Annotated in this window: 52 protein-coding genes (1 of these 52 cut by a window edge); 25 read left to right on the top strand and 27 right to left on the bottom strand. The window is 59.9% G+C overall.

The annotated features are described in order from the left end of the window. From AC3WJW_RS26270 to rpsU, 4 genes are all read right to left on the bottom strand, one after another. On the bottom strand, positions 1-487 hold the start of the coding sequence (locus tag AC3WJW_RS26270; protein WP_493727997.1) for a bifunctional diguanylate cyclase/phosphodiesterase. The gene continues 3260 nt to the left of window position 1, outside the view; only the first 487 of its 3747 coding nucleotides appear in the window; its start codon is at positions 485-487; its stop codon lies beyond the left edge, outside the window. A 123-nt stretch (positions 488-610) separates the two neighbouring features. Beyond that, a complete protein-coding gene (rpoD, locus tag AC3WJW_RS26265; RefSeq protein ID WP_104450007.1) occupies positions 611-2458 on the bottom strand; it encodes an RNA polymerase sigma factor RpoD in 1848 nt (615 codons plus the stop codon). A gap of 67 nt (positions 2459-2525) precedes the next feature. Next, positions 2526-4493 carry a DNA primase gene (gene dnaG, locus AC3WJW_RS26260; RefSeq protein WP_493727996.1) on the bottom strand — a complete coding sequence of 656 codons (1968 nt, stop codon included), beginning with the start codon at positions 4491-4493 and terminating at the stop codon, positions 2526-2528. 480 nt (positions 4494-4973) lie between these two features. Further along, positions 4974-5189, bottom strand: coding sequence for a 30S ribosomal protein S21 (gene rpsU, locus AC3WJW_RS26255; RefSeq protein ID WP_002551877.1), 216 nt, complete (start codon positions 5187-5189; stop codon positions 4974-4976). Positions 5190-5388: 199 nt separating this feature from the next. On the opposite strand from rpsU, the gene tsaD reads away from it, so the two are divergent. Then, entirely contained in the window at positions 5389-6414 is a 1026-nt protein-coding gene (gene tsaD / locus AC3WJW_RS26250) for a tRNA (adenosine(37)-N6)-threonylcarbamoyltransferase complex transferase subunit TsaD (protein ID WP_102700179.1), read from the top strand. A 23-nt stretch (positions 6415-6437) separates the two neighbouring features. Here tsaD and plsY read toward each other — a convergent pair whose 3' ends face one another. Continuing rightward, entirely contained in the window at positions 6438-7007 is a 570-nt protein-coding gene (gene plsY, locus AC3WJW_RS26245) for a glycerol-3-phosphate 1-O-acyltransferase PlsY (protein WP_007993197.1), read from the bottom strand. A 74-nt stretch (positions 7008-7081) separates the two neighbouring features. On the opposite strand from plsY, the gene folB reads away from it, so the two are divergent. Then, a complete protein-coding gene (gene folB, locus AC3WJW_RS26240; RefSeq protein ID WP_007980224.1) occupies positions 7082-7438 on the top strand; it encodes a dihydroneopterin aldolase in 357 nt (118 codons plus the stop codon). Then, positions 7429-7947: a 2-amino-4-hydroxy-6-hydroxymethyldihydropteridine diphosphokinase gene (gene folK, locus AC3WJW_RS26235; RefSeq protein ID WP_493727995.1), complete on the top strand. Its 519-nt coding sequence runs from the start codon at positions 7429-7431 to the stop codon at positions 7945-7947. The genes folB and folK overlap by 10 nt, the downstream gene beginning before the upstream one ends. An 89-nt stretch (positions 7948-8036) precedes the next feature. On the opposite strand, the gene AC3WJW_RS26230 is transcribed toward folK, so the two are convergent. The 11 genes from AC3WJW_RS26230 to AC3WJW_RS26180 all read right to left on the bottom strand — a co-directional run bounded on the left by AC3WJW_RS26230 (position 8037) and on the right by AC3WJW_RS26180 (position 22227). After that, the gene (locus tag AC3WJW_RS26230; RefSeq protein WP_493727994.1) at positions 8037-9260 is read right to left on the bottom strand and encodes a multifunctional CCA addition/repair protein; all 1224 of its coding nucleotides are present in this window, start codon (positions 9258-9260) and stop codon (positions 8037-8039) included. Positions 9261-9323: 63 nt separating this feature from the next. Continuing rightward, complete coding sequence (locus AC3WJW_RS26225) at positions 9324-10886, bottom strand: SpoVR family protein (protein ID WP_007980219.1); 1563 nt, start codon at positions 10884-10886, stop codon at positions 9324-9326. Next, positions 10883-12154 carry a YeaH/YhbH family protein gene (locus AC3WJW_RS26220; RefSeq protein WP_007980218.1) on the bottom strand — a complete coding sequence of 424 codons (1272 nt, stop codon included), beginning with the start codon at positions 12152-12154 and terminating at the stop codon, positions 10883-10885. Before AC3WJW_RS26220 ends, AC3WJW_RS26225 begins: the two co-directional genes overlap by 4 nt. Positions 12155-12358: 204 nt before the next feature. Next, complete coding sequence (locus AC3WJW_RS26215) at positions 12359-14281, bottom strand: PrkA family serine protein kinase (protein WP_007980217.1); 1923 nt, start codon at positions 14279-14281, stop codon at positions 12359-12361. A 297-nt stretch (positions 14282-14578) separates the two neighbouring features. After that, complete coding sequence (gene glpE / locus AC3WJW_RS26210; RefSeq protein WP_104450002.1) at positions 14579-14908, bottom strand: thiosulfate sulfurtransferase GlpE; 330 nt, start codon at positions 14906-14908, stop codon at positions 14579-14581. A 33-nt stretch (positions 14909-14941) separates the two neighbouring features. After that, entirely contained in the window at positions 14942-15823 is an 882-nt protein-coding gene (locus AC3WJW_RS26205) for a symmetrical bis(5'-nucleosyl)-tetraphosphatase (protein ID WP_493727993.1), read from the bottom strand. Beyond that, on the bottom strand, positions 15823-16203 hold the full coding sequence (gene apaG, locus AC3WJW_RS26200; protein WP_493727992.1) for a Co2+/Mg2+ efflux facilitator ApaG/CorD: 381 nt from the start codon (positions 16201-16203) through the stop codon (positions 15823-15825). Before apaG ends, AC3WJW_RS26205 begins: the two co-directional genes overlap by 1 nt. A 115-nt stretch (positions 16204-16318) precedes the next feature. Then, on the bottom strand, positions 16319-17137 hold the full coding sequence (gene rsmA / locus AC3WJW_RS26195) for a 16S rRNA (adenine(1518)-N(6)/adenine(1519)-N(6))-dimethyltransferase RsmA (protein ID WP_493727991.1): 819 nt from the start codon (positions 17135-17137) through the stop codon (positions 16319-16321). Further along, complete coding sequence (gene pdxA / locus AC3WJW_RS26190; RefSeq protein ID WP_493727990.1) at positions 17134-18123, bottom strand: 4-hydroxythreonine-4-phosphate dehydrogenase PdxA; 990 nt, start codon at positions 18121-18123, stop codon at positions 17134-17136. Before pdxA ends, rsmA begins: the two co-directional genes overlap by 4 nt. Continuing rightward, on the bottom strand, positions 18120-19442 hold the full coding sequence (surA, locus tag AC3WJW_RS26185) for a peptidylprolyl isomerase SurA (RefSeq protein ID WP_493727989.1): 1323 nt from the start codon (positions 19440-19442) through the stop codon (positions 18120-18122). The genes pdxA and surA overlap by 4 nt, the downstream gene beginning before the upstream one ends. Next, positions 19417-22227: an LPS-assembly protein LptD gene (locus AC3WJW_RS26180; protein WP_493727988.1), complete on the bottom strand. Its 2811-nt coding sequence runs from the start codon at positions 22225-22227 to the stop codon at positions 19417-19419. The genes surA and AC3WJW_RS26180 overlap by 26 nt, the downstream gene beginning before the upstream one ends. A 130-nt stretch (positions 22228-22357) precedes the next feature. Here AC3WJW_RS26180 and AC3WJW_RS26175 point away from each other — a divergent pair, with 130 nt between their 5' ends. The 3 genes from AC3WJW_RS26175 to AC3WJW_RS26165 are packed head-to-tail and all read left to right on the top strand — an operon-like array spanning position 22358 to position 24814. Further along, a complete protein-coding gene (locus AC3WJW_RS26175) occupies positions 22358-23377 on the top strand; it encodes an aminoglycoside phosphotransferase family protein (protein WP_493727987.1) in 1020 nt (339 codons plus the stop codon). Then, positions 23374-24045, top strand: a complete 672-nt coding sequence (gene murU, locus AC3WJW_RS26170; protein WP_493727986.1) for an N-acetylmuramate alpha-1-phosphate uridylyltransferase MurU — start codon at positions 23374-23376, stop codon at positions 24043-24045. The genes AC3WJW_RS26175 and murU overlap by 4 nt, the downstream gene beginning before the upstream one ends. Position 24046: 1 nt before the next feature. After that, on the top strand, positions 24047-24814 hold the full coding sequence (locus AC3WJW_RS26165; RefSeq protein ID WP_493727985.1) for a TerB family tellurite resistance protein: 768 nt from the start codon (positions 24047-24049) through the stop codon (positions 24812-24814). A gap of 138 nt (positions 24815-24952) precedes the next feature. On the opposite strand, the gene AC3WJW_RS26160 is transcribed toward AC3WJW_RS26165, so the two are convergent. Beyond that, on the bottom strand, positions 24953-25942 hold the full coding sequence (locus tag AC3WJW_RS26160) for an alpha/beta hydrolase family protein (RefSeq protein ID WP_493727984.1): 990 nt from the start codon (positions 25940-25942) through the stop codon (positions 24953-24955). A gap of 73 nt (positions 25943-26015) precedes the next feature. Between AC3WJW_RS26160 and AC3WJW_RS26155 the strand changes: the two genes are divergently transcribed. From AC3WJW_RS26155 to trpE, 10 genes are all read left to right on the top strand, one after another. Next, positions 26016-28412, top strand: a complete 2397-nt coding sequence (locus tag AC3WJW_RS26155) for a PAS domain-containing sensor histidine kinase (RefSeq protein ID WP_493727983.1) — start codon at positions 26016-26018, stop codon at positions 28410-28412. 92 nt (positions 28413-28504) lie between these two features. After that, positions 28505-29158, top strand: a complete 654-nt coding sequence (locus AC3WJW_RS26150) for a response regulator (protein WP_205886345.1) — start codon at positions 28505-28507, stop codon at positions 29156-29158. Between the two features lie 345 nt (positions 29159-29503). Further along, positions 29504-30628 carry an ABC transporter ATP-binding protein gene (locus AC3WJW_RS26145; RefSeq protein ID WP_095964077.1) on the top strand — a complete coding sequence of 375 codons (1125 nt, stop codon included), beginning with the start codon at positions 29504-29506 and terminating at the stop codon, positions 30626-30628. A 48-nt stretch (positions 30629-30676) separates the two neighbouring features. Beyond that, positions 30677-31720 carry an ABC transporter substrate-binding protein gene (locus AC3WJW_RS26140; RefSeq protein ID WP_007980202.1) on the top strand — a complete coding sequence of 348 codons (1044 nt, stop codon included), beginning with the start codon at positions 30677-30679 and terminating at the stop codon, positions 31718-31720. A 178-nt stretch (positions 31721-31898) separates the two neighbouring features. Beyond that, positions 31899-33146 (top strand): ABC transporter permease, encoded by a 1248-nt coding sequence (locus tag AC3WJW_RS26135; RefSeq protein ID WP_007980201.1) that lies wholly within the window; start codon positions 31899-31901, stop codon positions 33144-33146. Positions 33147-33158: 12 nt separating this feature from the next. Beyond that, positions 33159-33983: an ABC transporter permease gene (locus AC3WJW_RS26130; RefSeq protein ID WP_007980200.1), complete on the top strand. Its 825-nt coding sequence runs from the start codon at positions 33159-33161 to the stop codon at positions 33981-33983. Positions 33984-34165: 182 nt separating this feature from the next. Then, positions 34166-35314: an iron-containing alcohol dehydrogenase gene (locus AC3WJW_RS26125; RefSeq protein ID WP_493727982.1), complete on the top strand. Its 1149-nt coding sequence runs from the start codon at positions 34166-34168 to the stop codon at positions 35312-35314. A 115-nt stretch (positions 35315-35429) separates the two neighbouring features. Beyond that, positions 35430-36104: a ribulose-phosphate 3-epimerase gene (gene rpe / locus AC3WJW_RS26120; protein ID WP_007980198.1), complete on the top strand. Its 675-nt coding sequence runs from the start codon at positions 35430-35432 to the stop codon at positions 36102-36104. Continuing rightward, on the top strand, positions 36101-36919 hold the full coding sequence (locus AC3WJW_RS26115; RefSeq protein WP_493727981.1) for a phosphoglycolate phosphatase: 819 nt from the start codon (positions 36101-36103) through the stop codon (positions 36917-36919). The genes rpe and AC3WJW_RS26115 overlap by 4 nt, the downstream gene beginning before the upstream one ends. Positions 36920-36988: 69 nt before the next feature. Next, positions 36989-38470, top strand: a complete 1482-nt coding sequence (gene trpE, locus AC3WJW_RS26110) for an anthranilate synthase component I (RefSeq protein WP_493727980.1) — start codon at positions 36989-36991, stop codon at positions 38468-38470. A gap of 169 nt (positions 38471-38639) precedes the next feature. On the opposite strand, the gene estP is transcribed toward trpE, so the two are convergent. Beyond that, positions 38640-40550 carry an esterase EstP gene (gene estP, locus AC3WJW_RS26105; RefSeq protein ID WP_493727979.1) on the bottom strand — a complete coding sequence of 637 codons (1911 nt, stop codon included), beginning with the start codon at positions 40548-40550 and terminating at the stop codon, positions 38640-38642. Positions 40551-40958: 408 nt separating this feature from the next. Between estP and AC3WJW_RS26100 the strand changes: the two genes are divergently transcribed. From AC3WJW_RS26100 to AC3WJW_RS26085, 4 genes are all read left to right on the top strand, one after another. Beyond that, the gene (locus AC3WJW_RS26100) at positions 40959-41552 is read left to right on the top strand and encodes an aminodeoxychorismate/anthranilate synthase component II (RefSeq protein ID WP_007980194.1); all 594 of its coding nucleotides are present in this window, start codon (positions 40959-40961) and stop codon (positions 41550-41552) included. A gap of 9 nt (positions 41553-41561) precedes the next feature. Beyond that, the gene (trpD, locus tag AC3WJW_RS26095; RefSeq protein ID WP_493727978.1) at positions 41562-42611 is read left to right on the top strand and encodes an anthranilate phosphoribosyltransferase; all 1050 of its coding nucleotides are present in this window, start codon (positions 41562-41564) and stop codon (positions 42609-42611) included. Then, positions 42608-43444 carry an indole-3-glycerol phosphate synthase TrpC gene (gene trpC, locus AC3WJW_RS26090; RefSeq protein ID WP_015097049.1) on the top strand — a complete coding sequence of 279 codons (837 nt, stop codon included), beginning with the start codon at positions 42608-42610 and terminating at the stop codon, positions 43442-43444. Before trpD ends, trpC begins: the two co-directional genes overlap by 4 nt. Positions 43445-43589: 145 nt before the next feature. Beyond that, positions 43590-44291 (top strand): lipoate--protein ligase family protein, encoded by a 702-nt coding sequence (locus tag AC3WJW_RS26085; protein ID WP_493727977.1) that lies wholly within the window; start codon positions 43590-43592, stop codon positions 44289-44291. A 10-nt stretch (positions 44292-44301) separates the two neighbouring features. Here the strand turns inward: AC3WJW_RS26085 and crp are convergent, their stop codons facing one another. After that, positions 44302-44946 (bottom strand): cAMP-activated global transcriptional regulator CRP, encoded by a 645-nt coding sequence (gene crp, locus AC3WJW_RS26080; RefSeq protein WP_493727976.1) that lies wholly within the window; start codon positions 44944-44946, stop codon positions 44302-44304. A gap of 224 nt (positions 44947-45170) precedes the next feature. Between crp and AC3WJW_RS26075 the strand changes: the two genes are divergently transcribed. After that, the gene (locus AC3WJW_RS26075) at positions 45171-45593 is read left to right on the top strand and encodes an OsmC family protein (RefSeq protein WP_003176451.1); all 423 of its coding nucleotides are present in this window, start codon (positions 45171-45173) and stop codon (positions 45591-45593) included. 239 nt (positions 45594-45832) lie between these two features. Next, positions 45833-46624, top strand: coding sequence for an adenosylmethionine decarboxylase (gene speD / locus AC3WJW_RS26070; protein WP_007980189.1), 792 nt, complete (start codon positions 45833-45835; stop codon positions 46622-46624). Positions 46625-46803: 179 nt separating this feature from the next. On the opposite strand, the gene coq7 is transcribed toward speD, so the two are convergent. The 6 genes from coq7 to hemJ form a co-directional block, all read right to left on the bottom strand. Then, positions 46804-47451, bottom strand: coding sequence for a 2-polyprenyl-3-methyl-6-methoxy-1,4-benzoquinone monooxygenase (coq7, locus tag AC3WJW_RS26065; protein WP_007980187.1), 648 nt, complete (start codon positions 47449-47451; stop codon positions 46804-46806). A 157-nt stretch (positions 47452-47608) separates the two neighbouring features. Beyond that, on the bottom strand, positions 47609-47947 hold the full coding sequence (locus tag AC3WJW_RS26060) for a histidine triad nucleotide-binding protein (protein ID WP_007980184.1): 339 nt from the start codon (positions 47945-47947) through the stop codon (positions 47609-47611). An 80-nt stretch (positions 47948-48027) separates the two neighbouring features. Beyond that, the gene (locus AC3WJW_RS26055; protein WP_429386711.1) at positions 48028-48816 is read right to left on the bottom strand and encodes an SDR family NAD(P)-dependent oxidoreductase; all 789 of its coding nucleotides are present in this window, start codon (positions 48814-48816) and stop codon (positions 48028-48030) included. A gap of 61 nt (positions 48817-48877) precedes the next feature. Beyond that, entirely contained in the window at positions 48878-49843 is a 966-nt protein-coding gene (locus tag AC3WJW_RS26050) for a DUF805 domain-containing protein (RefSeq protein WP_493727975.1), read from the bottom strand. Positions 49844-49936: 93 nt separating this feature from the next. Beyond that, complete coding sequence (locus AC3WJW_RS26045) at positions 49937-50905, bottom strand: NAD(P)H-dependent flavin oxidoreductase (protein WP_493727974.1); 969 nt, start codon at positions 50903-50905, stop codon at positions 49937-49939. A 33-nt stretch (positions 50906-50938) separates the two neighbouring features. Continuing rightward, positions 50939-51367, bottom strand: a complete 429-nt coding sequence (gene hemJ, locus AC3WJW_RS26040; RefSeq protein WP_007980176.1) for a protoporphyrinogen oxidase HemJ — start codon at positions 51365-51367, stop codon at positions 50939-50941. 135 nt (positions 51368-51502) lie between these two features. Here hemJ and argC point away from each other — a divergent pair, with 135 nt between their 5' ends. Both argC and erpA read left to right on the top strand, forming a co-directional pair. After that, entirely contained in the window at positions 51503-52537 is a 1035-nt protein-coding gene (argC, locus tag AC3WJW_RS26035; RefSeq protein WP_007980174.1) for an N-acetyl-gamma-glutamyl-phosphate reductase, read from the top strand. A 166-nt stretch (positions 52538-52703) separates the two neighbouring features. Continuing rightward, positions 52704-53054 (top strand): iron-sulfur cluster insertion protein ErpA, encoded by a 351-nt coding sequence (gene erpA / locus AC3WJW_RS26030; RefSeq protein WP_007906865.1) that lies wholly within the window; start codon positions 52704-52706, stop codon positions 53052-53054. 68 nt (positions 53055-53122) lie between these two features. Here the strand turns inward: erpA and AC3WJW_RS26025 are convergent, their stop codons facing one another. Continuing rightward, positions 53123-54214: an anhydro-N-acetylmuramic acid kinase gene (locus AC3WJW_RS26025; protein ID WP_493727973.1), complete on the bottom strand. Its 1092-nt coding sequence runs from the start codon at positions 54212-54214 to the stop codon at positions 53123-53125. Positions 54215-54217: 3 nt separating this feature from the next. Further along, positions 54218-55648 (bottom strand): peptidoglycan DD-metalloendopeptidase family protein, encoded by a 1431-nt coding sequence (locus AC3WJW_RS26020; protein ID WP_493727972.1) that lies wholly within the window; start codon positions 55646-55648, stop codon positions 54218-54220. A 211-nt stretch (positions 55649-55859) separates the two neighbouring features. On the opposite strand from AC3WJW_RS26020, the gene tyrS reads away from it, so the two are divergent. Continuing rightward, positions 55860-57059 carry a tyrosine--tRNA ligase gene (tyrS, locus tag AC3WJW_RS26015; protein WP_007980168.1) on the top strand — a complete coding sequence of 400 codons (1200 nt, stop codon included), beginning with the start codon at positions 55860-55862 and terminating at the stop codon, positions 57057-57059. The last annotated feature ends 89 nt before the right edge of the window (positions 57060-57148 follow it).

Here is a 57148-nt window from a genome sequence, read left to right as displayed (position 1 = left end):
TGTGGGTGCGCAGCAGTTCGTGGGGGGCGTAGTTTTCCACCACGGCGATTTTCAGGCCATACAGGTCTTGCAGTTTGTGTGGCTGGGGGCCCCTGACATGGGCCAGGATGACGATCGGAAAATCCAGATAGGGGCGGGTGAACGACAGGTATTTCTGGCGTTCCGGGGTCGACATGATGCCCGGCAGCAGGTCGATTTTGCCCTTTTTGGCTTGTTCCAGGACGGCGGTCCAGCTCACCGGCTCGATGGGCGTGAGCCGGGTTTTCAGCCGTTGGCGAATGACCTCGATGTAATCCGCGGCAAGGCCCTGGTAGCGCCCCTCATCGTCGCGAAATTCGAAGGGCGGCCACGATGCATCGACACCCAGGCGCAAGTCCGGGTGAGCCGCCAGCCAGCTACGTTCATCCTCAGTTAGAGTCAGCGCGCCAGCCGTTGCGGTCCAGGTCATCAGCGACAGCAATAAAAGCACGGTCGGCAGTCTGGGCATAACGGTCTCGTTATGGCTCTGGGGAATGTTTCGAGTGTAGACGGGCTACAGGGCGGAGGGGAGGTGTGGAGATATTAATCTGCCATAAAACAAAACCCCCGGCCTGGGCCGGGGGTTTTGTGATCACTCGTCGAGGAAGGAGCGCAGATGCTCGCTTCTCGTCGGGTGGCGCAGCTTGCGCAGCGCCTTGGCTTCGATCTGACGAATCCGCTCACGGGTCACGTCAAACTGCTTACCAACCTCTTCGAGGGTGTGGTCGGTATTCATGTCGATACCGAAACGCATGCGCAGTACCTTGGCTTCACGGGCAGTGAGGCCGGACAGCACTTCGCGAGTCGCTTCTTTAAGGCTCTCAACGGTTGCAACATCGATTGGCGACTGCATGGTCGAGTCTTCGATGAAGTCACCCAGATGGGAGTCTTCGTCATCACCGATCGGGGTTTCCATGGAGATCGGCTCTTTAGCGATCTTCAATACCTTGCGGATCTTGTCCTCAGGCATTTCCATGCGTTCGCCCAGCTCTTCCGGGGTCGGTTCGCGACCCATTTCCTGCAGCATCTGCCGGGAAATGCGGTTGAGCTTGTTGATCGTCTCGATCATGTGCACCGGAATACGGATGGTGCGGGCCTGGTCGGCGATCGAGCGAGTGATCGCCTGACGGATCCACCAGGTGGCATAAGTCGAGAACTTGTAGCCGCGACGGTATTCGAACTTGTCTACCGCTTTCATCAAGCCGATGTTGCCTTCCTGGATCAGATCGAGGAACTGCAGGCCACGGTTGGTGTACTTCTTGGCGATCGAGATCACCAGACGCAAGTTGGCTTCAACCATCTCTTTCTTCGCGCGGCGAGCCTTGGCCTCACCGATCGACATGCGACGGTTGATGTCCTTGATCTCGGCGATGGTCAAACCGGTTTCGGTTTCCAGCGCGGTCAGCTTCTGCTGGCAACGGACGATGTCCGGCTGCAGACGACCAATGGCTTCAGCGTATTTGCTTTTGCCTTTGGCCAGGGCATCACTCCAGCTTTCGTCGACTTCGTTGCCCGGGAACTGGCGCAGGAAGTCTGCACGCGGCATGCGCGCATCACGAACGCAGAGCTGCATGATTGCACGCTCTTGCTGACGCAGGCGATCCAGGGCGCTGCGAACACGCTCGACCAGGGCTTCGAATTGCTTCGGTACCAGTTTGATCGGCATGAACAGGTCGGCCAGGGCCAGCAACTCGGCAATCGCTGCCTTGTTGTGACGACCGTGCTTTTTCAGCGCCTTGCGGGTGATTTCCATCTGATCGGCCACAGCGCCAAAACGCTGGGCGGCGATGATCGGATCCGGACCGCTTTCGGCTTCTTCCTCGTCATCCGAGGCTTCACCGTCTTCGTCGTCGGCGTCGTCATCCGCCTTGACGGCTTTCGCGTCAATCGGCGGCGGCACTTCTGCCGCAGGCGGCGCGATGCCGTCGTCCGGGTCGATATAACCGCTCAGGACGTCGGACAGGCGGCCACCTTCGGTGGTGACGCGGGTGTACTCGGAGAGAATATGATCAACCGTGCCAGGGAAGTGCGCGATGGCGCTCATCACCTCACGGATGCCCTCTTCAATACGCTTGGCGATTTCAATTTCGCCTTCACGTGTGAGGAGCTCCACCGTACCCATTTCGCGCATGTACATGCGCACCGGGTCGGTAGTGCGACCAATGTCGGTCTCGACCGCAGCCAACGCTGCAGCGGCCTCTTCGGCTGCGGCTTCGTCGGTATCGGCGTCGGCCAGCATAAGGGAATCCTTATCTGGCGCAACCTCGAATACGTTGATCCCCATGTCATTGATCATGCGGATGATGTCTTCCACCTGTTCCGGATCTGAAATATCCTCCGGCAGGTGGTCGTTGACCTCCGCGTAAGTCAGGTAGCCCTGCTCACGACCAAGTGTGATCAACTCTTTGATACGAGACTGCTGTTGCGCTTTTCCGGACATAACACCCTATCCACTGAAGGTCTTGGCGGGCAAAAAACAAGCCGAGGATTATACCTGAGCTATGACCTCACGCGCCAGTTGAGGTCGGGTTTGATGCGGAAACATTGCGACTTAAAAGGTCGCGCAGTTGGTTTTTCTCTTCGGTGCTCAATTCACTTTGACGTGCTTTTCGAAGAAGTTGTTCCAGGTTTCGCTCGCGTTGGCGGGCTGACAAGCTAGTAATGGTGTCGAAAAACTGTTGTTCAAGGTTGTCTCCATCAATCAGCCATTCCTTTTCTGCCAGGGCCTTGAGCAAGCGGCCCTGCTCTGTGCCGTGCCAGCGGGCAATCAGCTGAATTGAGTTTAGCTTGGGATTCTTCTGCACGGCCTCGAGCAGCGCCACCAGCAATTGTGTGTTGGTGTGATCCTCGGCGGCGAAGTGCCCGGCATCCTCGACTTTCTCGGCCAGTTGCGGGTGATGCAGCAGCGTACGCAAGGCGGCGAGGGTCGGCGGTTCTACGGCGGCGGGCACCCGTGGCGCGCGGGGTTGATCGCGATCACCGCCCCGTTTGCCATTCTTGTCCCACGGTTTCTTGTCCCATTTCTTGCCTCCTGCACCGGGCTTCTTTGGCGTCCATTCCTGCTGCGGCACATACATGTCCTGTGCCTGCGGCTGATGATAGTCGCTGTAATCGGGCATCGCGTCGTAATCGATGCCCGGGTCGTAGGCTGGCGGTGCTTCCTGCGGGGCGCTTTGTGCCAGCTGGCTCACCGCTTCGCCGCTCAGGCCGGTGATTTCGCTCAGGCGCTGACGCATCAGGGTGCGCAGGTTGGCGCCCGGGACTTTGTCGATCAGCGGTGCGGCGAGGGTGGCCATGTGGGCCTTGCCCTCGAGCGAGCGCGGGTCGGCTTCTTCCGTCAATTGCTGGAAAAAGTAATCGGCCAGAGGTTGTGCATGCTGGTTGATCCGTGCACGGAAGGCGTCGGTGCCTTCGGAGCGGACCAGGGTGTCCGGATCCTCGCCCTCGGGCAGGAACAGGAAGCGTGCACGACGACCGTCCTGCAGGCTCGACAGTGTTGCCTCCAGTGCCCGCCAGGCCGCATTGCGACCGGCCTGATCGCCGTCGAAGCAGAACAGCACGCTGGGCACGACGCGAAACAGTCGCTTGAGGTGTTCTTCGCTGGTGGCGGTACCCAGGGTCGCGACGGCATTGCGCAGGCCTTGCTGGGCCAGGGCAATGACGTCCATGTAACCCTCGACGACGATGATCTCGTCGAGGTTGCGGTTGGTCTTGCGCGCTTCGTACAGGCCGTAGAGTTCCTGGCCCTTATGGAACACCGGAGTTTCCGGGGAGTTCAGGTACTTCGGCTTGTCGTCGCCCAGCACCCGGCCGCCAAAGGCAATGACGCGCCCGCGGCTGTCGCGGATCGGGAACATCACGCGGTCGCGGAAGCGGTCGTAACGTTTGCCGCTTTCGGCGTTCTCGATCAGCAGGCCGGCATCGATCATGGCTTTTTGCTGCAGGGCATCGCTGCTCAAGTGCTTGAACAGGTTGTCCCAGCCAGGCGGTGCAAAGCCCAGACCGAAGTCCCGGGCGATTTCGCCGGTCAGCCCGCGACCTTTCAGGTAGTCCACGGCGGCCTTGCGCGATGGATGGCTCTTCAAGGCCTGGCGATAAAAGTCGGCAGCGGCGCTGAGCAGCGGATACAGCGGCGAATCGGTCGGCTGCCGCGGCTTGTGCGGGCGGCCGCTTTCTTCGCGGGGGATTTCCATACCGGCGGCTTTGGCCAGTTCTTCGACCGCCTGGACGAAATCCAGGTTGTCGTGGTCCATGATGAAGCCGAGGGCGTTGCCGCCAGCGCCGCAGCCGAAGCAGTAATAGAACTGCTTGTCGGGGCTGACGCTGAACGAGGGGGTCTTTTCCTTGTGGAACGGGCAGCAGGCAGTGTGGTTCTTGCCGGCCTTTTTCAATTGCAGGCGCGAGCTGACCACATCGACGATGTCGGTGCGGTTCAGAAGGTCGTCAATGAAGCTCTGGGGAATTAGCCCGGCCATGGCGTTCTCGTCATCTGCGCTGAAAGGAGCCCGAAACGTACGGCGACCGAACGCGGGCATTGATTGAGGCGCGCAAAGTGTGCGGCTCGACCAGTGTCGTCTGCGTAATCGCTGTCGGGAAGTGTATCTGCCGAAAATCCACTGACGTTAATGCCAATCAGTATTCGACTGTTTGAATGTGTTGCGCTGAATCCGCTGCGGCCAAACACAGGCCTCGGATAGCTCATCATTCGGCACGCAAGCAGGTGCCTTGGGCTGATCGTCGTGAGAGGAATCAGTGGGTGTGCTCGTCAGTAGCCTTGAAAGGCTCGTCAGAAAAGACGTGCACCGCTGGCAAAAGAGCCAGGTCTGACGCGGTGAAGCAGATTTGTCTCGGTCGCGTCTGCGGCTTCGACAGTGAAGCATCAAGCGTTTTACGCAAATGCCATAAGCCCGGCTGAGGGCCGGGCTTGGCAGAAGCTTGCTACGGTCGTCTGTGTATTAGTACAGACGAACGGCGCGGCGCTGTTCGCGCTGAACTTTCTTGGCGTGACGCTTAACAGCAGCAGCTGCTTTGCGCTTACGCTCAGAAGTTGGCTTCTCGTAAAATTCGCGGCTACGAACTTCAGCCAGTACACCGGCTTTTTCGCAGGAGCGCTTGAAACGACGCAGAGCTACGTCGAAGGGTTCGTTCTCTTTTACTTTGACGGCTGGCATCCAGAGCTACCTTCATTCATTACCGGGGTCAACATCCTCGCGGCAAAAGAGCACTTGAAGACGTCGGTTTTTAAGGGTTGCGGATGTTAACCCCTCATCGCTCGGAATGCAAAGCCTCTGATCGAAAACCGCTGGTCGGGGCATCCCGCGACGACTATTATGCGCGCCTTCGAATTCAGCCTAAACAAGGCGCAAACCCATGCTAGTACTGGGATTAGAAACCTCCTGCGACGAAACCGGCGTCGCATTGTATGACAGTGAACGCGGGCTGTTGGCCGATGCGCTTTTCAGTCAGATCGACCTGCACCGCGCCTATGGTGGCGTGGTGCCGGAGCTGGCCTCGCGCGATCACGTCAAACGCATGCTGCCCTTGATTCGTCAGGTGTTGGCCGAGGCCGACTGCGTGCCGACCGAGATCGACGCCATCGCCTATACCGCGGGTCCTGGCCTGGTCGGTGCCTTGCTGGTGGGGGCTTCCTGCGCCCAGGCGCTGGCCTTTGCCTGGGGCATTCCGGCCCTCGGCGTACACCACATGGAAGGCCACTTGCTGGCACCGATGCTGGAGTCGCAACCGCCGGAATTCCCGTTCGTCGCTTTGTTGGTCTCCGGTGGCCATACGCAGCTGGTTCAGGTCGACGGAATTGGTCAGTACACGCTCCTGGGCGAGACCCTGGATGATGCGGCCGGCGAAGCTTTCGACAAGACGGCCAAGATGATGGGGCTCAATTATCCGGGCGGACCGGAGATCGCTCGTCTTGCAGAGCAGGGTGTTGCAGGGCGTTTCGTCTTCCCGCGTCCGATGTGCGACCGCCCGGGCCTGGATTTCAGCTTCAGTGGCCTGAAAACCTTTGCGTTGAATACCTGGCAACAATGCGTCAGTGCCGGGGACGACGGCGAGCAAGCCCAATGCGACATCGCACTGGCGTTCCAGCAGGCCGTGGTGGAGACTTTGACCATCAAGTGCAAGCGTGCCCTTAAAGCCGCCGGCATGAAGCGCCTGGTGATCGCCGGGGGCGTCAGTGCCAACAAGGCGTTGCGCACTTCTCTGGAGAAAATGCTCGGCGATATGAAGGGCGATGTGTTTTATGCCCGTCCGCAGTTCTGTACCGATAACGGCGCGATGATCGCCTTTGCCGGCTGCCAGCGCTTGCAGGCCGGTCAGCAGGAAAGCCTGGCGATCAGTGTGCAGGCGCGCTGGCCGATGGAGCAGTTGTCGGCGTTGTGATGAGCGACGCTCATGTCCGGCCGCTAGAAATGCCGTTCGCGCCCGGCAAACAGGTCGCGTAGATTGCCGCGATGGCGCCAGACGATCAGCCCGGTGAGCGTGCTCATGGGCAGCAGGGCCGCCGGTTCTTGCCAGGCCAGCAAAGGCAGGGTCAGCGGCGTGGCGATCAGGGCGGCCAGGGAGCTGGTGCGCGTCAGGTAGAACGTCAGGAGCCAGGCGCAGACCGCCAGAAGGGCGGCGGGCGGGTACAGCCCCAGCAACATGCCGGCAGCGGTGGCGACACCCTTGCCGCCGCGAAAGCGGAAGTACAGCGGAAACAGGTGGCCGATGACGGCATAGACGCCGATCCAGGCTTGTTCCTGCTGCGAAAGACCTGCAAGACGCGCTATCAGTACCGGCAGCAGGCCTTTGCAAAGGTCGCCGAGCAGGGTCAGGATGGCGAGTTTCTTGCCGGCCAGGCGCAACATGTTGGTGGCGCCGGCATTGCCCGAGCCACTCATTCGCGGATCGGGGTTACCGGTCAGGCGGCTGAGCAAAATGGCAAAGGACAGAGAGCCGAGCAGGTAGGCGAGGATCGCCAATAACCAAAACATGCTAACTATTCCGGGCGAGGAAGCCCTGATTCTAACGGCGCATTGCGCCCTTGTCGTGTAGCGGAGAGAAGTGCTTGGACAGAGTGTTTATCGAGGGCCTGGAAGTCGACACGGTGATTGGTGCCTACGACTGGGAACGGGGCATCCGCCAGTGCTTGCGTCTTGACCTGAGCTTCGCCTGGGATAATCGCCCGGCCGCAGCCGGTGATGACCTGACCCTGGCGCTCGACTACGCCAGTGTTTCCTCGCGCATCCAGGCGTTTGCCGAGCAGGCGCAATACCAGCTGGTCGAGACCTTTGCCGAGCGTCTGGTTGAAGTGCTGATGAGCGAATTCAAGATCACCTGGGTGCGCTTGAAGCTGACCAAGCCCGGCGCGGTCCCGGCTGCCACCGGTGGTGTGGGCGTGGAGATCGAGCGCGGATGTCGCTGACTCAGGTGTACCTCGGGCTCGGTAGCAATATCGAGCGTGAAACCCATTTGCGGGCGGGGCTCGATGCTTTGGCGGCGTTCCTTGTCGATATCCGCTGTTCGGCAGTGTTCGAAAGCCAGCCTGTGGGCATCAAGAGCGGGCCGTTCTTCAATTTCGTGGTGTCGGCGTACACCGATCTGCCGCTGATGGAGCTTGATCGTCGCCTGAAGTTCATCGAGGCTGATAACGGGCGTTACGCACCGGATCGCCGAGGTTTGCCGCTGGATATCGACGTGTTGTTGTTCGGAGACCTGGTGGGCAACTTCGATGGCTTGATCTTGCCGCGGGCAGAAATCCTGAAAAATGCTTTTGTTCTGTGGCCCTTGTCGTTGATCGCGCCGGATCGCGTGCACCCCGGTGTCGGTAAAAGTTTTGCCAGGTTGTGGGCGGAGTCGCAGATTGATCAGGTGCTGGCGCCCGTGGCGTTTGAGTGGCGTGGGGGGCAATTGACCTCTTCGAATTTGTTGTAAGGCAAAAGATCGCAGCCTTCGGCAGCTCCTACACAGGAATATGCGTTTCCCTGTAGGAGCTGCCGAAGGCTGCGATCTTTTGATCTTGCTTAGACTTGTTCCTTGTAGGCCTTCAACGCCTTGAGCCGCTCCCGTTTGATCGCCTCTCCCAACTCTGGCCCCTTGAACCCCTTCTCCAGCAACGGCTGAACCGCAACGGTTCGCGCCGCAGTCGCCGCCCCGCGCAGATAATCCGCCTGTGGATAACTTCTCTGCTCCAGCCCTTCGCGTCCGCGCGCATCCATCTCGCATGCCGCGATGAACTCCTCGAACCGCTGAGGCCGACGGTAAACGTCGAAGCTTTGCAGCAATTCCAGCAATGTCGATGGCTTCAGCTCCAGGGCGCGATGCCCGTGGGTGTGGTACTCGCCCACCAGCATTGCCAGTTCCTGGCAGTCTCTCGGCGCCTTGAAGCGTTCGTTGACCGCTTTGATCAGCTTCAGGCCCTTGAACTCGTGGGCAATGTGCCGAGGCCATTCCTCCTCTGGCGTCAGGCCCTTGCCCAGGTCGTGCAGCAGGCAGGCCCAGCGCACGGTCAGCGGCTGTTTGTGCAGTGCTGCTTGCTGCAACACGCTCAGGGTGTGTGCGCCAGTATCGATTTCCGGGTGATGGGCCGGGGGCTGCGGGACGCCGAACAGTGCGTCGACCTCCGGCATCAGCACCTTGAGTGCGCCGCATGCGCGCAACACCTCGATAAACACCTGCGGCTGATCTTCCATCAGGGCGCGGGAGATTTCCTTCCAGCTGCGCTCGGGAGTCAGCGCTTCAAGCTCACCTGACTCGCTGAGTTGGCGCATCAGTTCCAGGGTTTCCGGGGCGACGGTAAAACCCAGTGCGGCATATCGCGCCGCAAAGCGGGCAACACGCAGGACCCTGAGCGGATCCTCGGCAAACGCCGGGGAAACGTGGCGCAGCAGGCGCGCTTCGAGATCGTGCTGGCCGTGGTAGGGGTCGGTCAGGTTCTGCTGATCGTCTTCGGCCATGGCGTTGATGGTCAGGTCGCGACGAATCAGGTCTTCTTCAAGGGTGACTTCAGGGCTGGCGTGAAAAGTGAACCCGCCGTAACCGCGCCCGCTTTTGCGCTCGGTGCGGGCGAGGGCGTATTCCTCACCGCTTTTTGGATGAAGGAACACCGGGAAATCCGCGCCCACCGGACGAAAGCCCTTGGCGAGCATTTCTTCGGTGGTGGCGCCGACCACGACCCAGTCGATATCGGTGACCGGTTTGCCCAGCAGGCGATCACGTACCGCACCACCGACTTTATAAATACGCATAAAAAACCTCCGTTAGCTCGACAGGATAACCCTTGCATCGAACTTTCGGAGGCGTAAAGCGGTTCAAAGATGGATGACAGCCAGGTCCAGTCGACCGTAATCACCCTCGCTGTGCTCGTTTCGGGGTGGCACATGATGGGTTTTCATCACGGTGTCCCCTTGCAGGGTTTCCAGGTGAATGTCGAAACCCCAGAGGCGGTGCAGGTGTTTGAGCACTTCTTCGGTCGAGTCGCCCAGCGGTTTTCGGTCGTGTTGCTGGTGACGCAGGGTCAGGGAGCGGTCGCCACGCCGGTCGATGCTGTAGATCTGCACGTTAGGCTCGCGATTGCCCAGGTTGTACTGCGCGGCCAGGGTTTCGCGGATGATGCGGTAGCCACCCTCGTCGTGAATAGCGGGCACCAGCAGGTCGTCCTTCTGGTCGTCATCGAGAATGCTGAACAGCTTGAGGTCGCGGATCACCTTGGGCGACAGGTACTGCAGGATGAAACTCTCATCCTTGAAGCTGCTCATGGCGAACTTGATGGCTGCCAGCCAGTCGGTACCGGCGATGTCAGGGAACCAGCGGCGATCTTCTTCCGTGGGCTCTTCGCACATGCGACGGATGTCGCGGTACATGGCAAACCCCAGGGCGTAGGGATTGATGCCGCTGTAGTAAGGGCTGTCAAAGCCTGGCTGGAACACCACGCTGGTGTGGGACGTCAGGAACTCCATCATGAAGCCGTCGGTGACCAGGCCCTCGTCGTACAGATCGTTCATCAGGGTGTAGTGCCAGAACGTGGCCCAACCTTCGTTCATCACCTGGGTCTGGCGCTGTGGATAAAAATACTGGGCGATCTTGCGCACGATGCGCACGATTTCCCGCTGCCATGGTTCCAGCAGCGGCGCATGTTTTTCGATGAAATACAGGATGTTTTCCTGAGGTTCGGCGGGGAAGCGTGCGTTGTCCTTGTCGCTGTACTTGTCCGCGCCTTTGGGAATGGTGCGCCACAGATCGTTGATCTGTTTCTGCAAATGTTCCTCCCGGTCCTTTTGCCGGCGGCGCTCTTCTTCCGCGGAAATCGGATAGGGGCGTTTGTAGCGGTCGACGCCATAGTTCATCAGTGCATGGCAGGAGTCGAGCAGGTCCTCGACCGCGTCGATGCCGTGGCGCTCCTCGCATTGCATGATGTACTGCTTGGCAAACACCAGGTAATCGATGATCGAGCTGGCGTCGGTCCAGGTGCGGAACAGGTAATTGCCTTTGAAAAAGCTGTTGTGCCCGTAGCAGGCATGGGCCACCACCAGCGCCTGCATGCAGATGGTGTTTTCTTCCATCAGGTAGGCGATGCACGGGTCGGAGTTGATCACAATCTCGTACGCCAGACCCATCTGGCCGCGGGTGTAGGATTTTTCAGTGCTGAGGAAGTGCTTGCCATAGGACCAGTGGTGATAACCCAGAGGCATACCGACGGAGGCGTAGGCATCCATCATCTGCTCGGCGGTAATCACTTCGATCTGGTTCGGGTACGTATCGAGGGCGTAACCCGCCGCAATGCGACTGATTTCGCGGTCGTACGCCTGGATCAGCTCGAACGTCCATTCGGAGCCGGTGGAAATGGGTTGGCGCTTCTGCTCTTTGGCGGTCATGTCACTAACCTGCGCTGGAAGAGTTCACGGAAGACCGGATAGATATCCCCGGCCGAGACCAGTTGTTGCTGGGCAAACGTGTCGGAAAAGGCTTCGGCGATGCGCTCGTATTCGAACCAAAGGGCCTGGTGTTCGCGCGGGGTGATCTCAACGTAAGTGTAGTACTGCACGAATGGCATGATCTGGTTGATCAGGATGTCGCGGCAGATCGGAGAGTCGTCGTTCCAGTTGTCGCCATCGGAGGCCTGGGCGGCGTAAATGTTCCACTCGTTACTCGGGTAGCGCTCGGCCATGATCTCCTGCATCAGTTTCAGGGCGCTGGAGACGATGGTGCCGCCGGTTTCCCGGGAGTAGAAAAACTCTTCCTCGTCCACTTCGCGGGCGCTGGTGTGATGGCGGATGAACACGACGTCGATCTTGTCGTAGTTACGCTTGAGGAACAGGTACAGCAGGATAAAGAAGCGCTTGGCGATGTCCTTGGTCGCCTGGGTCATCGAGCCGGACACGTCCATCAGGCAGAACATCACGGCCTTGGAGCTGGGGTTGGGTTGCTTGATGAGCAGGTTGTACTTGAGGTCGAACGTGTCGAGAAACGGCACGCGGTGAATGCGCGCGCTGAGTTTTTCGATTTCAGCTTCGATTTCCTGAATATCGCCGAAGTTGTCTGGTTCTTCTTGCTTGAGTCGCAGAAGTTCTTCCTTGGCTTCACGCAGTTTTGCCCGGCTGCTGCCGGACAGGGCGATGCGCCGGGCGTGGGCTGAACGCAGGGTGCGGATGATGTTGATCCGCGACGGGTTGCCCTCGTTGCTGATCCCGGCCCGCACGGTCTTGAAGGTGTCGGTGCCGGTCAGGTTGCGTTTGACCAGGTTGGGCAGTTCGAGATCCTCGAACATGAATTCGAGGAACTCTTCCTGGGTGATCTGGAAGACGAATTCGTCCATCCCTTCGCCGGAATTGCCGGCCTTGCCGGGGCCTCGACCGCCACCGCCTCCCGGTGGTCGGGCGATATGTTCGCCACTGGTGAACTCCTTGTTGCCCGGGTGCACGACCGTCTGCTTGCCGCCGCGCCCGTGGTGAAGCACCGGCTCGTCGATGTCGCGGCCGGGAATGCTGATTTGTTCGCCGTGTTCCATATCGGTAATGGAGCGCCGGCTGACCGCCTCTTCGACAGCCTTTTTAATGTGATCACGGTAGCGCCGCAGAAACCGCTGGCGGTTCACCGTGCTCTTGTTCTTGCCATTGAGACGTCGGTCGATCACATAGCTCATGACTGCTCCTTAGAAGCTGTCCTGAAAGGGGCGAGCGGTGATACAGCATCGAACCGAGAGCCGAGGGATGTTGAACGCTCCCCCAAGCGCCTTGGATGCTGCCTGAACTCGCTACCGACTTTCGAACACCTTCCAGAGGCCTGTGTAACAGAAAAAGCGCACACAGGTCTCTGGCTGACGACAACCGGTCTGACCGGCAGCGGGTTATTGTGATTTTCTGACCCGCAGGTACCACTCGGACAGCAGTCGTACCTGTTTGTCGGTGTAGCCCCGCTCGACCATCCGTGTGACGAAGTCGTTGTGTTTTTGCTGGTCCTCCTTGCTGGCCTTGGCGTTGAAGCTGATGACCGGTAGCAGGTCCTCGGTGTTGGAGAACATTTTCTTCTCGATGACCACCCGCAGTTTTTCGTAGCTGAGCCAGGTCGGGTTCTTGCCGTTGTTGTTGGCCCGGGCGCGCAGGACGAAGTTGACGATTTCGTTGCGGAAATCCTTCGGATTGCTGATGCCGGCCGGTTTTTCGATTTTCTCCAGTTCTTCGTTCAGGGCTACGCGGTTGAGGATTTCGCCGGTTTCCGGGTCGCGGTATTCCTGGTCCTGGATCCAGAAGTCGGCGTACAACACGTAGCGATCGAAGATGTTCTGGCCGTACTCGCTGTAGGATTCGAGGTAGGCAGTCTGGATCTCCTTGCCGATGAATTCGATGTAGCGCGGTGCCAGGTACTCCTTGAGGAAGCGCAGATAACGTTCGCGGGTCTCGGCCTGGAACTGTTCCTGTTCGATCTGTTGTTCCAGCACATAGAGCAGATGTACCGGGTTGGCGGCAATTTCGTGCGGGTCGAAGTTGAACACCTTCGACAGGATCTTGAACGCGAAGCGGGTCGACAAACCGTTCATGCCTTCGTCGACACCGGCGTTGTCGCGGTATTCCTGGATCGACTTGGCTTTAGGATCGGTGTCCTTGAGATTCTCGCCGTCGTACACGCGCATCTTCGAATAGATGTTGGAGTTTTCCGGCTCTTTGAGACGCGAGAGCACGGTGAACTGGGCCAGCATCTTCAGGGTATCCGGCGCGCAATGCGCCTTGGCCAGCGAGCTGTTGAACAGCAGCTTGTCGTAGATCTTCACTTCGTCACTGACCCGCAGGCAGTACGGCACTTTGACGATGTAGATCCGGTCGATGAAGGCTTCGTTGTTCTTGTTGTTGCGGAAGGTGTGCCACTCCGATTCGTTGGAGTGGGCCAGCAGGATCCCGGTGAACGGAATCGCGCCAAGGCCTTCGGTACTGTTGTAGTTGCCTTCCTGGGTGGCAGTCAGCAACGGGTGCAGCACCTTGATCGGTGCCTTGAACATTTCGACGAATTCCATCAAGCCCTGGTTGGCCCGGCACAGGGCGCCCGAATAGCTGTAGGCGTCGGCGTCGTTCTGTGGGAACTCCTCCAGTTTGCGGATATCGACCTTGCCCACCAGTGCCGAAATGTCCTGGTTGTTTTCGTCACCTGGCTCGGTCTTGGCCACGGCGATCTGGTTGAGGATCGACGGGTAGAGTTTCACCACGCGGAACTGACTGATGTCGCCACCGAATTCGGCCAGGCGCTTGGTCGCCCATGGCGACATGATGGTGTTGAGGTAGCGCCGTGGAATGCCGAAGTCTTCCTCGAGGATCGCTCCATCTTCAGTGGAGTTGAACAGACCCAGGGGCGACTCGAATACCGGCGAGCCCTTGATCGCGTAGAAGGGCACTTTTTCCATCAGCTGCTTGAGCTTCTCGGCCAGGGACGATTTGCCGCCACCGACGGGACCGAGCAGGTACAGGATCTGTTTCTTCTCTTCCAGGCCTTGAGCGGCGTGGCGGAAATACGACACGATCTGGTCGATGCATTCTTCCATCCCGTGGAAGTCTTCAAAGGCCGGATAGCGGCGGATGACCTTGTTGGAGAAGATGCGCGAAAGCCTCGAGTTGGTCGAGGTGTCGAGCAGTTCCGGTTCACCGATGGCCAGCAGTAGACGCTCGGCGGCGGAAACGTAGGCGCTGCGGTCTTTTTTGCACAGCTCAAGATACTCTTGCAGTGAGAGTTCTTCCTGGCGTGTGGACTCGAAGCGTTGTTGGAAGTGGCTAAAGATACTCATGACGTCACCTCGCTCGATACGTGGAGCCGACGCCGGATCACTCAGTCGATGCTGGCAGCAACCGAACAGGCGATTGCTGTTTACCCCCCAGAACTCTCCCGGAGCTGACGACTCCGAAAGCTACTCCCGATGACCCGTGCGCCGGTGTACCGGCTCTCCCCTGTTTTGGATGGCCTGGGCTTAAGGATAGTTGGGAATTCGGGAGGTAAAGGCGAGATACGTAATTAGTTGTAGCAGACCGTTCGTCTGCCACCGCGCTAGCCCGCGGGAGCCGGGGCCTGCAACGTTACAAAAAAATTATTCGGCAGTGCCTTGCGCCGTTTCCGCCGGATAGGTCGTACGCCACAACTCGAATCCGCCATCCATGCTGTAGACGTCGGAGAAGCCCTGGCTGATCAGGTAGGCGGCCGCACCCTGGCTGGAATTGCCGTGATAGCAGACCACCACGGTCGGCGCGTCGAGGTCGGCGCCCTGGATGAAAGCGTGCAGGGAATGATTGTCCAGATGCTTCGAGCCTGCGATATGCAGGGCGGCAAAAGTGGCCGGGTCGCGGACGTCGACCACCACTGCGCCTTGCTCGCGCAGGGCCTGGGCTTGTTCCGGGGGGATACGTTTGAATTCGCTCATGGCGGGCTCCTGTGGCTCGGCAGAATGGGCAGTCTAGCGCGGTGCGCTGGCTGGCGATGTTTGGGAAATGGATGAGGCGACTGGCGGTACGGCATGGCCGTGTTCGTCGCATTTGCAGGACAGGCGCTCAAAGCTGTCGACGTTCATCAGGGTCAGGGCGCCGCCCCAGACGCAGCCGGTGTCGAGGGCCGAGATGCCAGGCTCATTGATATTGCCTTCCAGTGCAGCCCAGTGACCGAAGATGATTTTCAGGCCCTTGGTCTTGCGTTCCTTGTGCTGGAACCAGGGTTTGTAGCCGGGTGGCGCGGTATCGAGGCCTTCCTTGCTCTTGAGGTCGAGTTTGCCTTCGGCGGTGCAAAAACGCATGCGGGTGAAATAGTTGGTGATCACCCGCAGGCGCGTCACGCCCTTGAGGTCGTTGTCCCATTTCGCCGGATCGTTGCCGTACATGCCATCGAGGTAGGGCGGCAGCAGGTTGTCGTCACGCAAGGCGGTCTCGACTTCGGCAGCACACTTCAAGGCTTTGCGCAGCGACCACTGGGGTGGAATGCCGGCATGGACCAGTGCCATGTTGCGCTGTTCGTCGTAGTGCATGAGCTTTTGCTGGCGCAGCCATTCGAGCAGTTCGGCGCTATCCGGCGCTTCAATGATCTCGTGCAGGGTATCGGCCTTCTTCAGGCGTTCGATGTTGCGTCCGGCCGCCAGCAGGTGGAGGTCGTGGTTGCCGAGCACGCACACCAGCGATTCGCGGATGCTATAGAGGAAGCGCAGGGTTTCCAGCGACTGCGGGCCGCGGTTGACCAGGTCGCCCACCAGCCACAGGCGATCGCGTTGAGGGTCGAACGCCACTTGTTTGAGCAGGCATTGCAGGGCCTGAAGGCAGCCTTGCAGGTCGCCGACGGCGTAGGTTGCCATCAGTGCAGGGCTCCGGGCACCGCCAGGCGGAAGGGCGCGATGATGGCATCGAAATGTTTGCCGTCGTCGGACAGCATCTGATAGGTGCCTTGCATGGTGCCGACCTTGGTGCTCATCACCGTGCCACTGCTGTAGGTGTGGCTTTTGCCCGGGTCGATCAGCGGCTGCTGGCCGACGACGCCTGCGCCGCGGACTTCTTCGACATGCCCGTCACCATCGGTGATGACCCAGTGCCGTGAAAGCAGTTTGGCGGGCATTTCGCCATTGTTTTGCACGGTAATGGTGTAGGCGAAGGCAAAGCGGTCGTGCTCGGGTTGCGATTGTTCTGCCAGATAGCGGGTGACGACGCTGACGTCGACCTGATAACGAGGATCGGACATGCAAGGGGCCTTAAAAACGAAGCGGGACGCGGGGCGTAGCTGATGGAGTTCAGTCTAGGCCAAGTATCGGGTAGTAGACCAGAGTGGCGTCCTACCCGATAGCGCTCATCGCCTGTCAGTCAGTGGCAGGCTTTTGTGGCGCTTGCTCGCTTAGCTTGTCAGCCAGGCGCACGAAGGCGGCCAGGTCGAGCTGCTCGGGACGCAGGCTGCCATCGACGCCAGCGGCTTCGATTTCGGCATTGCTCAGCAGCAGCTTGAGGGTGTTGCGCAGGGTTTTGCGGCGCTGGTTGAACGCTTCGCGCACGACGCGCTCCAGCAGGCGGTGATCCTTGGCCGGGTGCGGCAGAACCGCGTGGGGCACCAGACGCACAATGGCCGAATCGACTTTCGGTGGCGGGTTGAACGCGCCTGGGCCAACGTTGAACAGGTGCTCGACCCGGCAATGGTACTGAACCATGATCGACAGACGGCCCCAGTCGCCACCACCCGGGCCGGCAGCCAGGCGCTCGACCACTTCCTTTTGCAGCATGAAGTGCATGTCGCGGATCAGGTGCGAGTTGTGCAGCAGGTGAAAAATCAGCGGCGTGGAGATGTTGTACGGCAGGTTGCCGACCACTCGCAGGCTGCCTGGCGCGGCATTCAGGCTGTTGAAGTCGAACTTCAGCGCATCGCCCTGATGCAGGTTGAAGTTGCTCTTGCCGGCAAACTGCTGGTTTAGGATCGGGATCAGGTCCTTGTCCAGTTCCACCACGTCGAGTTGCGCGCCGCTGCTGAGCAGGCCTTGGGTCAGTGCGCCCTGGCCCGGGCCGATCTCCAGCAGGCGGTCTTCTGCCTTGGCATGGATGGAGCGCAGGATGCGGTCAATAACGCCGGCATCGTGCAGGAAGTTCTGGCCAAAGCGTTTGCGCGCCTTGTGTTGGTATTGCTCGGTCATAAACGGGTCTCGGCCATCTGGTAGGCGGTTTCCAGGGCGACTTGCAGGCTGCCGGTGTCGATCTTGCCGCTGCCGGCCAGGTCCAGGGCGGTGCCGTGGTCGACCGAGGTGCGGATGATCGGCAAGCCGAGAGTCACGTTGACTGCTGCGCCGAAGCCTTTGTACTTCAGCACCGGCAGGCCCTGGTCGTGGTACATCGCCAGCACCGCATCGCAGTGCTCCAGATATTTGGGGGTAAACAGAGTGTCGGCGGGCAGGGGGCCGCGAAGGTCCATGCCCTCGCCGCGCAGGCGCTCTAATGTGGGTTCGATGATATCGATTTCTTCATGGCCCAGGTGTCCGCCTTCACCGGCATGCGGGTTGAGCCCGCAGACCAGGATGCGCGGCCGGGCGATGCCGAACTTGTTTTGCAGGTCGGCATGCAGGATTCGCGTGACGCGCTCCAGGCGCTCCGGCGTGATGGCATCGGCAATCTCGCGAAGGGGCAGGTGAGTGGTCACCAGGGCCACGCGCAAGCCACGAGTAGCCAGCATCATCACCACTTGCGCGGTGTGGGTCAGGTCGGCAAGGAATTCCGTGTGCCCGGAAAAGGCGATGCCGGATTCGTTGATGACGCCTTTGTGCACAGGCGCGGTGATCATGCCGGCAAAATCCCCGCTCAGACAGCCTTGGCCGGCCCGGGTCAGGGTTTCCAGGACGAACGCAGCGTTGGCCTTGTCCAGTTGTCCGGCGATGACCTTGGCGTTGAGCGGTGTGTCCCAGACATACAGGCTGTTGGCTGGCGCGGGTACATCCGGCCAGTTGTCCGGGGTGACCGGCAGCAAGTCGACCGCCACGCCCAGTTGCGCGGCCCGCTCGATGAGCAGGTCGCGGCTGGTAATGGCAATCAGCGGATGGGGCTGGGCTTGCGAGGCGAGCAGCAGGCACAGGTCGGGACCTATGCCGGCTGGTTCACCGGGTGTCAGCGCGAAACGTTGGGGTTTCACTGCGCTGCCTGGTCGGCGCCAGGGAGTTTGATTTCCACGTACGCTTCGTCACGGATCTGACGCAGCCAGGTTTGCAGCTCTTCATCGTATTTGCGATTACGCAAAACGGTCATGGCTTGCTGCTCGCGAGCCTGGCTGGTGCTGTCGGTGGCGCGACGGCCAAGGACTTCCAGGACATGCCAGCCGTATTGAGTCTGGAACGGCTTGGACAGCTGACCTTGCGGGGTCTTGGCCATCACTTCGCGGAACTCGGGCACCAGCGCGTTCGGGTCGATCCAGTTCAGGTCGCCGCCGTTGAGGGCGGAACCCGGGTCTTCCGAGTAGTTTTTCGCCAGCTCACCGAAGTCTTCGCCAGCCTCGATACGGCTGTAGAGCGATTCGGCCAGGGCCTTGGTTTTCGCTTCGTCGCGGATCGGACTCGGCTTGACCAGGATATGACGCACATGCACTTCATCGCGCATCTGGGTCTCGCCGCCACGCTTGTCGAGGATCTTCAGGATGATGAAACCGCCCGGTGTGCGCATTGGCTGGGTGACATCACCCACCGGCATGGTGCTCAGCAGGCGATCGAACGGCGGAGGCAATTGAGCGGCTTTACGCCAGCCCATGTCACCACCTTCCAGAGCGGTTTCGCTGGCGGATTTGGCGATTGCCAACTGACTGAAGTCAGCGCCTTGCTTGAGCTGCTGGTAAATCGCATCGGCCTGTTTGGCGGCACTCTGAATCGCTTCGGAGTTGGCGCTTTCCGGCGTAGGAATCAGGATGTTGGCCAGGTGGAACTCTTCGGACAGCTGCATTTTGCCCAGGTCAGACGCCAGGAAGTTCTTCACTTCCTGCTCGGAGACCTGAATGCGTTCGGCGACCCGACGCTGGCGCACGCGGCTGATGACCATTTCGCGGCGAATCTGCTCACGTGCGTCTTCATAGGACAGACCGTCGCGAGTCAGGGCTGCGCGGAACTGCTCGATCGACATGTTGTTGCGCTGGGCAATGGTGCCCACGGCCTGGTTCAACTCTTCATCGGTAATGCGGATGCCGGAACGCTCGCCGATCTGCAATTGCAGGTTTTCGACGATCAGGCGCTCAAGTACCTGCTGCTCCAGCACGCTGGACGGCGGCACGGCAGAACCACGCTTGGCAATGGTTTGCTGAACTTCATGAACGCGTCGGTCCAGTTGGCTCTGCATGACCACGTCGTTGTCGACGATGGCCACCACTTTATCGATGGACTGCACGGCGGCACTGGCCGCCGTACTCAGGAACAGCGCGCCCAGCATCAGCGGGCGCAGACAATCAGAAAGCTTGGTCTTCACGTTCACGATAACCTTGAATGCCTTTGTCGAGGAAGCTCTCTGCCTTGGCGCCGGTGAGGCCGCCGAGTCCCTTCAGAACAATTTGGAGGAAGACGCCATGGTCGCCTTTTTCGTTTTCCGGTGCTTGCTGGCTGAACTCGTCGTAATCAACGAAGTAACGGTTGATCACGCGCAGTTTCCAGCAGCAGCTGTCGTACTCGAAGCCACCGAAGGCTTCCAGGGTACGGTTGCGGTTGTAGTCATACTGCCAGCGGCTGATAGCGCTCCATTGCGGCACGATCGGCCAGATCACCGAGAAGTCGTGCTGTTCGATCTTGTAGTAATCCTTCACGTAGCCAGGCTGCCCAGGGGTGCCGTAGTCGCCGCCGAACTGCCATTGACCGGTGTTCTGGTTGTAGATCACCTGGTCGTTACGATAGCGATAGCCAAGGTTGACGATCTTGTTCGGGTTGTCCTCAGGCTGGTAGTGGAACATCGCGCTGCCCGAGCGAGGGCTGCGGCTGTCCGGGTCCCAGTTGTAGTCGGCCGTGGTACGCCAGTCGCGGTTCCAGCGATATTCGTATTCCAGTGCATAAGGCGAAACATTCGAATGTGCATCGGCGCGGGTTTTTGGGTCGACACCTGGCAACTGAACTTCGCGGTCCTTGAAGTACAAGGCCTGGCCGACGCTGATGCGTTGGCGCTCGAAACCGTTGTCTTCGATCCAGCGGCTGGTCACGCCCAGGGACAGTTTGTTCTCGTCGCCGACACGGTCGGAACCGGAGAAGCGGTTGTCACGGAACAGCGACGCATAGTTGAAGGTGTATTCGCTGGTGTCGAATACCGGGATGTCTACCTGGTCGACCTCAGGCACGTACAGGTAGAACAGGCGCGGCTCCAGGGTCTGGCTGTATTTTTTGCCGAAATACTGGGTATCGCGATCGAAGTACAGGCCGCTGTCGATGCTGGCGATCGGCACGCCGCGGTTCTGGTTGCTGTCGAAATCACCATTGAAGTTTTTAGTCCCGGCTGCAGCTGCGGCTTGATTTTGCAGAGCGACTTGATTTTTGCCAGTACTGTCCAGATCCAGTTGGTACTGGGTGTACTGGTACTTGAGCTTCGGTGTCAGGAAGCCGTAAGTCGTGTTCATCGGCAGGCTCATGGCGGGCGCAAGATTCAGGCGGTCGCCATTGGCGCGAGCCAGACCCTGAATGTTGTTATCAAGACGGGGAGAACCGACGCCATCCTCGTCAAAGTACGTCCCGCTCAGCAGATCCCGGTCAAACCGCACGAGCTCGGTGTTGTACGTGAAATTCAGGCCTTCCGGATGGTAAGGCAGCATACCGTCGAGGGTGAGCTGCGGCAGGCGGTCGTACGGCGTAATGTTCGATACGCTCGCCAGTTGGTATGCCTGGGCGTTCGCGCGAGCGGTATAGCCCTCGCCGCGATAGGTCACGGAACCTTGCTGGTTTACGAAGTCAGCACTTTTCACACCGATCTGGTCGGTCTGCAGATCCTGGAAGTAATACGGATCGCTGATCTTGGTGTAATCGACTTGCGTAAACACTCGGGAGTCGAGACCACCATTGTGCTGCCAGTTGTACATGTAGCGGGTTTTTTCGGCGTCGGACTGCTTGTCGCGTTCGTCGCTTTCGTCGTTGAGGTACGCCGCACCGAACTGGCCTTCGCTGGACTTGGTCAGGTAGCGGAATTCGCCTTCCATCAACAGGCCGTGCTTTTCCATGTAGCGCGGGTACAACGTGGCATCGTAGTTCGGGGCCAGGTTGAAGTAGTACGGGGTGACCAGCATGAAGCCGGTATCGGTGCCGGTGCCGATGGTCGGCGGCAGGAAGCCGGACTGGCGACGGTCGTCGATCGGGAAATAGATGTACGGCGTGTACAGGACCGGAATGTCCTTGACCCGCAGCGTCACGTTGGTCGCCGTACCGAAGCCGGTGGCCGGGTTCAGGGTGATGTTGTTGCCCTTGAGTTGCCAGGAGTTGCTGTTCGGTTCGCACGTGGTGTACGTACCATCCTTGAGGCGGATGATCGCGTTCTCGGCACGTTTGGCGTACAGCGCATTACCGCGGATGCGCGATTTGTGCATCACGTATTCGGCGTTGTCGACCTTGGCTTCACCTGTGTCGAGCTGCACGTCGGCGTGGTCGCCGACGATCAGGGCGCCGTTGTCGCGAATGCGCACGTTGCCATTCAGCTCGCCACGGCTCTCGGCCTGGTACAGGTTGGCTTCGTCGGCTTCGACCTGCATGCTGCCCTGGCGCATGACGACGTCGCCGGCCAGGGTTGCGACCTGCTCATCCTGCTTATAGCGGGAGGCTTTTGCGCCGATAAAGGTAGGCGCGTCACTTTTATTCGTCTTGTCATTCATGCCAGGACGAATCGGTTCGATATAGGAACCAGAGCAATAAGGACCGGTTTCGGCCAATTGTGCGGCGGTGAGCTGCTCGCGGGGAACCCAGTCGAGGTGACTGTAGTCTTCGCTACGCGACTTCAGGCCACGGCCTTTGGATTCGGTGACCAACACCGGCTTGGCGCCAGTGCCTTCACTGGAACCGTTCTCGGCCGGGGCTTCGCCGGTGGCGGAAACTGCGCTGCCGTCATGGACGGGACGCGGTGGCAATGCCGCCGCCGGCGTCTTTGGCGCGCAGTCCCAGGAACCCGAAGCAGAGACTGAGCAGTCAAACTGTTCCGCGGCGACCACGTAGGAAGTGGCAAGGGGTTGCAGCGCCAGCAAACTGCCGGTAACCAACAACGGAAATTTTTTACGAAACGCGGGGGATTTCAATGCCATCTTATTAGTCCGGGCTTCCTGCGTGCCATCTGCCCGCGGTGTGGGCCGCACGCCTCTCGATGGTCTGAAAAAGATGCTGGATAATAAAGCATGACCCGCTTGACGGCTAGCGCCGTCGGAGACCCTTGCAATGCCTGATCAAGATGTACGCTTGCAACACCTGAAAGTTTGGCTCGATGAACAATTGGCGACCCTTTTTGCCGAGCAGGGCTGGGGCGTCGTACCCCCGGCCACGTTGACCGCGGCCAGCAGCGACGCGAGTTTCCGGCGGTATTTCCGCTGGGAAGGCGATGGCAAAAGTTTCATCGTGATGGACGCGCCACCGCCCCAGGAAAACTGCAAACCCTTCGTGGATATCGCCTTTTTGCTGGCGAAATCCGGAATAAATGTGCCGAAAATTTATGCCGAAGACCTCGAGCGCGGTTTTCTTTTGCTCAATGACCTGGGCAACAAGACCTATCTGGACGTCATCGACAGCGAAAACGCCGACGATTTGTTCAAGGATGCCCTGCAGGCGTTGCTGGCTTTCCAGCAGTTGCCGATGGTTGCGCCGCTGCCGAGCTATGACGTGGCATTACTGCGTCGCGAACTGGAACTGTTCCCCGAGTGGTACGTGAAGCGCGAATTGGGCATCGAATTCGACGCGGCGCAGCAAGTGCTCTGGCAGCAGGTCAGCGATCTGTTGATCGACAGCGCCCTGGCACAGCCAAAAGTCCTGGTGCATCGCGACTATATGCCGCGCAACCTGATGCTCAGCGAGCCCAACCCCGGCGTGCTGGATTTCCAGGATGCGGTATATGGCCCGGTGACCTACGACGTGACCTGCCTGTTCAAGGACGCCTTCCTCAGTTGGCCCGAGGAGCGCGTACGCGGCTGGCTGGAAAGCTACTGGCAGCAGGCGGGGGGCCTTGGTATTCCGGTTCAACCCGAGTTCGAGGACTTCCTGCGTGCCAGCGACTTGATGGGCGTGCAACGTCACCTGAAAGTCATCGGTATTTTCGCGCGCATCTGCCATCGCGACGGCAAACCGCGTTATCTGGGCGATGTTCCGCGCTTCTTTGCCTATATAGATGCCGTGATCGCTCGCCGCCCCGAACTGGCCGAGCTGGATGTGCTGCTGGCCAGCCTGCGTGCCGGAGTGAAAGCATGAAGGCAATGATTCTGGCCGCGGGCAAAGGCGAGCGCATGCGCCCGCTGACCCTGACCACACCCAAACCGCTGGTGCGTGCCGGCGGCGTGCCGCTGATCGAGTATCACCTGCGGGCGCTGGCTGCCGCCGGGTTCACCGACATCGTGATCAATCACGCGTGGCTCGGTCAGCAGATCGAAGACTATCTGGGCGATGGTTCGCGTTATGGCGTGAGCATCCAGTACTCGGCGGAGGGTGAACCCCTGGAAACCGGCGGCGGGATTTTCCGCGCCTTGCCGTTGTTGGGGGATGAAGCCTTTGTGGTGGTCAACGGCGATATCTGGACCGATTACGACTTCAGTGTGCTTCACCAACCCATCAACGGCCTGGCGCACCTGGTGCTGGCCAGCAACCCGCCGCATCATCCAGCCGGCGACTTCAGCCTGGTCGAAAACCAGGTGCACGACGGTCAACCGCAGGCTTCCACCCTGACGTACAGCGGCATCGCCGTGTTGCATCCGCAGTTGTTCGACGGTTGCACCGCAGGGGCCTTCAAGCTCGCGCCGCTGTTGCGCAAAGCCATGGCTGATGGTCAAGTGACCGGCGAGCAGTTGAGGGGGCATTGGGTCGATGTCGGCACTCACGAGCGTCTGGCCGAAGTTGAAACATTGATAGAAGCGAGCCGCTGACATGCTGTGGCCAGGGACTCTGATCGGAGCCGGAGCAGGCTTTGCCATAGCCAGCATTCCGGGGGCCATGCTCGGCGCGTTGTTGGGACAGGCGCTGGATCGGCGCTTGCACCTGCAGAGCTGGGGGCATTTGTGGGAAAAACTGGGCGGCCGCCCGGTGTTGCGCAACGATGAATTGCTGTTTGTCCTGCTGGGGCGCCTGGCCAAGTGCGACGGCCAGGTGATGGCCGGGCACATCGAGCAGGCCCGGGCGGAAATGCGCTCGCTGGATATGTCCGGGCCGGCTCAGCGCCGTGCAATTGCCGCGTTCAATCGTGGCAAGTCGGGCCGCGACCGGCTACGCGGTTATCTGCGTCGCCTGAGTGCCCAGCCCCATGCGGCGGAAGGCGTGTTACGCGCCTGCTGGCGAATGGTCTGGGCCGATGGTCGTGCCGGCAGCGGTGAGCGTGAGTTGATCCGCCAGTGGGGCCAGTGGCTGGGCTGGACGCCGCACCAGGTGCAGGCGTTGGCCCACGATTATGAGCCGCAGAAGCGGCCATTGGGCAACAGCGTGCCAAGCTATCAGGACGCCTTGAAGCTGTTGGGGGTGTCGGCCACCACTGAACCGGCGCAGATCAAGCGTGCTTACCGGCGCCTGCTCAGTCGCCATCATCCGGACAAGATCGCCGGCAGTGGCGCAACGGCGATGCAGGTGCGTGAGGCCACCGATCGAACGCGTGAACTGCATAGTGCCTATACGCTGATTCGGGAGCGGCGGGATTTTCGCTAGGCCGGAAAACGTGCGTCGCCAGTGATACCGCTATCGCGAGCAAGCTCGCTCCCACAGGTTTTATGTCGTCCGCCATTTCGTGATCGGCATAAAACCTGTGGGAGCGTGGCTTGCCCGCGATGAAGGCGACACAGTCTGTCAGTCTGTCGCAGGCTGTGGATTCAACCAACCCCGCACCCGCCGGAACAATTGCTCCTGTTCGGCCTTGCTATCCGGCAAGGCCTTGAGCGCGACCTGGCTGAATGTCGAGGACTTCAAGCGTTTGCTGGCCTGCAGGCGTTCCAGTGCGGCGTTTCGGTCCAGCGCTTTATCTTTGTAGTAAATATCGGCGGTCGGCAGTTTCAGGGTCGGGGTCAGTTCCGCCAGCTCGGGCTTCGCTGCCAGCGGTGTGCGAGTGGCGACCATGACCAGTTTCTCGACTTGCGATGGCTGCTTCTCGCTCAGGTAGCGCGCCGCCCAATAGGCGCCAGTGCCATGCCCCAGCACTACGATGCTGCGGGCGCTTTGTTGTTCGGCAAACGCGATCGCGGCGTCGATCCGGGCGAAGATGCGCTCGGCATCTGCCCTGGATTGTTCTTCAGTGGTGTCAGCGATGGCCTTGTCGGCCACATCGGCCTCGCCACCGGCCACCTGTTCGATCGGGGCGGCGGTGGTCGAATCCTTGCTGCCGGTTTCGGGGGCTTTGGGAGCCGGCGTTGCCTCCACGATTCGTGGCGCAATGGCATCGCTTTGCAGGTCCGGCAAGGTGATACTCAGGCTGCTCCACTCGGCGTCCGGCAATTTGCGCCGCAAAGGACCGACCGCTTGCGGCCAGTCAACGGTTTCCCCGGCGCCCGGGATGATAATCACCGCGCCTTTGGGTTCAGCGGTATTGGCCGGTTTCCACAGGGTCAGAAACGTGTCGGTGCCCGCTTGCAGTTGTTGCTGTTCCTGAGCCGGGATTTTTCGCTCGAGTGCAGTCGCTTCTTCCTGACTGCGCTCAGGCAGCGGCTGACGTTCGAGTGGTTTTTCTTCGGCGGTTTTTTCTGCTGCGGCAGGCGCCGGTTCGGCCGCCTCGACGGAAAAAACGCAAGGCAGGATCAGCGACAGGCACAATGCTGGCAGTGCCAGGCGGTAGACAGGGGGCATCGGATATTCCAGGCCGGAAGTGGTTCCGGCAGCCTAATGGGTTGGTCAGTATTTGTCAGTGTGTGAGAGTTCAATGATGCGTTTTCGCTGCCTGTGGGTTATCGGCTGTTTGTGGTTTCCCTTGATGGGTTGGGCGGCAGCCGTGCCCCCGGCGCACGTTGCCCAACTCACCCCGAAACAACAGCACTGGTTGACGCAGCAGAGCGAGTTGCGGGTCGGACTGGTGTTGCAGGCACCCTATGCGCAATACGATCGTCGCTTGCAGCGCCTGTCCGGGGTGAATGTCGACTTGATGAAACGGCTGGCAAAGACCCTCGACGTCGAGCTGAGCTGGCGCAACTTTTCCGACCTTGAACAATTGGAAGCTGCCGCACGCGAAGGCGAAATCGACATCGCCCCGGGACTGACCCAGACACCTGGCGGGCTGCGCCTCTGGCAATTCTCCGACCCCTACATGCGGGTGCCGCAACTGGTGGTCAGCGACCAGAAAAGCGCCGGGGCGATCGAACTGGAAAAACTCGACAGCCAGACCCGCGTCGCCGTGCGCATGCCCAGCGCCATCGCCGATTACCTGCACAGCAACTATCCGCACCTGAATCTGCAAGGCGTCCCGATGGAGCGCCAGGCATTGCAGTTACTGACGGGCCAGCAGGCGGCTTATGCGGTGGTCGATGAAGCGCAATTGGGGCGCCTGTCCGTCGAGCCGGAGTTTGCCGGGTTGGTGGTGGTCGGGGATGTCGGCCTGCCGCAGCTGTTGCGGGTAGCCACGCGTCGCGACAAACCGGAACTGGCGGGTATCGTCGAAAGCGCATTGCGGGCGATTCCGGCCAAGGATCTGGAGCAACTGCACAATCAATGGCTGCAGCCCAAGTATCCACGCCTCACCGAGTCGCCGGGGTTCTGGCAAAACCTCTGCCTGTTGCTGGCCGTGCTGGCGTTGAGTTGCGTGGCCATCGTGTTCTGGCAGCGTCGCCAGCAGCACAGCCTGGAACAACGCCTGATGGCTGCGCAGGAAGACATTGCCTTGCGTGCCGCCAGCGAAGAGGCCTTGCGGCTGACCCAGTTCTCCATCGATCAAAGCACCGTCGGCATCCTCTGGGTCAACTGGGACAGCCACGTGCGCTACGCCAATCGTGCGGCGGAAAGCATGCTCGGCTATCCACCCGGCGCGATCATCGATCGGCCCTTGATCGATTTCGAACCCGGCCTGCACATGGATCGTTGGCTCAATCTGTGGAAGCGCGCCCGGGCCAGTGAAGAGGGCCCGCAAAGCTTCGAAACCAACTGCGTGCGGGCCGACGGCAGCATCCTGCCGGCCGATGTTTCGTTGAGTTTTCTGCGTTTTCGCGATGGCGAATACCTGGTGGTTTACCTCAACGACGTCACCGAGCGGCGCCGCGCCCTGGCGGCCTTGCAGGAAAGCGAGGCGCGGCTGCAAGGCATCGCCGCCAACGTTCCTGGGCTGGTTTTCCGCCTGGAGCGAGCACCGGTGACTGGCCAGATCGACTTTGCCTACATCAGCGAAGGCAGCGAAAGCCTGGTGGGTTATTCACCGGCCACGCTGGCGCATCGCGACAAAGGCCTGCGCAGCCTGGTGCATCCGGATGACAAGGCGAGCTATCACCAGACTCAGGACCACGCGCTGGATACCGACAGCGACTGGTCGTGGCAAGGGCGAATCCTCACGCGTCAGGGCGAGCAGCGCTGGGCGGAAATCAAGGCCATCACCCGCCGGCTGGAAGACGGCGCCTATGTCTGGGACGGTATCGTCTGGGACATCAGCGAGAGCAAGCGCATCGAGCTTGAGCTGGCCAGCTCCCGGGAACAACTGCGCGAGCTGTCCGCGCACCTGGAAAGCGTGCGCGAAGAAGAAAAAGCGCGCATCGCCCGGGAAGTTCACGATGAACTGGGGCAGATGCTGACCGTGCTCAAGCTGGAAACCTCCATGTGCGAACTGGCTTACGCGCAACTTGATCCGGGTCTTAACGAGCGCCTGGGCAGCATGAAACGCCTGATCGCTCAGCTCTTCCAGTTGGTTCGCGACGTGGCGACTGCATTGCGCCCGCCGATTCTCGATGCCGGCATTGCCTCGGCCATCGAATGGCAGGCCCGACGATTCGAGGCGCGTACGCAGATTCCGTGTCTGGTGCAGGTGCCGGACAATCTGCCGGTGCTCAGCGATGCCAAGGCCATCGGCCTGTTCCGAATCCTTCAGGAAGCACTGACCAATGTCATGCGCCATGCCCAGGCGCATACTGTTGAACTGACACTGGCGCTGGAAGGCGACGAGTTGTGCCTGACGGTCGCCGATGATGGCGTAGGATTTGTTGCTGCGCCTGGCAGGCCAACGTCCTTTGGGATCGTCGGGATGCGTGAGCGGGTGTTGATCATGGGGGGGGAGTTATCCCTTGAGAGTGAGCCGGGTGAGGGCACGACCCTGAGTGTGCGCGTTCCACTGGACGAAGCCTGAAGAATTTTTGGTATCTGTGCTGACGCTTTCGCGAGCAGGCTCGCTCCCACAGGGGAAACGCATTTCAAATGTGGGAGCGAGCCTGCTCGCGAATGTTCCTGAATCTGGAGAAGAACGTGATCCGTGTACTGGTAGCCGAAGACCACACGATTGTCCGCGAAGGCATCAAGCAGCTGATTGGCCTGGCCAAGGACTTGCTGGTGGTGGGGGAGGCGAGCAATGGCGAGCAGTTGCTCGACACCTTGCGTCATGTGCCCTGCGAAGTGGTGCTGCTGGACATTTCCATGCCGGGCGTCAATGGCCTGGAGGCCATTCCGCGGATTCGCGCCCTGAACAATCCGCCGGCGATCCTGGTGTTGTCGATGCACGACGAAGCGCAAATGGCCGCCCGAGCGCTGAAGGTCGGGGCCGCCGGTTATGCAACCAAGGACAGCGATCCGGCACTGTTGCTGACGGCCATTCGCAAAGTGGCGTCAGGCGGGCGTTATATCGACCCGGAACTGGCCGACCGCATGGTCTTCGAGGTCGGCTTGACCGACTCGAGGCCATTGCATTCGTTGCTCTCCGAGCGCGAATTTTCCGTGTTCGAACGTCTGGCCCAGGGCGCCAACGTCAACGACATCGCCCAGCAACTGGCGCTGAGCAGCAAGACCATCAGCACCCACAAGGCGCGGCTGATGCAGAAGCTCAACATCACCTCGCTGGCGGAGCTGGTGAAGTACGCGATGGAGCACAAGCTCCTCTGACTCTGCACGCGATCTCCTGTAGGAGCTGCCGCAGGCTGCGATCTTTTAGAGGCCTCAAGATCGCCGAAGATCAAGATCAAAAGATCGCAGCCTGCGGCAGCTCCTACAGAAGGCGAGGGGGCGTATCCATTTGCGACACTGCCCGCCAGCGCTTTTGCCTTTGCTGGCGGCCTGCAGCTGACCGCCGGTCACTGCGTTTGCCAAAACGCGCCATCCTTGTAGGGCAATCCCTACCCCCAACCTTCCATCCGGCTGAGGCGAATCTCTCTTGCCCCCCGATTTGCGTGGTCTCCAGCGTCCACTAGGCTTAACCCCACAGCAGTCATCAATAACAAAGGTGTGGGTATGAGCCAGGTCGATTCAAGCGCAGGGGCCAATGATGTTCTGGTCAGCTTTCGTGGAGTGCAGAAGAGCTACGACGGCGAGAACCTGATCGTCAAAGACCTCAACCTGGACATTCGCAAAGGCGAATTCCTCACGTTGCTCGGACCGTCCGGCTCTGGCAAGACCACCAGCCTGATGATGCTCGCCGGCTTCGAAACGCCGACCGCAGGCGAAATCCTGTTGGCCGGGCGCGCCATCAACAACGTGCCGCCGCACAAGCGCGACATCGGCATGGTGTTCCAGAACTACGCGTTGTTCCCGCACATGACGGTGGCCGAGAACCTGGCGTTCCCGCTGACCGTGCGCGGCATGAACAAGAGCGACGTCAGTGCCCGGGTCAAGCGCGTGCTGAGCATGGTCCAGCTCGACAGCTTCGCCCAGCGTTACCCGGCGCAGCTCTCCGGTGGTCAGCAACAGCGTGTGGCCTTGGCCCGGGCGCTGGTGTTCGAGCCGCAACTGGTGCTGATGGACGAACCCCTCGGTGCACTCGACAAACAACTGCGTGAACACATGCAGATGGAAATCAAGCACTTGCACCAGCGCCTGGGCGTCACCGTGGTCTACGTGACCCACGATCAGGGCGAAGCCCTGACCATGTCCGACCGTGTAGCGGTGTTCCATCAGGGCGAAATCCAGCAGATCGCGCCGCCGCGTACCCTCTACGAAGAGCCGAAGAACACCTTCGTCGCCAACTTCATCGGCGAGAACAACCGCCTCAATGGCCGCCTGCACAGCCAAACCGGCGACCGTTGCATTGTGGAACTCGGGCGCGGTGAGAAGGTGGAAGCCCTGGCGGTCAACGTTGGCCAGACCGGTGAGCCGGTGACCCTGTCCATTCGTCCGGAGCGAGTGAGCCTCAACGGCTCCAGCGACCAATGCGTCAACCGATTCTCCGGGCGGGTCGAGGAATTCATCTATCTGGGCGACCACGTCCGGGTGCGCATGGAAGTCTGCGGCAAGACCGACTTCTTCGTGAAACAACCGATTGCCGAGCTTGATCCCTCGCTCGCCGTCGGCGACGTGGTACCGCTTGGCTGGCAGGTCGAGCACGTTCGTGCACTCGATCCCCTTCTAGAGGCGAACTGATCGCCCCGGCAATACCAACACCAACCCTGCACGTGGAGAGAACAATAAATGTTGAGATCCCTGAAATTCACCGCTTTGGCACTGGGCATGATGGGCGCGGCACACGCAATGGCGGCCGGCCCTGACCTGACCGTGGTGTCCTTTGGCGGAGCGAACAAGGCGGCTCAGGTCAAAGCCTTCTACGCACCGTGGGAAGCGGCAGGCAACGGCAAGATCGTGGCTGGCGAGTACAACGGCGAAATGGCCAAGGTCAAGGCCATGGTCGACACCAAGAGCGTGTCCTGGGATCTGGTAGAGGTTGAGTCGCCGGAACTGTCCCGTGGTTGCGACGAGGACATGTTCGAACAGCTTGATCCGAAGTTGTTCGGCAAGACCGAAGACTACGTCAAGGGCGCCATCCAGCCGTGCGGCGTGGGTTTCTTCGTGTGGTCGACCGTGCTGGCCTACAACGCCGACAAGCTGAAATCCGCACCGACCAGTTGGGTGGATTTCTGGGACACCAAGCAGTTCCCGGGCAAGCGTGGCCTGCGTAAAGGCGCCAAGTACACCCTGGAATTCGCCCTGATGGCCGACGGCGTTGCGCCGAAAGACGTCTACAAAGTGTTGGCCGGCAAAGACGGTCAAGACCGCGCGTTCAAGAAGCTCGATGAACTCAAGCCGAACATCCAGTGGTGGGAAGCCGGTGCACAACCGCCGCAATACCTTGCTTCCGGTGACGTGGTCATGAGTTCGGCCTACAACGGCCGGATCGCTGCCGTGCAGAAAGAAAGCAACCTGAAAGTCGTGTGGAACGGTGGCATCTACGACTTCGACGCATGGGCCATTCCAAAAGGTCTGGATGCCAAGCGTGCTGAAGCAGCGAAGAAGTTCATCGCCTTCTCGGTGATGCCACAGCAGCAGAAGACCTACTCGGAAAACATCGCCTACGGCCCGGCCAACACCCAAGCCGTACCGTTGCTGGCCAAGGATGTCCTGAAAGACATGCCGACCACCCCGGAAAATATCGCCAACCAGGTGCAGATCGACGTCAGCTTCTGGGCTGACAACGGCGAGCAACTGGAACAGCGTTTCAACGCCTGGGCGGCGAAGTAATCCTTCGCCAGTAGGAGCTGCCGAAGGCTGCGATCTTTTGATCTTCAGCGGTCTCAAGGACGCCAAAAGATCGCAGGCTGCGCCAGCTCCTACAGGGACTGGCGTGATTGATGAATGTTGATGTAATGCGGCATCACCATGGGTGATGCCGCCCATCCAAAGATTCCCGGAGTACGTCATGGCTATCGCCGTTCCCCTGAACGAGGGCACCAGCCCCACCTTGAAGCAGCGGCTCAAGCACGCCGAGCGGGTCAACCGCTGGAAGGCCCAGGCGTTGATCGCGCCGCTGGTGCTGTTTCTGTTGCTGGTGTTCCTGGTGCCGATCGTGGCGCTGCTCTACAAAAGCGTTGGCAACCCGGAAGTGGTCGGCGGCATGCCGCGCACCGTGACCGCCATCGCCAGCTGGGACGGCCGCGGCCTGCCCGCTGAACCGGTTTACAAAGCAGCGGCCGAAGACCTCGCCGAAGCCCGCAAGAACCAGACCCTGGGCGATCTGTCCAAGCGCCTGAACATGGAGCTGGCCGGCTACCGCAGCCTGCTGACCAAAACCGCCCGCGCCTTGCCGCTCGCCACCGAGCCGGCCTCTTATAAAGAAGCGCTGGAAGGTCTCGATGAGCGCTGGGGCGACCCGGCCTACTGGCAAGCGGTGCGCCGCAACACCAGCAGCATCACCCCGTATTACCTGCTGGCGGCTGTCGATCATCGCATCGACGACCTCGGCGAAATCGCCCCGGCCACCCCGGACCAGGCGATCTACCTCGACATCTTTGCCCGCACTTTCTGGATGGGTCTGATCATCACCGTGATCTGCCTGGTGCTGGCGTATCCACTGGCCTACCTGTTGGCGAACCTGCCTTCGCGCCAGAGCAACCTGCTGATGATCCTGGTGCTGTTGCCGTTCTGGACCTCGATCCTGGTACGGGTCGCGGCGTGGATCGTGTTGCTGCAGTCGGGCGGTCTGATCAACAGCGGCCTGATGGCCATGGGCATCATCGACAAGCCGATCGAACTGGTGTTCAACCGCGTCGGTGTCTACATCTCCATGGTGCACATCCTGCTGCCGTTCATGATCCTGCCGATCTACAGCGTGATGAAAGGCATCTCGCCGACTTACATGCGCGCCGCGATTTCCCTCGGCTGCCATCCGTTCGCCAGCTTCTGGCGGGTGTACTTCCCGCAGACCTATGCCGGTGTCGGCGCCGGTTGCCTGTTGGTGTTCATCCTCGCGATCGGCTACTACATCACCCCGGCCTTGCTGGGCAGCCCGAACGATCAGATGGTCAGCTACTTCGTCGCCTTCTACACCAACACCAGCATCAACTGGGGCATGGCGACCGCACTCGGTGGGCTGCTGTTGCTCGCAACGGTCGTGCTTTATCTGATTTACAGCTGGCTGGTGGGCGCGAGCCGCCTGCGCCTGAGCTAAGGGGAGAACGAAATGCTGAGTCCTTACATGTCGCCCATCGAACGGGTGTGGTTCTACAGCTTGCGGATTCTCTGCGGCTTGATTCTGTTGTTCCTGATCCTGCCGGTGCTGGTGATCATTCCGCTGTCGTTCAACTCCGGCAGTTTCCTGGTGTACCCGCTGCAAGGTTTCTCGCTGCAGTGGTACCACGATTTCTTCGCCTCGGCGGAGTGGATGCGCGCCCTGAAGAACAGCATCATCGTCGCCCCGGCGGCCACGGTGCTGGCCATGGTCTTCGGTACGTTGGCGGCGATCGGCCTGACCCGCGGCGATTTTCCCGGCAAGGCGCTGGTGATGGCGCTGGTGATTTCGCCGATGGTGGTGCCAGTGGTGATCATCGGTGTGGCCAGTTACCTGTTCTTCGCTCCGCTGGGGTTGGGTAACAGCTTCTTCTCGCTGATCGTGGTGCATGCGGTGCTGGGTGTGCCGTTTGTGATCATCACCGTGTCGGCGACCTTGCAGGGGTTCAACCACAATCTGGTGCGGGCTGCTGCGAGCCTGGGCGCTTCGCCGCTGACCACGTTCCGCCGGGTGACCTTGCCGCTGATCGCGCCGGGCGTGATCTCGGGGGCGCTGTTCGCCTTCGCGACGTCGTTCGATGAGGTGGTGGTGACGCTGTTCCTCGCCGGCCCTGAACAAGCGACCCTGCCACGGCAGATGTTCAGCGGTATCCGCGAAAACCTCAGCCCGACCATCGCCGCCGCCGCGACGCTGCTGATTGCCTTCTCGGTGATCCTGTTGCTGACTCTGGAATGGCTGCGTGGGCGTAGCGAGAAACTGCGTACTGCGCAGGTCTGACCCGATCCCTGTAGGAGCTGCCGAAGGCTGCGATCTCTTGACTTTGATTTTCAAGATCAAAAGATCGCAGCCTTCGGCAGCTCCTACAGAGGGCGATCTTCATTCATGGCTTGAATGGCAGACAAACCCCAATCCCCAGCTACTATTGTGCCCAGCTCCCCTACCTATAAGAGGCTGCGCACATGAGTCTTTCCTCTTTCAAGATCGCTCACAAACTGATCACCGGCGCAGGTGCCATCGAGCAGCTGTCCGCCGAGCTGGCGCGTCTGGACATTGATAATCCGCTGATCGTCACCGATGCCGCCCTGGTCAAGTCCGGCACGGTAGAGCTGGCGCTGGCGCAGTTGGGCGAACGCAGCTACGAGATTTTCGACCGGGTACTGCCGGACCCGGAAATCTCCATCGTCGAAGATTGCATGCAGGTGTATCGCGAGGGCGGGCATGACGGCCTGATCGGCCTGGGCGGCGGCAGTGCCATCGACATTGCCAAGAGCGTGGCGGCCTATGCCGGATACCACGGTGCGCTGGAGGATCTGTTCGGTATCGATCAGGTCCCGCGCAAAGGCCCGCCGCTGATCGCCATCCCGACCACGGCCGGCACCGGTTCGGAAGTGACCAACGTCGCCATCCTTTCCGACAAGGTCGCGCAACTGAAAAAAGGTATCGTCAGCGACTACCTGTTGCCGGATGTGGCGCTGGTCAGTCCGCAAATGACCCTGACCTGTCCGCGCAGCGTCACGGCGGCCAGCGGCGTCGATGCGCTGGTGCATGCCATCGAATCCTATCTGTCGGTCAATGCCTCGCCGATTACCGATGCCCTGGCCATCGGCGCCATCAAGTTGATCGCCAAGGCCTTGCCCAAGGCCTACGCCAACCCGTCGAACCTGCAAGCCCGGGAAGACATGGCCACCGCCAGCCTGATGGCCGGCATGGCGTTCGGCAACGCCGGGGTCGGCGCGGTGCATGCGCTGGCGTATCCGCTGGGCGGACGTTTCAACATTGCCCATGGCGTGAGCAATGCCTTGTTACTCCCCTATGTCATGACCTGGAACAAGATGGCCTGCATCGAACGGATGCAGGATATCGCCGAGGCCATGGGCGTGAAGACCGCTCATCTGAGTGTCAACGAAGCGGCTGACAAAGCCGTGCAAGCCATGACCGAGCTGTGTGCCGCCGTGGAAATTCCCCAGGGCCTGCGCAGTTTCGGTGTACCCGAGGACGCCATCGCGTCCATGGCCGTGGAAGCGGCGGGGATCGAGCGCCTGATGCGCAATAACCCGCGCAAGTTGAGTGCCGTCGATATCGAAAAGATCTATCGCGCGGCGTACTAGGGGCTCTGCCGTTGATGGATGATGGCAAGGTCCAATCATCGCGCTCACGGTGCGCGCGTCAAAGCATGAGGTATACAATGCGCGCCATCGTGATTCTGCTCAGAAAAGGTGCGTCATGCAGCCCTTCGTAATTGCTCCGTCGATTCTCTCCGCCGACTTCGCCCGCCTGGGTGAAGAAGTGGACAACGTCCTGGCCGCCGGGGCCGACTTCGTGCACTTCGATGTCATGGACAATCACTACGTACCGAACCTGACCATCGGCCCGATGGTCTGCTCGGCACTGCGCAAGTACGGCGTGACCGCGCCGATCGACGCGCACCTGATGGTCAGCCCGGTGGACCGCATCGTCGGCGACTTCATCGAAGCCGGTGCGACCTACATTACCTTCCACCCGGAAGCCACCCAGCACGTCGACCGCTCCCTGCAACTGATCCGCGAAGGCGGCTGCAAGTCCGGCCTGGTGTTCAACCCGGCGACCCCGCTGGACGTGCTCAAGTACGTGATGGACAAGGTCGACATGATCCTGCTGATGAGCGTCAACCCGGGCTTCGGCGGGCAGAAGTTCATCCCCGGCACCCTCGACAAACTGCGTGAAGCGCGGGCCTTGATCGATGCTTCGGGTCGTGACATTCGCCTGGAAATCGACGGCGGCGTGAACGTCAACAACATTCGCGAAATCGCTGCGGCTGGCGCTGACACCTTCGTCGCCGGTTCGGCCATCTTCAATGCGCCGAACTATCAGGAAGTCATCGACAAGATGCGCTCCGAACTGGCGCTGGCTCGCCCATGAGTGGCTTTGAGCAGCTGTTCCCGGGGCAATTGCCACGGCTGGTGATGTTCGATCTGGACGGCACGTTGATCGATTCGGTCCCGGACCTGGCAGTGGCTGTGGACAAGATGCTGCTCAATCTCGGTCGCCAACCTGCCGGCCTGGAAGCCGTGCGCGAATGGGTCGGCAATGGCGCGCCGGTACTGGTGCGTCGCGCGCTGGCCGGCGGCATCGATCATTCGGCGGTCGATAACGCCGAGGCCGAACGGGCGCTGGAGTATTTCATGCAGGCCTATAGCGAGAGCCATGAGCTGACGGTGGTTTACCCCGGCGTGCGCGATACCCTCAAATGGCTGCAAAAGCAGGGTGTCGAGATGGCGCTGATCACCAACAAGCCGGAGCGATTCGTCGCGCCGCTGCTGGACCAGATGAAGATCGGCCGTTATTTCCGCTGGATCATCGGCGGCGACACCCTGCCCCAGAAAAAACCCGATCCGGCCGCGCTGTTTTTCGTGATGAAAATGGCCAACATTCCGGCTTCGCAGTCGTTGTTCGTCGGCGATTCACGCAGCGATGTGCTGGCGGCGAAAGCGGCGGGGGTCAAGTGTGTGGCCCTGAGCTACGGCTATAACCACGGTCGGCCAATCGAGGAAGAATCGCCGGCGCTGGTGATCGATGACCTGCGCAAACTAATTCCCGGTTGCCTGGATCCGGCCGCTGAGATAACGTTGGCCGACGCTGTCAAACCCCCTTCTGGAAACGCCATCGTGGTGGTCACTCGCAAACTCTGGATGAAAGTCATCAAGGCCCTGGCCCGCTGGCGTTGGCGCGCCTGACTTGATCCTGGCCGGTTTCCGGCGCGTTTGCATACCTGACTGTTCGACCCTCAAGCCACGAGGCACCTCATGATCCGCGAAGAATTCCTGCGTTTGGCCGCTGCCGGCTACAACCGCATTCCGCTTGCCTGCGAAACCCTGGCCGACTTCGACACGCCGCTGTCGATCTACCTGAAGCTGGCCGACGAGCCCAATTCCTACTTGCTGGAGTCCGTACAGGGCGGCGAGAAGTGGGGCCGTTACTCGATCATCGGCCTGCCGTGCCGCACCGTGCTGCGGGTTCACGACCATCACGTCAGCGTGACCGTCGACGGCGTCGAGACCGAAAGCCATGATGTGGAAGACCCGCTGGCCTTCGTCGAAACCTTCAAGGCCCGCTACAACGTGCCGACCATCGCCGGCCTGCCGCGTTTCAATGGCGGCCTGGTGGGCTACTTCGGTTATGACTGCGTGCGTTATGTGGAGAAGCGTCTGGGCAAGTGCCCGAACCCGGATCCGCTGGGCGTGCCGGACATTCTGCTGATGGTCTCCGACGCCGTCGTGGTGTTCGACAACCTCGCCGGCAAGATGCACGCCATCGTGCTGGCCGACCCGGCGCAGGAAGACGCCTTTGAACAAGGTCGCGAGCGCCTGGAAGAGCTGCTGGAAAAACTGCGTCAGCCGATCACCCCGCGACGTGGCCTGGACTTCAGCCAGCAACAATCGGCTGACCCGGTATTCCGCTCCAGCTTCACCCAGAGCGATTACGAAAAAGCCGTCGACACCATCAAGGAATACATCCTGGCCGGCGACTGCATGCAGGTCGTGCCGTCCCAGCGCATGTCGATCGACTTCAAGGCCGCGCCGATCGATCTGTACCGCGCGCTGCGCTGCTTCAACCCGACGCCTTACATGTACTTCTTCAACTTTGGCGACTTCCACGTCGTTGGCAGTTCGCCGGAAGTGCTGGTGCGGGTCGAAGACAACCTGATTACCGTGCGCCCGATTGCCGGCACCCGCCCACGCGGTGCCAATGAAGAAGCTGACCTGGCGCTGGAAAAAGACCTGCTGTCGGACGACAAGGAAATCGCCGAACACTTGATGCTGATTGACCTCGGTCGCAACGACACCGGTCGCGTCTCGGAAATCGGCTCGGTGAAGCTCACCGAGAAAATGGTCATCGAGCGTTATTCCAACGTGATGCACATCGTGTCCAACGTTACCGGGCAACTAAAGACCGGGCTGACGGCAATGGATGCACTGCGGGCGATTCTGCCGGCGGGCACCTTGTCTGGCGCACCGAAGATTCGCGCGATGGAAATCATCGACGAACTGGAGCCGGTCAAGCGTGGCGTCTACGGCGGTGCGGTCGGTTACTTCGCCTGGAACGGCAACATGGACACCGCGATTGCGATCCGCACGGCGGTGATCAAGAACGGCGAACTGCACGTGCAGGCCGGTGGCGGCATCGTCGCCGACTCGGTGCCAGCATTGGAATGGGAAGAAACCCTGAACAAGCGCCGCGCAATGTTCCGCGCCGTGGCGCTGGCCGAACAAACCCCGGACGTATGATTTCACGCAAAAACCTGTGGGAGCGAGCTTGCTCGCGATGGGTCCATTACTGCCACATTGATGTTGTCTGACCCACCGCAATCGCGAGCAAGCTCGCTCCCACAAGGGTTACACCACCCTAAAAAAACGCGGCGCCTGTGAGGGCGCCGCGTTTTTTATTGCCGGTACATCAGAAGTCCAACGCAACACCTACGTTGATGCCTTGTTGGGTGAAGTCGTCGTCCCTGCGAATGTTGTAGCTGGCGCGCAATGCCAGGTCGCGGGTGAGGTTATGGCTCACCCCCAGGTTCACACGCTGCAAGTGGCTTTGCGGGGTGTAGCCTTCCAGCGTGAACTGGTTGTTCGGCAGGCTGTTGAGATTGATGCCCACGTCCTGGGTATCGTCGTTGTACTCACGTTCGATTGCCGCCTCGCCGAACACTTGGGTTTGCGGGGTGATCTGGTATTTGCCCTGCAGGCCAGCACCCAGGCGTCGGGAAATCACTTCCTGATCGGCAAAGGTCAGCGCCGTGGAATCGTTGCCGTCCTCCGAGTAACCGTCGACTTTCGCCTTGGAGAAGTCAGCGCTGATAAACGGCGACACGTGCCAGGGGCTGCTGGCTTGTTGTGCAATGTCGTAACCCAGGCGAGCACTGAAGGCTTCGATGTAGCCGCTGGTATCGCCTTTTTCACTGCGTTCGTTGGCACCCAACTGGAACTTGCGCTTGAGGCTGTCGTAATCCAGATGGCCGGCCGTCAGCGCCACGTCAGCCCAGACACGGTTTTGCTGGTATTGGGCGAATGCTGTGCCCAGGTAAGTGTTGAGCTTGTAGTCGGAGTCGTTGCTGCCGGCTTCGAGTTTCTGGTTATAGAAACCCGCCGCCAGGCCGACGCGCCAGGCATCATCGATGCGGTAGCTGCCACCGATGTTCAGGTTGGCTCCGTTGCCGTCGGCACTGACCGCGCTGTCCTGGCTGTCAAAGTCCTGATGCTGTCCGCCGCCAGAAACAATGGCTCGCCATTGGCCGACGCCCTGCCAGTTTTGCCAATCGGCCAGCCACTGGTTGCGCAATTCATCCTGATGCGCGCGCAGGGTGCCCTGGGCCATTTCCGGCAGTAGTGTCAGCTCCCACGGTGCTGCCAACAGGGAGTACGCGTAGTCGGCAATCAGACGCTGCCCGGCTTCTGTGGGGTGCACGGAGTCGTTGAAGATCAGCTTGGTCGGGTCCGGCGTGGCGCTGTTGATGCCGAAACGGGCATTCTCGGTACAACCGTTGCCGCTGAAGCAGGTGGTGATGAGGTTCTGGTCGGTGGCCAGGCCAAACTGCGCCGGGTTGGCGAACGTCTCTTTGAGCAGTACCGGAATGTTGAGCGGGATGATTTCGGCATTGATGTTCTGCAGTCGGCTTACCAGTTCACTGTTGAACTGGGCGCTGAGTTGGGACGTGAACGCTTGCAGCGGGGTGCCGTTGAACGCCGGGGTAAAGCCGATATCGGGCAGCAACCAGACCATGACGTATTTGGCGCCGGCGGTTTGCAGCGTCTGCACGCTGTCGGCCAATCGATCGGCGGCGGCACTGGCCTGGGGCAGGCTGGTGACGCGACCTTGCAGGAAGTCGTTACCACCACCCGACAGGTAATACAGCGCGTTCGGGTCGGCACGGAAGTTGTTCGACGGCAGGTAGCCGGCGCGGGTGCGTTCGCCGGTGGCGGAAACACTGGTGATCGAATCCAGGATCTGATCCGTGCGGTAACCGCCGACGGCCCAGTTGTTGCCATCGGGCTGGCCATTGTTGGCACGTACCGCCGAAGATGATGACGCGGTCTGGTCCGCCGAGAACCCAAGCTTTCCACCCAGTATCTGCGTGGAGTTGAGCGAGCGGACTTCGCCGCTGCCATCCAGATATACCGGTCCTGTCCGGTTGGTAAAGCGCTGTGTCGCCCCGGCAGGCCCGCCAGTGTCGGCAAAGGTGCCGGCGTCGTTGAGGCTGTCCCCGAAGACCACGAAACTTGTATAAGGATTGGGTGCGGCGTTCGCCTGGGCGCATGCCATCGCGAGCAAGCATCCTGCGAGCGGTACAAACAACGACTGTTTGATCATGAGCAAGTCCGTTTATTTATTGTTGTAGTGAACGAAACGACAGTACCAAAAACTTTCGGCCTTTTGCCATCTGTCGCGAAGCCTTTGATAGTTTCGCGGGCAGTACCCCCGGCGATATTGCACGCTCTGCCCAGCTAAGTTACTGTGCCGGGACGTACGAACGAGACCTTCCCCGTGTTGATCATCAGCAAACTCCTGGATCAAGTCATCAAGGCACACGCCCGCTGGCGTTGGCGCGCCTGAATTCTTTTGCCGGCCTCGCCGGACCTGTATCGCTTCGCCTTCTTTACCTGTTTGAAATGCCGCTTTGCTGGCGCTCCTCCAGCACCTGACAAAGCGCAGCGCTCTGCGGGTCAATCATTCGAAGGCCATCTTTAAAGTCAGTGAATTCAAGAGGTTCTTAACGCCATGTTGCTGATGATCGATAACTACGACTCCTTTACCTACAACGTTGTGCAGTACCTGGGCGAGCTCGGTTCCCAGGTCAAAGTCGTGCGCAACGATGAACTGACCATCGCTGAAATCGAAGCCCTCAATCCTGAGCGCATCGTTGTGTCCCCCGGTCCTTGCACCCCGACCGAAGCCGGCATCTCGATTGAAGCGATCAAGCATTTCGCCGGCAAACTGCCGATTCTTGGCGTCTGCCTGGGTCACCAGTCCATCGGCCAGGCCTTTGGCGGCGATGTGGTGCGCGCCCGCCAAGTGATGCACGGTAAGACTAGCCCGGTATTTCACGAGGACAAGGGTGTATTCGCAGGCCTGAATCGTCCGCTGACGGTGACCCGCTATCATTCATTGATCGTCAAGCGCGAAACCCTGCCCGATTGCCTGGAGCTGACGGCCTGGACACAGCTTGAAGACGGCTCGGTCGACGAGATCATGGGCCTGCGCCACAAGACCCTGAACATCGAAGGCGTACAGTTTCACCCGGAATCGATCCTCACCGAGCAGGGCCACGAACTGTTCGCCAACTTCCTCAAACAAACCGGCGGCACGCGCTAAGGACTTATCATGAACATCAAGACAGCCCTGAGCCGTATCGTTGATCACCTCGACCTCAGCACCGATGAAATGCGCGATGTGATGCGCGAAATCATGACCGGGCAATGCACGGACGCACAGATCGGTGCGTTCATGATGGCCATGCGCATGAAGAGCGAAAGCATCGACGAAATCGTCGGCGCGGTGTCGGTGATGCGCGAACTGGCGGACAAGGTCGAACTCAAGACCCTCGACGGTGTAGTCGATGTAGTGGGCACCGGCGGCGACGGCGCCAATATCTTCAACGTGTCGACCGCTTCCGCTTTCGTGGTTGCCGCTGCTGGCTGCACCGTGGCCAAGCATGGCAACCGTGCAGTCTCGGGCAAGAGCGGCAGTGCCGATCTGCTGGAGGCGGCCGGCATCTACTTGAACCTGACGCCGGTGCAAGTGGCGCGCTGCATTGACAACGTCGGTATTGGTTTCATGTTTGCCCAGACTCATCACTCTGCGATGAAATACGCCGCCAGCCCGCGTCGTGATCTTGGCTTGCGCACATTGTTCAACATGCTCGGCCCGCTTACGAATCCGGCCGGTGTGAAGCATCAGGTGGTAGGCGTATTCACCCAGGCCTTGTGCCGGCCGCTGGCGGAAGTGTTGCAGCGTCTGGGCAGCAAGCATGTGCTGGTGGTGCATTCGAAGGATGGCCTGGACGAATTCAGCCTGGCTGCACCGACGTTTGTCGCTGAGCTGAAGGATGGCCAGATCACCGAGTATTGGGTCGAACCGGAAGACCTGGGCATGAAGAGCCAGAGTCTGCACGGCCTGGCCGTGGAAAGCCCGGCGGCGTCCCTGGAACTGATTCGCGATGCCCTGGGCAAGCGCAAGACCGAGAACGGTCAGAAAGCGGCCGAAATGATCATGCTCAATGCCGGTGCCGCGCTGTACGCCGCCGATCATGCCAGCAGTTTGAAAGAGGGAGTTGCACTTGCGCACGATGCGCTGCACACCGGCCTCGCTCGAGAAAAGCTAGAGGAGTTGGGTGCATTTACCGCGGTATTCAAAGTGGAGAATGAAGGATGAGTGTACCGACGGTTCTGGAAAAGATTCTGGCGCGCAAAGTTGAGGAAGTGGCCGAGCGCAGCGCTCGTGTCAGCCTCGCCGAGCTGGAAAGCCTGGCCAGGACGGCCGATGCACCTCGTGGTTTTGCCAAGGCATTGCTGGCTCAGGCCAAGCTGAAGCAACCGGCAGTCATTGCTGAAATCAAGAAGGCTTCGCCGAGCAAAGGCGTGATCCGCGAGAACTTCGTTCCCGCCGATATCGCCAGAAGCTACGAGAAGGGCGGCGCGACCTGCCTGTCGGTGCTCACCGACATCGACTACTTCCAGGGCGCCGATGCGTACCTGCAGCAGGCCCGCGCGGCGTGCCAGCTGCCGGTGATCCGCAAGGACTTCATGATCGACCCCTACCAGATCGTCGAAGCCCGTGCCCTGGGTGCCGATTGCGTGCTGTTGATCGTGTCCGCGCTGGATGACGTGAAAATGGCCGAACTGGCAGCCGTGGCCAAAAGCGTCAACCTTGATGTGCTGGTGGAAGTCCACGACGGCGATGAGTTGGAGCGGGCTTTGAAAACCCTCGACACTCCGCTGGTTGGCGTGAACAACCGCAACCTGCACACCTTCGATGTCAGCCTGGAAACCACCCTCGACCTGTTGCCGCGGATTCCGCGCGATCGTCTGGTCATCACCGAGAGCGGCATTCTCAACCGCGCCGATGTCGAACTGATGGAAATCAGCGACGTCTACGCGTTCCTGGTCGGCGAAGCGTTCATGCGCGCCGAAAGCCCGGGTACCGAGTTGCAGCGACTGTTCTTCCCGGAGCGTGGCGTTCCAGTCAGCGGTTCTACACTCGACTGATTACTTACAGACCGAGTCGCCCCCCTTCGCGAGCAGGCTCGCTCCCACAAGGAGCCTGCTACCACTTGAGATCCAATGTGGGAGCGAGCCTGCTCGCGATGGCGGCATAGACGCACCACGGACTGACCGTCCTATGGAAGACCTTATGACCTCACCTGTTTCCCTGACCATCGAAGCCGGCCTGCAGGCCGAACAGGATCTGTTGGCCTCGGTCTGTGCCGGCGACGCGGAGTTCGGCCTGCTGTTCTGGCAGCCGAGTGATCAGGCATTGGTCATGCCGCGCCGCTTGAATCGCTTGCCGGGTTTCGAGGCGGCCTGTGAAGTGTCGGCGGCGGCAGGTTGGCCGGTGCTGCTGCGCGATACCGGCGGCGAACCGGTTCCACAATCCGCCACAACGATCAATATCGCCCTGGTTTACGCGCCGCCGCGCAGCGAAGGTGATTTGAACCGCATCGAAACCGGTTACCGACGCCTCTGCGACCCCATCTGCCAGTTGCTGGATGAATTGGGTGGCTCGTCGTCCCTCGGCGAAATCGACGGTGCGTTCTGCGATGGTCGCTTCAACGTCAACCTCGACGGGCGCAAAATGGTTGGCACCGCCCAGCGCTGGCGTCAGAGCCAGGGTGGTCAGCGTCCGGTGGGCCTGGTTCACGGTGCGATGCTGATGGATGACGACCGGGCGTCAATGGTCGCCGCGGTCAATCGCTTCAACGAAGCCTGTGGTCTGGCGCAACGAGTACGCGCCGAAAGCCACATCGCATTGCATGAGAGGTTCAGGGCACCCGATGCACTGGCGCGCCTCGACGAACTCTATCGGTTGATGCTGGCACAGATGTTCAGCGGCTAGGTTTTCGAGCTTATCGCGTACCGAAGACCACCATGGTCTTGCCTTTGACGTCCACCAGGTTGCGTTCTTCCAGATCCTTGAGCACGCGACCGACCATCTCCCGGGAGCAACCGACAATCCGCCCGATTTCCTGACGGGTCACCTTGATTTGCATGCCATCGGGGTGGGTCATGGCGTCTGGCTGTTTGCACAACTCCAGCAGGCAGCGGGCAACGCGGCCGGTCACGTCAAAGAATGCCAGGTCACCGACCTTGCGCGTGGTGTTGCGCAGGCGCTGTGCGATTTGTCCGCTGAGGACGTAAAGAATGTCCGGATCCTGCTGGGACAACTCGCGGAATTTTGCGTAGCTGATTTCCGCGACTTCGCATTCGACCTTGGCCCGCACCCAGGCACTGCGCTCCTGCTCCAGGCCGGCTTGCTCAAACAGGCCCAACTCACCGAAAAAGTCCCCGGCGTTCAGGTAGGAAATGATCATTTCCCGTCCGTCATCATCCTCGATCAGGATGGTGACTGAGCCTTTGATGATGAAGAACAGCGTTTCCGAGCGGTCACCGGCACAAATGATGTTGCTCTTGGCCTGATAGCGGCGGCGCTGGCAATGCATCAACAGCTTGTCGAGGTTCTTGAGCTTGGGGGTGGGGGCAATAGCAACCATGGTTGTATCCCGAAAAGACTGCACGGTATGGTTTTTATAAATAGCGAACGCTGGAGTGAGGCTGGCCATGCGCCATTGAATTGGCGTCAGCTTACCAGACACCTCCTGAAATATTCGAGCATTTACCTACACGGCAGTGGGATATGTCCTAGGACGGCGGGCGATGTCAATCTCGGGGGCTGTGCTAAGCTGGCGACCCTTTTTTATACAGTGGAGTCTTGGCGATGAAGGCACGCATCCAATGGGCTGGCGAAGCCATGTTCCTCGGCGAATCCGGTAGCGGTCATGTCGTGGTCATGGACGGTCCGCCCGAGGCCGGCGGACGTAACCTGGGTGTCCGGCCGATGGAAATGCTGCTGCTGGGTGTCGGCGGTTGCAGCAATTTCGATGTGGTCAGCATCCTCAAGAAGTCCCGCCAGGCCGTCGAGAGCTGCGAAGCCTTCCTCGAAGCCGAGCGCGCGACCGAAGATCCAAAGGTTTTCACCAAGATCCACATGCACTTCGTGGTCAAGGGCCGCGGGCTGAAAGAAGCCCAGGTCAAGCGCGCCATCGAATTGTCTGCCGAGAAGTATTGCTCGGCCTCGATCATGCTCGGCGCGGCAGGCGTGGCAATCACCCACGACTACGAGATCATCGAACTCGGTTGAATCGACATTCAACTATCATAAAAGCAGTGCAGACTCTGGCGAACATAAGCTGACGTCTGCATAATGCGCCACTTTTTTCAGGGTAGTGGCCCGTCAGCCGACAGGCCTCGCACCCGAACAGACAACCAAAATCGCCATCGCGAAGAGGTGTTAACCGTCCTACGCAGGTGCGTTGTTCGCATCTGACGGGCATGCTTGATCACGCGGCCGGGCCGCAAACACATAGAGAGTTTTTAACGGTGAAAAGCAAACTCAAGCTCCACGGGTTCAATAACCTGACAAAGACCTTGAGCTTCAACATCTATGACATCTGCTACGCGGAAACCCCGCAAGACCAGCAGGCTTACGTCGAGTACATCAATAAAGAGTACAACGCGAAACGCCTGACGCAGATCCTCACGGAAGTTGTCGATATCATTGGTGCCAACATCCTGAACATTGCCAGTCAGGACTATGAGCCGCAGGGCGCCAGCGTCACGATCCTGATCTCCGAAGAGCCGGTAACCCCGACCGACAGTCAGATCGAAGAGTCTCCGGGCCCGCTGCCCGAAATCATTCTGGCCCACCTCGACAAGAGCCACATCACGGTGCACACCTACCCGGAAATCCATCCGGTCAGCGGTATTGCAACCTTCCGTGTGGACATCGACGTGTCGACTTGCGGGGTCATTTCACCGCTTAAAGCGCTCAACTTCCTGATTCACCAGTTCGATTCGGACATCGTGACCGTGGACTACCGAGTGCGCGGCTTCACCCGTGACGTTGAAGGTAAAAAGCACTTCATCGACCACGAGATCAACTCGATCCAGAACTACCTCTCCGACGACACTCGCGACGCGTACCAGATGACCGACGTGAACGTGTACCAGGAAAACCTGTTCCACACCAAAATGCTGCTGAAGAACTTCGAACTGGATAACTACCTGTTCGGTGACGCCACCAGCAACCTGTCCTCTGAGCAACGTGCCCAGGTGACCGAGCGGGTGAAACACGAAATGCTCGAAATCTTCTACGCGCGCAACATGGCGTAAGGCTCTCGAACACAAAAAAGGCGACTACCTTGCGGCAGTCGCCTTTTTTATTGCTGTCAGTCAGGGAGGTCGAGTGATGCTGTTCGCGAGCAAGCCCGCTCCCACATTGGGCTGCCGCACACCGAACCATTGTGGGAGCGGGCTTACCCGCGAAGAGGCCCTCACAGGCGACCTGGAAATCAGATCCGGTAAGTACTCTTGGTCATCACCTTGGCCATCAGACTCATCCCGAACTTCACCGGCGCCGGAAAGCGGAACCCGCCAGCTTCCAGCGCGCTTTCGGCATGCTGTTCTTCGTCGATACGCATCTGCTCAAGAATCGCCCGGGATTTTTCATCCTCGGCCGGCAATTGCTCCAGGTGTTCGTTCAGGTGTTTGCACACCTGGTCTTCCGTTGCCGCTACGAAGCCCAAGCTGACTTTGTCGCTGATCAGGCCGGCCACAGCGCCAATTCCGAAAGACATGCCATAAAACAGCGGATTGAGGATGCTGGTGTGGCTGCCCAGTTGATGGATGCGTTGTTCGCACCAGACCAGATGATCGATTTCTTCTTCGGCGGCATGTTCCATGGCGGCACGCACCTGCGGCAGTCTGGCGGTCAGCGCCTGTCCCTGATACAGCGCCTGGGCGCAGACTTCGCCGGTATGGTTGATGCGCATCAGGCCGGCAACGTGGCGCGTGTCTTCGTCGCTCATTTTTGCATCGGGCTGCACGATGGCCGGCGACGGACGGTACGGCTGGCCGCTGAAGGGCAGCAGGGTGCGCATCGCGGCATCGGCTTGCAGCAGAAGGCGGTCAATGGGCGAGTAGTGACGTTGGGTAGTCATGCTGACCTCCGGGGGAATTTCGGTGGCCAGTTTAACCCAATCGGCCGGGGATGGTTTGCGCTGGGTCAAAAGCGAAAAAAGATCGCAGCCTTCGGCAGCTCCTACAGCGATCGGTGTAGGAGCTGCCGAAGGCTGCGATCTTTGAGGGCTTGGCGAATCAGCCCGGCGGCCAGTGCATCTGGCGCTGGCCAAGCACGTGCATATGAATGTGGTAGACGGTTTGCCCGCCTTCTTCATTGCAGTTCATGACGACGCGGAAGCCTTTTTCGCAGCCCAGTTCCAGGGCCAGGCGCTGGGCGGTGAACAGAATGTGTCCAGCCAGTGCCTTGTCGTCCTCCGTCAGATCGTTCAGGGTGCGAACCGGCTTCTTCGGGATCACCAGGAAATGTACCGGTGCCTGTGGGGAAATGTCGTGGAAGGCCAGTACCTGGTCGTCCTCGTAAATGATCTTCGCCGGGATTTCCCGGTTGATGATCTTGGTGAACAGAGTATCCACAGCTGTTTTCTCCGTTGTTTGGGCTGGCCTGAGTGTACTCATGGCGTATACCGGCGCCCAGCCTTTTACCTTGAGTTGGATCAGCGCGGGCAGTAAGCCTTGTTGACCATGCCGGCGATTGTGCGAGTCAGCCAGCGTGAGCCTAGCCTTGGCAGGAAGGCGAACCAGCGGTTGCGTCGCCCCGGAATAATGATCGCTTGATTCTTTTCCAGTGCGCGCACGGTGTAGAGCGCCACTTCCTCGGGGCTCATCAACAGTTTGCTGTTGGTCAGTTTGTCGTTGTTGAGCTGCGCGGTACGGAAGAACGCTGTGCGGGTCGGCCCGGGGCAGAGCACTGAAACCTTGATCGCGCACTTTTTCAGCTCGACGCGCAATCCCTCGGAAAAGTGCAGCACATAGGCCTTGCTGGCGTAATAGGTGCTCATCCACGGTCCCGGTTGAAACGCTGCCACCGAGGCCACATTCAGAATCTGCCCGCCACCTTGCAGGGCCATGCTGTTGCCAATGGCATGGCACAGGCGGGTAAGGGCGAGGATGTTCACTTCGATCAGGTCTTGCTCGGTCATCCAGTCCTGGGCCAGAAACGGGCCGCATGTACCGATGCCGGCGCAATTGACCAACAGATCGATCTGCCGGTCGCCTTCTTCCAGCTCCAGCAGGAATCCGGACAGGCGCAGCGGTTCGCCCAGGTCACAGGCACGGAACAGCACTTCCACGCCGAACCTTTGGGTCAATTCAATCGCAATGCTTTCCAGCTGATCACGTTGTCGGGCCACCAGAATCAGGCTGCGGCCACGCCGGGCCAGCGCTTCGGCCATTGCCAGGCCGATGCCGCTGGAGGCGCCAGTGATCAGAGCGTAACGGGTCATGCAGTTCTCCATCGCAACAGCTCCGCGCCGCGACGCAGGTGTCACGGGCCAGGAGCGCTGTTCATTCTTTCGCAGAGTCTACAGGGGGCTGGGCCTCTTCGGCTGCATCGTCGGCGGAATTTGGCACCGGTTCGACCTCGACGTCGATTTCATCGGTGGTGACCGAACTGCTGTCGTAGCTGCTCTGGGCGGCGTTTTCGTATTCCTCCTGTATCGCCGAGAGACCACCGGCCAGGGAACCGACCAGGATCAGTGCGATGACGACCAGCCACAGCGAAGACAATACTTTGACCGCGGTGCTGTTCGGCGGAGGTGGTGGACCGTAGCGGTTGGCCAGTTCGTTGCCCGGTACAACCATGGTCACGAACGGAAAGAAAGTACCCACAAACGGCACCAGGTTCAGCAGCCACAGCCAGCCGGACCAGCCGACATCATGCAGTCGTTGAACGGTGATCTGGATGCTGACGAAGGCAAATCCGACAAACAGGATCAGGGCCAGCAAGCCGCCCAGGATCAGGCCGGCGGTTGAATCCGCACCGATGAGGGCCAGAGCGACCAATGCAAACACCCCGCAAACGGCCGAGAGCACGAGTGTCAGCACCAGCGTCCAGGCGAGGTAACGCAAGCGACCGATACGGCCATCGAAACTGAATGGCTTGAGCGTGGCGAATTCCGCCACGGCTTCGCCAACGGGCGCGCGAGGCGGAGCGTAAGGAGACTGCGGTTCTGCCAATGTCGCCTGGCTGCTGGCCGGGGTATGGTCATGCACGTCGGCGAGGTTCAACTCGATCGGTGTTTCGGCTTCGATGCGCGCGTCGATACCGGTCTTGCTCAGCGCCTGGAGATAGGTCTGGGCATCGGCCTGCGACAGGTTGCGTTTGAGTGCTACCGGGCGCCCGGTGAACAAGCGCTCGATGGCTGTGACATCGCTTTTGAATAAATCGGCGAGATTGAGCTTTGCCGTGGTGATGTCGACACCGGGCAGCAAGGCACCCTCGAATACGATCTTGAAACGATTTTCGCCCATGTGCGAGGCATCCTTGTCGCGAGAGGTTGAAAGAAGAAGGTTGTGCCCGGGTGAGTGTAGGGCCAGCTCGGCAAAACTGGCCAAGATTTACTGTCAGCGCGGCCAGCGTTTTGGCAGCTGGGCGGCATGCTCCAGGGCCTGGCGGTACTCGGCGTCGAGACGTGCAATCAACTGCTCGACACTCGGCAAGTCCTCGATTTCTCCCACGCCCTGGCCTGCAGACCAAACGGTTTTCCAGGCTTTGGCCTCATCGCTCACGGGTTTGAGCTTGGAACCGAAGTTGATCTCGCCCTTGCCCTGCAACGCGGCCATGTCGAAACCGGCGGCTTCCAGGCTCTGGCGCATGAAACTCGCGGGGACACCTGACACGGCTGGAGTATGGATGATGTCAGCGGCTTTGGATGTCAGCAGCATTTCTTTGTAGGCCTCGGGTGCGTGACTTTCGGTCGTGCCGATAAACCGAGTGCCAAAGTAGGCCAGGTCCGCGCCGAGCAATTGCGCGGCAAGAATTTCATGCCCATGGTTCAGGCAGCCGGCCAGCAACAGGGTCTTGTCGAAGAACTGGCGGATTTCGGCAATCAACGAGAACGGGCTCCAGGTCCCGGCGTGTCCACCGGCCCCGGCAGCCACGGCGATCAATCCATCCACTCCGGCCTCGGCCGCTTTCTCGGCATGACGACGTGTCGTCACATCATGGAACACCAGGCCGCCGTAGCTGTGCACCGCATCGACCAGTTCTTTCACGGCGCCGAGGCTGGTGATCACGATCGGCACTTTGTGCGCTACACAGATCTCCAGGTCCGCCTGTAAGCGGGGATTGCTGTTATGCACGATCAGGTTCACGGCATAAGGCGCGGGGTTCTCCATTGTCGCCAGTCCGGCTTCGATCTCTTCCAGCCAGGCCTTGAAGCCGCTGCTTTCGCGCTGGTTCAGCGCCGGGAAGCTGCCGACCACGCCCTGACGACAACAGGCGAGTACCAATTGCGGATTGGAAATCAGGAACATCGGCGCAGCCACCACAGGCAGACGCAAACGTTGTTCGAGCAGAGCGGGCAGCGACATTGGAAGTACCCCGGTGAGTTGTGTCCATTGGATTTAGAACGGCCGAACGACGACCAGAATTACGATTGCCAGCAATATCAGAACCGGAACCTCATTGAACCAGCGATAAAAGACATGGCTGCGGGTGTTTTCGCCACGGGCAAAACGTTTTACCTGGGCACCGCACATGTGGTGATAGCCGATCAGCAACACGACCAGGGTCAGTTTGGCGTGTATCCAGCCACCCTGGCTGAAGATGCCTGGATTGAGGTAGATGAGCCAGCCGCCGAAGATCAACGTGGCGATCATTGCCGGGCCCATGATGCCCCGGTACAGCTTGCGTTCCATGACGCTGAAGCGTTCCTTGCTGATCGTGTCTTCGCTTTGAGCGTGATAGACGAACAGGCGCGGCAGGTAGAACAGGCCGGCAAACCAGCAGACGACGCTGACGATATGAAGCGCTTTGAGCCACAGATAGAGCATTTTTGGTTATTCCCCAATTCACGGTAGCTGGAATAGTAGAGGCTTGAGCGTCCGCACGTCACCTTGACGGTTGTCGCAGGGGCGCGCGGCCCCTATTATCGACGGCTTTCCAGTGGGTTCGTTGAGGGCAGGTTTATGGTCAAGGTCGGTATCGTCGGCGGCACGGGTTACACCGGTGTCGAACTGCTGCGTCTGTTGGCGCAACATCCGCAGGCTGAGGTGGTTGTCATCACTTCCCGATCCGAGGCTGGCCTGGCCGTAGCCGACATGTACCCGAACCTGCGAGGCCATTACGACGGCCTGGCGTTCAGCGTTCCGGACATCAAGACCCTGGGCGCCTGCGATGTGGTGTTCTTCGCCACGCCGCACGGTGTTGCCCATGCCCTGGCGGGCGAACTGCTGGCGGCGGGGACCAAGGTCATCGACCTGTCGGCCGACTTCCGTCTGCAGGACGCCGATGAATGGGCCAAGTGGTACGGCCAGCCGCACGGTGCACCGGAGTTGTTGGACGAAGCGGTCTACGGCTTACCGGAAGTCAATCGCGAGCAGATCAAGAAAGCGCGCCTGATTGCCGTGCCGGGCTGTTACCCAACTGCAACGCAATTGGGTTTCCTGCCATTGCTCGAAGCCGGCCTGGCCGATGCTGCCCATCTGATTGCTGACTGCAAGTCTGGCGTCAGCGGTGCCGGTCGTGGCGCTTCCGTAGGTTCGTTGTACTCCGAGACGTCGGAAAGCATGAAGGCCTATGCCGTCAAAGGTCACCGTCATTTGCCGGAAATCCGCCAGGGGTTGCGTCGTGCCGCAGGCAAGGACGTCGGGCTGACCTTCGTTCCGCACCTGACACCGATGATTCGCGGTATTCACTCGACGCTCTACGCCACTGTTGTTGATCGCTCGGTGGACCTGCAGGCGTTGTTTGAAAAGCGTTATGCCAACGAACCGTTCGTCGATGTCATGCCGGCCGGCAGCCATCCGGAGACGCGTAGCGTGCGGGGTGCCAACGTCTGCCGTATTGCCGTGCATCGCCCTCAGGACGGTGATCTGGTGGTGGTGCTGTCGGTGATCGACAACCTGGTCAAAGGGGCGTCGGGTCAGGCCGTGCAGAACATGAACATTCTGTTCGGGCTGGATGAGCGTCTGGGTCTCTCCCACGCCGGCATGCTGCCGTAAGGTTTATCGCGTACAGCAAAAGGCCCGTCTGACGGGCCTTTTTGCATTTCGGGCCGGCAATCGGATTGGTTGATATACCATAACAATAGTTGACCGCTTTTCTAGGAGAAGCGGATAATGCGCGTCATCACGCAATATGACGGCGTAACGCCGGGAGATAGTCAGCATGAGCGTCGAATCCTTCACCCCCACGGCTTTGCAATTCACCCACGGTGCCGCGCACAAGGTGAAGAGCCTGGTCGATGAAGAGGGGAATGATCGCTTGAAGCTGCGCGTATTCGTTACGGGCGGCGGTTGTTCAGGTTTTCAGTACGGTTTCACTTTCGATGAGGAAGTGGCCGATGACGACACCATCGTCGAGCGCGAAGGCGTGAGCCTGGTGGTCGATCCGATGAGCTTCCAGTACCTGGCCGGTGCCGAGGTGGACTACCAGGAAGGTCTGGAAGGTTCGCGCTTCGTCATCAAGAACCCGAATGCGACCACCACCTGTGGCTGCGGGTCTTCGTTCTCGATCTGATCAGCGCACCTGTTTCACAGAACGCCGCACGGCCTCAGGGTCTTGCGGCGTTTTGCTGTGTGGAGGATTTATGCGGGGTAGATGGCGCCGAGTACGCGCAGTCCACGGGCACCGGTAACGCTCGGACGGTTGGCCGCGATGCCTTCGAGGCAGCAGTGAGCCAGCCACGCGAAGGCCATGGCTTCGACCCAGTCGGGGTCTACACCGTAAGTCGCGGTGCTGCTGACACTGGCGTTTGGCAGCAGGCTGGCCAGGCGTTTCATCAAGGCCGTGTTGTGGGCGCCGCCGCCGCAGACCAGCAGTTCCTGCGTGTTTGCCTGGGCGCTTTGCAGTGATTCGATGATGGTCAGTGCGGTCAGTTCAAGCAGCGTCGCCTGAACATCTTCGGCGCAGAAGGCTGGCAGCTGCGCCAGATGTTGCGTCAGCCACGGCAGGTTGAACACTTCCCGCCCGGTACTCTTCGGGCCTTTGGTCACGAAGAACGGGTCACTCAGTAGCGCATTCAACAGCACCGGTTGAATGTTGCCGCTGGCAGCCCATTGGCCGTCACGGTCAAAGTGGTCGCCGCGTTGCTGGTGAATCCAGGCGTCCAGCAGCACATTGCCCGGCCCGCAGTCGAAACCGGCGACAGGTTTGCCGGGCTCGATAAGGCTGAGATTGCTGAAGCCGCCTACGTTCAGTACTGCACGATTCCCGATCCGTTCTTCAAACAGGGCCTCGTGAAAGGCGGGAACCAGCGGTGCACCTTGTCCGCCGGCAGCGACATCGCGGCTGCGGAAATCGCTGACCACGGTGATGCCAGTCAGCTCCGTCAGCAATGCCGGATTGCCGATCTGCACGGTGAACCCGCGCGCCGGTTCGTGGCGGATGGTCTGGCCATGGCTGCCAATCGCACGAATGTCGTCAGGCTTCAGTTGCTGCTGCGCGAGAAGGGCATGAATCCCTTGGGCTGCCAGTTTCACCCAGTTCTGCTGGGCGATGGCGGAGCGGGCGATCTCGTCCGGGCCGCTGGCGCACAAGCCAAGCAGCTCGGCGCGCAGGGAATCGGGCATCGGGATGTAGTGGGAGGCGATCAGCCTGATCGCCGGGGTTTGCTCGATCAGCGCGATATCCAGGCCATCAAGGCTGGTCCCGGACATCACACCTATATAGAGCGCCATGACTTAACGCTTGCTCGAAGCCAGCATCGTGGCTTTTTCCTGATCCATGCGCGCCATCAGGGGCTGGCTTTGGGCGAGGAAGCGTGCGCGTTCGGCCTTGGCAATCGGATCGGCCATCGGCAGTTTCTGGCCCAGCGGGTCGACGTGCACACCATTGACCTGGAACTCGTAGTGCAGATGCGGGCCAGTGGAGAGGCCTGTGGTGCCGATATAGCCAATCACCTGGCCCTGTTTCACCGTGCCGCCAGTCTTCACGCCTTTGGCGAAGCCTTGCATGTGGCCGTAGAGCGTAGTGTAGGTATTGCCGTGCTGGAGGACGACGGTATTGCCGTAGCCTCCACGGCGACCGGCCAGCAAGACCTTGCCGTCACCGGCAGCCTTGATTGGCGTACCGCGCGGTGCTGCGTAGTCGACGCCTTTGTGGGCGCGGATCTTGTTCAGGATCGGGTGTTTGCGGCCCATGGAAAATTTCGAGCTGATGCGGGCGAAGTCCACCGGTGTGCGGATGAACGCCTTGCGCATGCTGTTGCCGTCAGCGGTGTAGTAGCTGCTGTTGCCTTGTTTGTTGGTGTAGCGAACGGCGGTGTAGGTCTTGCCACGGTTAGTAAAGCGCGCCGACAGGATCGGGCCATTACCGACGGCCTTGCCATTGACCACTTTCTGCTCGTAGATCACGTCGAATTCGTCGCCCTGTCGAATGTCCTGGGCGAAGTCCACGTCGTAGCCAAACACACTCGCCATGTCCATGGTCAGGCTGTGGGACAGGCCGGCTCGGGCCGCGGACTGCGACAGCGAGCTGTTGATCACGCCGTGAACATAGGCGGAGCGCACGGTCGGTTTCGCAGTGATGCGATTGAACGTGTAGCCCTTGTCGTTCCTGGTCAGGCTGATGCTTTCGATGTCGTTGAGCTTGCTGTGCAAGTTGGTCAACTGGCCGTCAGGGCTCAGTTCGAATTCAAGTTTTTGCCCGCGCTTGAGCTGGCTGAACTGCTTGGCCTGCTTGTCGCTGGCCAGTATTTCATGCACCGAAGTGGCTGGCAGCCCGACTTTCTCAAACAGCGTGGAGAGGGTATCGCCCTTGGCGACGATCACTTCCCTGTGGCTTGCCGGCTTCTTTTCTTCAACTTCAACTTCAACGACCGGTGCCGGTTCGGCTTGAGCGGCTTCCTGAGTGTCCTCGGCGCTGTTGTCGATCTGCGCGAAGGGGGATGTTGCGGGTTCATTTGTGGCTTGAACGACGTCAGCAGCGTCTTGATCTTGTGTCAGTTGTTCAGCAGGACTTTCCAGTTCAAGACTCAGGGTCGTTTTTTTGGCTTCAACATCGCTGGAAGGGAATACCAGGAGCGCCAGGCTGAGAAGGGCGGCGATTCCACTTGCGGCGAGCAGGTGGGTCTTCGGGTAAAGCGGCGGCGCTTTAGACGATTCTTTGGTCATAAGTGGTTTTGACTTTGAAAAAGATGAATTGGAAAAGATGAATGACATGATGAAGATGAAATAACTGTATAAAATATAACCAAATCATCTCTGAAGCAAGTCCATAGGTGCCCTGCCTGCGGATTGGCGTCCGTGCGCCGGGCAAACCTTGTATTTGACGCGCGATCTTGTATGGTTGGTTCCCTTTGAATCTGAGCCTTGCGGGTCTGTTATGAAGTCGGTTGAAGAGCAGCTAGCGCTGATCAAACGTGGTGCGGAAGAACTGTTGGTCGAGTCCGAGCTGATTGAAAAGCTCAAGCGTGGCCAGCCGCTACGTATTAAGGCAGGCTTCGATCCAACGGCTCCCGACCTGCACCTGGGTCACACCGTGCTTATTAATAAGCTGCGTCAGTTCCAGGAGCTGGGGCATCAGGTGATCTTCCTGATTGGTGACTTCACCGGGATGATCGGCGATCCGAGCGGCAAGAGTGCTACGCGTCCGCCGCTCACTCGCGAGCAGGTCCTCGAGAATGCCGAGACCTACAAGACTCAGGTCTTCAAGATTCTGGACCCGGCAAAAACCGAAGTGGCCTTCAACTCCACCTGGATGGATCAGATGGGTCCGGCCGACTTCATTCGCCTGACTTCGCAGTACACCGTGGCTCGCATGCTCGAGCGCGATGACTTCGACAAGCGCTACACGACCAATCAGCCAATCGCCATTCACGAGTTCCTGTATCCGCTGGTTCAGGGTTACGACTCGGTAGCTCTGCGCGCGGACGTCGAGCTCGGCGGTACCGATCAGAAGTTCAATCTGCTGATGGGGCGTGAGCTGCAGCGTGGTTATGGCCAGGAAGCTCAGTGCATCTTGACCATGCCGCTGCTTGAAGGCCTGGATGGCGTGAAGAAGATGTCCAAGTCCTTGGGCAACTACGTCGGCATCCAGGAAGCGCCGGGTGTGATGTACAGCAAGCTGGTTTCCATTCCGGATGCGCTGATGTGGCGCTACTTCGAATTGCTCAGCTTCCGCTCCATGGATGAGATCAATGCGTTCCGCGCTGATGTGGAGGCGGGTGCCAATCCCCGCGACATCAAGATCAAGCTGGCTGAAGAGATCGTTGCGCGCTTCCATGGTGAAGAGGCTGCTGCCAATGCTCATCGTGCTGCCGGTAACCGAATGAAGGATGGCGAGCTGCCGGACGATTTGCCAGAGATCGAGTTGACTGCTGCCGAGGATATGCCGATTGCTGCCGTCCTTAATAAGGCGGGCCTGGTGAAGAACTCGGCAATGGCGCGCGATCTTCTCGGTTCGGGTGGTGTGCGTATAGATGGTGAGGTGGTTGATCGCACCTTTATATACGCAGTGGGTGCAACCCATGTTTGCCAGGCCGGCAAGAAGGCATTTGCGCGTATTACGCTCAAAGCTGAATAAAGTTGAAATTAAGTGTTGACGGCGAATTTTAGAAGCCTATAATTCGCCCCACTTCCGGCGCAGTCGAAACGGAAAACTCCTTGATAAAC

Source organism: Pseudomonas sp. GW821-FHT07G06 (genome assembly GCF_058986625.1).
This window is presented reverse-complemented; position numbering and strand designations above follow the sequence as displayed.

Coding starts and splice junctions, on each gene's coding strand:
- AC3WJW_RS26025 (WP_493727973.1), bottom strand. CDS start 54,214: ATGGCGCTCTATATAGGTGTGATGTCCGGGACCAGCCTTGATGGCCTG.
- AC3WJW_RS26145 (WP_095964077.1), top strand. CDS start 29,504: ATGAGCCAGGTCGATTCAAGCGCAGGGGCCAATGATGTTCTGGTCAGC.
- AC3WJW_RS26220 (WP_007980218.1), bottom strand. CDS start 12,154: ATGAGCTATGTGATCGACCGACGTCTCAATGGCAAGAACAAGAGCACG.
- erpA (WP_007906865.1), top strand. CDS start 52,704: ATGAGCGTCGAATCCTTCACCCCCACGGCTTTGCAATTCACCCACGGT.
- tsaD (WP_102700179.1), top strand. CDS start 5,389: ATGCTAGTACTGGGATTAGAAACCTCCTGCGACGAAACCGGCGTCGCA.
- rsmA (WP_493727991.1), bottom strand. CDS start 17,137: ATGACCGAGCAATACCAACACAAGGCGCGCAAACGCTTTGGCCAGAAC.
- AC3WJW_RS26115 (WP_493727981.1), top strand. CDS start 36,101: ATGAGTGGCTTTGAGCAGCTGTTCCCGGGGCAATTGCCACGGCTGGTG.
- AC3WJW_RS26100 (WP_007980194.1), top strand. CDS start 40,959: ATGTTGCTGATGATCGATAACTACGACTCCTTTACCTACAACGTTGTG.
- AC3WJW_RS26215 (WP_007980217.1), bottom strand. CDS start 14,281: ATGAGTATCTTTAGCCACTTCCAACAACGCTTCGAGTCCACACGCCAG.
- trpE (WP_493727980.1), top strand. CDS start 36,989: ATGATCCGCGAAGAATTCCTGCGTTTGGCCGCTGCCGGCTACAACCGC.
- folK (WP_493727995.1), top strand. CDS start 7,429: ATGTCGCTGACTCAGGTGTACCTCGGGCTCGGTAGCAATATCGAGCGT.
- AC3WJW_RS26050 (WP_493727975.1), bottom strand. CDS start 49,843: ATGGGCGAAAATCGTTTCAAGATCGTATTCGAGGGTGCCTTGCTGCCC.
- hemJ (WP_007980176.1), bottom strand. CDS start 51,367: ATGCTCTATCTGTGGCTCAAAGCGCTTCATATCGTCAGCGTCGTCTGC.
- tyrS (WP_007980168.1), top strand. CDS start 55,860: ATGAAGTCGGTTGAAGAGCAGCTAGCGCTGATCAAACGTGGTGCGGAA.
- coq7 (WP_007980187.1), bottom strand. CDS start 47,451: ATGACTACCCAACGTCACTACTCGCCCATTGACCGCCTTCTGCTGCAA.
- AC3WJW_RS26180 (WP_493727988.1), bottom strand. CDS start 22,227: ATGGCATTGAAATCCCCCGCGTTTCGTAAAAAATTTCCGTTGTTGGTT.
- AC3WJW_RS26140 (WP_007980202.1), top strand. CDS start 30,677: ATGTTGAGATCCCTGAAATTCACCGCTTTGGCACTGGGCATGATGGGC.
- AC3WJW_RS26160 (WP_493727984.1), bottom strand. CDS start 25,942: ATGCCCCCTGTCTACCGCCTGGCACTGCCAGCATTGTGCCTGTCGCTG.
- rpe (WP_007980198.1), top strand. CDS start 35,430: ATGCAGCCCTTCGTAATTGCTCCGTCGATTCTCTCCGCCGACTTCGCC.
- argC (WP_007980174.1), top strand. CDS start 51,503: ATGGTCAAGGTCGGTATCGTCGGCGGCACGGGTTACACCGGTGTCGAA.
- trpD (WP_493727978.1), top strand. CDS start 41,562: ATGAACATCAAGACAGCCCTGAGCCGTATCGTTGATCACCTCGACCTC.
- AC3WJW_RS26230 (WP_493727994.1), bottom strand. CDS start 9,260: ATGCGTATTTATAAAGTCGGTGGTGCGGTACGTGATCGCCTGCTGGGC.
- AC3WJW_RS26085 (WP_493727977.1), top strand. CDS start 43,590: ATGACCTCACCTGTTTCCCTGACCATCGAAGCCGGCCTGCAGGCCGAA.
- AC3WJW_RS26225 (WP_007980219.1), bottom strand. CDS start 10,886: ATGACCGCCAAAGAGCAGAAGCGCCAACCCATTTCCACCGGCTCCGAA.
- trpC (WP_015097049.1), top strand. CDS start 42,608: ATGAGTGTACCGACGGTTCTGGAAAAGATTCTGGCGCGCAAAGTTGAG.
- dnaG (WP_493727996.1), bottom strand. CDS start 4,493: ATGGCCGGGCTAATTCCCCAGAGCTTCATTGACGACCTTCTGAACCGC.
- murU (WP_493727986.1), top strand. CDS start 23,374: ATGAAGGCAATGATTCTGGCCGCGGGCAAAGGCGAGCGCATGCGCCCG.
- AC3WJW_RS26075 (WP_003176451.1), top strand. CDS start 45,171: ATGAAGGCACGCATCCAATGGGCTGGCGAAGCCATGTTCCTCGGCGAA.
- glpE (WP_104450002.1), bottom strand. CDS start 14,908: ATGAGCGAATTCAAACGTATCCCCCCGGAACAAGCCCAGGCCCTGCGC.
- rpsU (WP_002551877.1), bottom strand. CDS start 5,189: ATGCCAGCCGTCAAAGTAAAAGAGAACGAACCCTTCGACGTAGCTCTG.
- estP (WP_493727979.1), bottom strand. CDS start 40,550: ATGATCAAACAGTCGTTGTTTGTACCGCTCGCAGGATGCTTGCTCGCG.
- plsY (WP_007993197.1), bottom strand. CDS start 7,007: ATGTTTTGGTTATTGGCGATCCTCGCCTACCTGCTCGGCTCTCTGTCC.
- rpoD (WP_104450007.1), bottom strand. CDS start 2,458: ATGTCCGGAAAAGCGCAACAGCAGTCTCGTATCAAAGAGTTGATCACA.
- AC3WJW_RS26020 (WP_493727972.1), bottom strand. CDS start 55,648: ATGACCAAAGAATCGTCTAAAGCGCCGCCGCTTTACCCGAAGACCCAC.
- apaG (WP_493727992.1), bottom strand. CDS start 16,203: ATGTCCGATCCTCGTTATCAGGTCGACGTCAGCGTCGTCACCCGCTAT.
- crp (WP_493727976.1), bottom strand. CDS start 44,946: ATGGTTGCTATTGCCCCCACCCCCAAGCTCAAGAACCTCGACAAGCTG.
- AC3WJW_RS26175 (WP_493727987.1), top strand. CDS start 22,358: ATGCCTGATCAAGATGTACGCTTGCAACACCTGAAAGTTTGGCTCGAT.
- AC3WJW_RS26130 (WP_007980200.1), top strand. CDS start 33,159: ATGCTGAGTCCTTACATGTCGCCCATCGAACGGGTGTGGTTCTACAGC.
- AC3WJW_RS26165 (WP_493727985.1), top strand. CDS start 24,047: ATGCTGTGGCCAGGGACTCTGATCGGAGCCGGAGCAGGCTTTGCCATA.
- AC3WJW_RS26155 (WP_493727983.1), top strand. CDS start 26,016: ATGATGCGTTTTCGCTGCCTGTGGGTTATCGGCTGTTTGTGGTTTCCC.
- AC3WJW_RS26125 (WP_493727982.1), top strand. CDS start 34,166: ATGAGTCTTTCCTCTTTCAAGATCGCTCACAAACTGATCACCGGCGCA.
- AC3WJW_RS26150 (WP_205886345.1), top strand. CDS start 28,505: ATGTTCCTGAATCTGGAGAAGAACGTGATCCGTGTACTGGTAGCCGAA.
- AC3WJW_RS26045 (WP_493727974.1), bottom strand. CDS start 50,905: ATGTCGCTGCCCGCTCTGCTCGAACAACGTTTGCGTCTGCCTGTGGTG.
- AC3WJW_RS26055 (WP_429386711.1), bottom strand. CDS start 48,816: ATGACCCGTTACGCTCTGATCACTGGCGCCTCCAGCGGCATCGGCCTG.
- AC3WJW_RS26135 (WP_007980201.1), top strand. CDS start 31,899: ATGGCTATCGCCGTTCCCCTGAACGAGGGCACCAGCCCCACCTTGAAG.
- AC3WJW_RS26205 (WP_493727993.1), bottom strand. CDS start 15,823: ATGGCAACCTACGCCGTCGGCGACCTGCAAGGCTGCCTTCAGGCCCTG.